The 57,671-nt window shown below is 72.6% G+C and carries 45 protein-coding genes and 1 tRNA gene (2 of these 46 running past the window's edge); 26 read left to right on the top strand and 20 right to left on the bottom strand.

The annotated features are described in order from the left end of the window. On the bottom strand, positions 1-1,412 hold the 5' portion of the coding sequence (locus tag ACH4G3_RS06025) for a sensor histidine kinase (protein WP_397623395.1). It extends 217 nt beyond the left edge of the window; the window shows 1,412 of its 1,629 coding nt (coding positions 1-1,412); the start codon lies at positions 1,410-1,412; its stop codon lies off the left edge, out of view. A gap of 98 nt (positions 1,413-1,510) precedes the next feature. Here ACH4G3_RS06025 and ACH4G3_RS06020 point away from each other — a divergent pair, with 98 nt between their 5' ends. Next, entirely contained in the window at positions 1,511-2,494 is a 984-nt protein-coding gene (locus tag ACH4G3_RS06020; protein WP_397623293.1) for a Bug family tripartite tricarboxylate transporter substrate binding protein, read from the top strand. Positions 2,495-2,496: 2 nt separating this feature from the next. Here the strand turns inward: ACH4G3_RS06020 and ACH4G3_RS06015 are convergent, their stop codons facing one another. Both ACH4G3_RS06015 and ACH4G3_RS06010 read right to left on the bottom strand, forming a co-directional pair. Beyond that, entirely contained in the window at positions 2,497-3,003 is a 507-nt protein-coding gene (locus ACH4G3_RS06015; protein ID WP_397623292.1) for a hypothetical protein, read from the bottom strand. A gap of 102 nt (positions 3,004-3,105) precedes the next feature. Beyond that, the gene (locus ACH4G3_RS06010) at positions 3,106-4,992 is read right to left on the bottom strand and encodes an ABC transporter ATP-binding protein (RefSeq protein ID WP_397623394.1); all 1,887 of its coding nucleotides are present in this window, start codon (positions 4,990-4,992) and stop codon (positions 3,106-3,108) included. Positions 4,993-5,220: 228 nt separating this feature from the next. Here ACH4G3_RS06010 and ACH4G3_RS06005 point away from each other — a divergent pair, with 228 nt between their 5' ends. From ACH4G3_RS06005 to ACH4G3_RS05990, 4 genes are all read left to right on the top strand, one after another. Continuing rightward, entirely contained in the window at positions 5,221-6,204 is a 984-nt protein-coding gene (locus ACH4G3_RS06005; protein WP_397623291.1) for a lysylphosphatidylglycerol synthase transmembrane domain-containing protein, read from the top strand. A gap of 232 nt (positions 6,205-6,436) precedes the next feature. Then, positions 6,437-7,534: a mechanosensitive ion channel family protein gene (locus ACH4G3_RS06000; RefSeq protein WP_397623290.1), complete on the top strand. Its 1,098-nt coding sequence runs from the start codon at positions 6,437-6,439 to the stop codon at positions 7,532-7,534. Positions 7,535-7,867: 333 nt separating this feature from the next. Next, positions 7,868-10,087 carry an NADP-dependent isocitrate dehydrogenase gene (locus ACH4G3_RS05995; RefSeq protein WP_397623289.1) on the top strand — a complete coding sequence of 740 codons (2,220 nt, stop codon included), beginning with the start codon at positions 7,868-7,870 and terminating at the stop codon, positions 10,085-10,087. Positions 10,088-10,215: 128 nt separating this feature from the next. Then, entirely contained in the window at positions 10,216-11,013 is a 798-nt protein-coding gene (locus ACH4G3_RS05990; protein ID WP_397623288.1) for an N-formylglutamate amidohydrolase, read from the top strand. A gap of 28 nt (positions 11,014-11,041) precedes the next feature. Here the strand turns inward: ACH4G3_RS05990 and ACH4G3_RS05985 are convergent, their stop codons facing one another. The 3 genes from ACH4G3_RS05985 to ACH4G3_RS05975 all read right to left on the bottom strand — a co-directional run bounded on the left by ACH4G3_RS05985 (position 11,042) and on the right by ACH4G3_RS05975 (position 13,604). Continuing rightward, positions 11,042-11,539 carry a hypothetical protein gene (locus ACH4G3_RS05985; RefSeq protein WP_397623287.1) on the bottom strand — a complete coding sequence of 166 codons (498 nt, stop codon included), beginning with the start codon at positions 11,537-11,539 and terminating at the stop codon, positions 11,042-11,044. Beyond that, complete coding sequence (locus ACH4G3_RS05980) at positions 11,536-12,111, bottom strand: RNA polymerase sigma factor (RefSeq protein ID WP_397623286.1); 576 nt, start codon at positions 12,109-12,111, stop codon at positions 11,536-11,538. Before ACH4G3_RS05980 ends, ACH4G3_RS05985 begins: the two co-directional genes overlap by 4 nt. Before the next feature lie 62 nt (positions 12,112-12,173). Further along, positions 12,174-13,604 carry a S8/S53 family peptidase gene (locus ACH4G3_RS05975; protein WP_397623285.1) on the bottom strand — a complete coding sequence of 477 codons (1,431 nt, stop codon included), beginning with the start codon at positions 13,602-13,604 and terminating at the stop codon, positions 12,174-12,176. A gap of 178 nt (positions 13,605-13,782) precedes the next feature. On the opposite strand from ACH4G3_RS05975, the gene ACH4G3_RS05970 reads away from it, so the two are divergent. After that, positions 13,783-16,350: a CHAT domain-containing protein gene (locus tag ACH4G3_RS05970; protein ID WP_397623393.1), complete on the top strand. Its 2,568-nt coding sequence runs from the start codon at positions 13,783-13,785 to the stop codon at positions 16,348-16,350. Between the two features lie 44 nt (positions 16,351-16,394). Here the strand turns inward: ACH4G3_RS05970 and ACH4G3_RS05965 are convergent, their stop codons facing one another. Next, positions 16,395-18,119, bottom strand: a complete 1,725-nt coding sequence (locus ACH4G3_RS05965; protein ID WP_397623284.1) for a LuxR family transcriptional regulator AbsR2 — start codon at positions 18,117-18,119, stop codon at positions 16,395-16,397. A gap of 95 nt (positions 18,120-18,214) precedes the next feature. Here ACH4G3_RS05965 and absR1 point away from each other — a divergent pair, with 95 nt between their 5' ends. The 5 genes from absR1 (at position 18,215) to ACH4G3_RS05940 (ending at position 25,402) form a co-directional block, all read left to right on the top strand. Next, complete coding sequence (gene absR1 / locus ACH4G3_RS05960) at positions 18,215-19,300, top strand: beta-glucuronidase AbsR1 (RefSeq protein ID WP_397623283.1); 1,086 nt, start codon at positions 18,215-18,217, stop codon at positions 19,298-19,300. Positions 19,301-19,812: 512 nt separating this feature from the next. Then, positions 19,813-21,066 (top strand): cation:proton antiporter, encoded by a 1,254-nt coding sequence (locus ACH4G3_RS05955; protein ID WP_397623282.1) that lies wholly within the window; start codon positions 19,813-19,815, stop codon positions 21,064-21,066. 54 nt (positions 21,067-21,120) lie between these two features. Then, complete coding sequence (locus ACH4G3_RS05950) at positions 21,121-21,996, top strand: hypothetical protein (protein ID WP_397623281.1); 876 nt, start codon at positions 21,121-21,123, stop codon at positions 21,994-21,996. Continuing rightward, positions 21,993-23,081 (top strand): P-loop NTPase family protein, encoded by a 1,089-nt coding sequence (locus tag ACH4G3_RS05945; RefSeq protein ID WP_397623280.1) that lies wholly within the window; start codon positions 21,993-21,995, stop codon positions 23,079-23,081. Before ACH4G3_RS05950 ends, ACH4G3_RS05945 begins: the two co-directional genes overlap by 4 nt. 53 nt (positions 23,082-23,134) lie before the next feature. Then, positions 23,135-25,402, top strand: coding sequence for a hypothetical protein (locus ACH4G3_RS05940; RefSeq protein WP_397623279.1), 2,268 nt, complete (start codon positions 23,135-23,137; stop codon positions 25,400-25,402). Here the strand turns inward: ACH4G3_RS05940 and ACH4G3_RS05935 are convergent. From ACH4G3_RS05935 to fxsA, 3 genes are all read right to left on the bottom strand, one after another. Beyond that, the gene (locus ACH4G3_RS05935; RefSeq protein WP_397623278.1) at positions 25,380-26,375 is read right to left on the bottom strand and encodes a hypothetical protein; all 996 of its coding nucleotides are present in this window, start codon (positions 26,373-26,375) and stop codon (positions 25,380-25,382) included. The genes ACH4G3_RS05940 and ACH4G3_RS05935 overlap by 23 nt on opposite strands. 76 nt (positions 26,376-26,451) lie before the next feature. Next, positions 26,452-30,078, bottom strand: a complete 3,627-nt coding sequence (fxsT, locus tag ACH4G3_RS05930) for an FxSxx-COOH system tetratricopeptide repeat protein (RefSeq protein ID WP_397623277.1) — start codon at positions 30,076-30,078, stop codon at positions 26,452-26,454. A 123-nt stretch (positions 30,079-30,201) separates the two neighbouring features. Then, the gene (gene fxsA, locus ACH4G3_RS05925; protein WP_397623276.1) at positions 30,202-30,396 is read right to left on the bottom strand and encodes an FxSxx-COOH cyclophane-containing RiPP peptide; all 195 of its coding nucleotides are present in this window, start codon (positions 30,394-30,396) and stop codon (positions 30,202-30,204) included. A 258-nt stretch (positions 30,397-30,654) separates the two neighbouring features. Between fxsA and ACH4G3_RS05920 the strand changes: the two genes are divergently transcribed. From ACH4G3_RS05920 to ACH4G3_RS05910, 3 genes are all read left to right on the top strand, one after another. Then, a complete protein-coding gene (locus ACH4G3_RS05920; protein ID WP_397623275.1) occupies positions 30,655-31,887 on the top strand; it encodes an FxsB family cyclophane-forming radical SAM/SPASM peptide maturase in 1,233 nt (410 codons plus the stop codon). After that, the gene (locus tag ACH4G3_RS05915) at positions 31,884-33,254 is read left to right on the top strand and encodes an HEXXH motif domain-containing protein (RefSeq protein ID WP_397623274.1); all 1,371 of its coding nucleotides are present in this window, start codon (positions 31,884-31,886) and stop codon (positions 33,252-33,254) included. Before ACH4G3_RS05920 ends, ACH4G3_RS05915 begins: the two co-directional genes overlap by 4 nt. Positions 33,255-33,552: 298 nt before the next feature. After that, the gene (locus ACH4G3_RS05910) at positions 33,553-35,610 is read left to right on the top strand and encodes a serine/threonine-protein kinase (RefSeq protein ID WP_397623273.1); all 2,058 of its coding nucleotides are present in this window, start codon (positions 33,553-33,555) and stop codon (positions 35,608-35,610) included. An 85-nt stretch (positions 35,611-35,695) separates the two neighbouring features. Here the strand turns inward: ACH4G3_RS05910 and ACH4G3_RS05905 are convergent. The 3 genes from ACH4G3_RS05905 to ACH4G3_RS05895 form a co-directional block, all read right to left on the bottom strand. After that, a tRNA-Pro gene (locus ACH4G3_RS05905) sits at positions 35,696-35,769 on the bottom strand. 65 nt (positions 35,770-35,834) lie between these two features. Continuing rightward, positions 35,835-36,131 (bottom strand): hypothetical protein, encoded by a 297-nt coding sequence (locus tag ACH4G3_RS05900; protein WP_397623272.1) that lies wholly within the window; start codon positions 36,129-36,131, stop codon positions 35,835-35,837. 181 nt (positions 36,132-36,312) lie between these two features. Further along, the gene (locus tag ACH4G3_RS05895) at positions 36,313-37,311 is read right to left on the bottom strand and encodes a LacI family DNA-binding transcriptional regulator (RefSeq protein WP_397623271.1); all 999 of its coding nucleotides are present in this window, start codon (positions 37,309-37,311) and stop codon (positions 36,313-36,315) included. Between the two features lie 110 nt (positions 37,312-37,421). On the opposite strand from ACH4G3_RS05895, the gene ACH4G3_RS05890 reads away from it, so the two are divergent. Beyond that, positions 37,422-38,585 (top strand): Gfo/Idh/MocA family protein, encoded by a 1,164-nt coding sequence (locus ACH4G3_RS05890; protein ID WP_397623270.1) that lies wholly within the window; start codon positions 37,422-37,424, stop codon positions 38,583-38,585. Positions 38,586-38,628: 43 nt separating this feature from the next. Here the strand turns inward: ACH4G3_RS05890 and ACH4G3_RS05885 are convergent, their stop codons facing one another. Together ACH4G3_RS05885 and ACH4G3_RS05880 are read right to left on the bottom strand one after the other, a co-directional pair. Then, complete coding sequence (locus ACH4G3_RS05885) at positions 38,629-39,240, bottom strand: TMEM175 family protein (protein WP_397623269.1); 612 nt, start codon at positions 39,238-39,240, stop codon at positions 38,629-38,631. 75 nt (positions 39,241-39,315) lie between these two features. Next, a complete protein-coding gene (locus ACH4G3_RS05880) occupies positions 39,316-40,350 on the bottom strand; it encodes a LacI family DNA-binding transcriptional regulator (RefSeq protein ID WP_397623268.1) in 1,035 nt (344 codons plus the stop codon). Between the two features lie 108 nt (positions 40,351-40,458). On the opposite strand from ACH4G3_RS05880, the gene ACH4G3_RS05875 reads away from it, so the two are divergent. From ACH4G3_RS05875 to ACH4G3_RS05860, 4 genes are all read left to right on the top strand, one after another. Beyond that, the gene (locus ACH4G3_RS05875) at positions 40,459-41,616 is read left to right on the top strand and encodes a phytanoyl-CoA dioxygenase family protein (RefSeq protein ID WP_397623267.1); all 1,158 of its coding nucleotides are present in this window, start codon (positions 40,459-40,461) and stop codon (positions 41,614-41,616) included. 7 nt (positions 41,617-41,623) lie between these two features. Beyond that, a complete protein-coding gene (locus ACH4G3_RS05870; protein ID WP_397623266.1) occupies positions 41,624-42,400 on the top strand; it encodes an SDR family oxidoreductase in 777 nt (258 codons plus the stop codon). A gap of 103 nt (positions 42,401-42,503) precedes the next feature. Next, positions 42,504-43,508 (top strand): Gfo/Idh/MocA family protein, encoded by a 1,005-nt coding sequence (locus ACH4G3_RS05865; RefSeq protein WP_397623265.1) that lies wholly within the window; start codon positions 42,504-42,506, stop codon positions 43,506-43,508. Then, positions 43,505-44,521: a Gfo/Idh/MocA family protein gene (locus ACH4G3_RS05860; protein ID WP_397623264.1), complete on the top strand. Its 1,017-nt coding sequence runs from the start codon at positions 43,505-43,507 to the stop codon at positions 44,519-44,521. The genes ACH4G3_RS05865 and ACH4G3_RS05860 overlap by 4 nt, the downstream gene beginning before the upstream one ends. A 40-nt stretch (positions 44,522-44,561) precedes the next feature. Here ACH4G3_RS05860 and ACH4G3_RS05855 read toward each other — a convergent pair whose 3' ends face one another. The 5 genes from ACH4G3_RS05855 to ACH4G3_RS05835 are packed head-to-tail and all read right to left on the bottom strand — an operon-like array spanning position 44,562 to position 49,520. Beyond that, positions 44,562-45,581: a Gfo/Idh/MocA family protein gene (locus ACH4G3_RS05855; RefSeq protein ID WP_397623263.1), complete on the bottom strand. Its 1,020-nt coding sequence runs from the start codon at positions 45,579-45,581 to the stop codon at positions 44,562-44,564. A 22-nt stretch (positions 45,582-45,603) separates the two neighbouring features. Further along, positions 45,604-46,506 carry a sugar phosphate isomerase/epimerase family protein gene (locus tag ACH4G3_RS05850; RefSeq protein WP_397623262.1) on the bottom strand — a complete coding sequence of 301 codons (903 nt, stop codon included), beginning with the start codon at positions 46,504-46,506 and terminating at the stop codon, positions 45,604-45,606. Between the two features lies 1 nt (position 46,507). Next, complete coding sequence (locus tag ACH4G3_RS05845) at positions 46,508-47,419, bottom strand: ATP-binding cassette domain-containing protein (protein ID WP_397623261.1); 912 nt, start codon at positions 47,417-47,419, stop codon at positions 46,508-46,510. A 5-nt stretch (positions 47,420-47,424) separates the two neighbouring features. Beyond that, the gene (locus tag ACH4G3_RS05840; RefSeq protein WP_397623260.1) at positions 47,425-48,501 is read right to left on the bottom strand and encodes an ABC transporter permease; all 1,077 of its coding nucleotides are present in this window, start codon (positions 48,499-48,501) and stop codon (positions 47,425-47,427) included. Continuing rightward, positions 48,501-49,520, bottom strand: a complete 1,020-nt coding sequence (locus ACH4G3_RS05835) for a sugar ABC transporter substrate-binding protein (protein ID WP_397623259.1) — start codon at positions 49,518-49,520, stop codon at positions 48,501-48,503. Before ACH4G3_RS05835 ends, ACH4G3_RS05840 begins: the two co-directional genes overlap by 1 nt. A 324-nt stretch (positions 49,521-49,844) precedes the next feature. Between ACH4G3_RS05835 and iolC the strand changes: the two genes are divergently transcribed. The 7 genes from iolC to galE all read left to right on the top strand — a co-directional run. Next, complete coding sequence (gene iolC, locus ACH4G3_RS05830; protein WP_397623258.1) at positions 49,845-50,822, top strand: 5-dehydro-2-deoxygluconokinase; 978 nt, start codon at positions 49,845-49,847, stop codon at positions 50,820-50,822. Positions 50,823-50,834: 12 nt separating this feature from the next. Then, a complete protein-coding gene (locus ACH4G3_RS05825; RefSeq protein ID WP_397623257.1) occupies positions 50,835-51,713 on the top strand; it encodes a Cgl0159 family (beta/alpha)8-fold protein in 879 nt (292 codons plus the stop codon). Positions 51,714-51,771: 58 nt separating this feature from the next. Further along, positions 51,772-52,665 carry a 5-deoxy-glucuronate isomerase gene (gene iolB / locus ACH4G3_RS05820; protein WP_397623256.1) on the top strand — a complete coding sequence of 298 codons (894 nt, stop codon included), beginning with the start codon at positions 51,772-51,774 and terminating at the stop codon, positions 52,663-52,665. Further along, on the top strand, positions 52,662-54,536 hold the full coding sequence (gene iolD / locus ACH4G3_RS05815; protein ID WP_397623255.1) for a 3D-(3,5/4)-trihydroxycyclohexane-1,2-dione acylhydrolase (decyclizing): 1,875 nt from the start codon (positions 52,662-52,664) through the stop codon (positions 54,534-54,536). Before iolB ends, iolD begins: the two co-directional genes overlap by 4 nt. Positions 54,537-54,602: 66 nt before the next feature. Further along, a complete protein-coding gene (locus tag ACH4G3_RS05810) occupies positions 54,603-56,099 on the top strand; it encodes a CoA-acylating methylmalonate-semialdehyde dehydrogenase (protein WP_397623254.1) in 1,497 nt (498 codons plus the stop codon). A 21-nt stretch (positions 56,100-56,120) separates the two neighbouring features. Further along, positions 56,121-56,906 carry a GntR family transcriptional regulator gene (locus tag ACH4G3_RS05805; RefSeq protein ID WP_397623253.1) on the top strand — a complete coding sequence of 262 codons (786 nt, stop codon included), beginning with the start codon at positions 56,121-56,123 and terminating at the stop codon, positions 56,904-56,906. Positions 56,907-56,995: 89 nt separating this feature from the next. Next, on the top strand, positions 56,996-57,671 hold the 5' portion of the coding sequence (galE, locus tag ACH4G3_RS05800) for a UDP-glucose 4-epimerase GalE (protein ID WP_397623252.1). It continues 425 nt past the right edge of the window; the window shows 676 of its 1,101 coding nt (coding positions 1-676); the start codon lies at positions 56,996-56,998; its stop codon lies beyond the right edge, outside the window.

Here is a 57,671-nt window from a genome sequence, read left to right as displayed (position 1 = left end):
ACGCCCGGCCCCGAGTCGCGGACCACGATCTCCACGCTGGAGGCGTCCTGCCGCAGCGCCACCTCGACCCACCGCTCCCCGGCGTGCGCCGCGGCGTCGACGGCGTTGTCCACGAGGTTGCCCACCACGGTCGCCACGTCGGCGGCGTCCTCCGGGGCCAGCCGCTCCAGCGCGGTGTCGTCCGAGATGCGCAGACTGACCCTCCGTTCGGCCGCGAGGGACGCCTTCGCCATCAGCAGGGCGGCCACCGCGGTGTCCCGGACGCGGCGGCTGAGGGTGACGTCCAGGGACTGGCGGCGCTGGTTCAACGCCCGGATGTAGCGCACGACTTCGTCCTGCTCGCCGATCTGGATCAGCCCCGAGATGGTGTGCAGCTGGTTGGCGAACTCGTGCGCCTGCGCCCGCAGCAGCTCCGAGGAGCTGCGGAAGGAGCCGATCTCCCGCTCCAGCCGGGCCAGTTCGGTGCGGTCGCGCAGGGTGGTGACCGAGCCGAGGAGCCGGCCGTCCTTGGTGACGGTCATCCGGTTCATGACCAGGACCCGGCCGTGGCGGACGACGACCTCGTCCCGCTTGCCGGCGGCGGTGCCGGCCAGCACGTCGCGCAGCCGTCCGTCGATGCCCAGGCCGTCCAGGCTCTGCCCGACACAGTCCTCGGGCAGGGCGAGCAGGCGGCGGCCCATGTCGTTGACGAGGGTGAGCCGGTGCTGCGGATCCAGGGCGATGACGCCCTCGGCGATCCCGTACAGCATCGCCTCCCGGTGCTCGGCGAGTCCCGCGATCTCCCCCGGCTCCAGCCCGAGGGTCTGCCGCTTCACCCGCCGCGCGAGCAGCCAGGAGCCGGCCACGCCGAGCCCGCTGGCGATGCCCAGATAGGCGAGCAGATACGAGGAGGCGCCGCTGAGCCGCTGCCACACCGTCGGATCGGCCTCACCGATCATCACCGTGCCGAGGATCCGGCCGAGGTTCTCCTCCGTCGCCCCGAGGACGGGGACCTGGGCGGCCAGTTCGCGGTTGCCGTCCAGCGTCAGCTGCCCCGACCAGCCCCGCGCCTGGTCGGCACCCGGCTCGGCGGGCAGCCGCTCGCCGACCACCGTGGGGTTCGTGGAGCTGACGATCCGGCCGGAGGCGTCGGCCACCGTCACCGAGGTCACGCCGGACTGCGCCTGCGTGGCGTGCACCAGCGGGGCGAGCGTCTCCCCCGGCGCGGGACGCACCAGCTGGCTGCGCACCAGGGGGTTGGCGGCCAGCTGTTCGGCCAGCGCGCTCACCCGGCGTCCCTCGACCCGGTTGAAGGTGGCCTGCGACTGGGCGAGCGAGACCGCAGCGACCGCCAGCAGCACCACCACGACGATGGCGAGCTGGAGCACCAGCATCTCGCCCGCGAGCGAATGGCGACGAAAGGTGGCGACCACAATGAACTCAATCTTCAATGCCGACACAGGGTGGGGCGGCTCGTGTGCCGAGTCGCACAATCATGACGCCGGCCAGGGAAAACCGGAAGTGAGGTGTCATGAGACGTCCCGCACGCGCCCTGCTCGGCGCCTGCGCCGCCCTGGTCCTGGTGGCGGCCGGGGCGTGCGGTGGGTGGCCGGGCGACGGCCCCGCGCGGGACCTGCGGCTCATGGTGCCCAACACCCCTGGCGGCGGCTATGACACCACGGCCCGTACCGCGGCCCGGGTCATGGAGGAGACCGGGATCGCCTCGGACGTCCAGGTGTTCAATCTGCCCGGCGCCGGCGGCTCGGTGGGCCTCAAGCGCCTCGCCGACGAGAAGGGCAACGGCGATCTCGCCCTCCAGATGGGCCTCGGAGTCGTGGGCGCCGCACACGCGGCCGGGTCGAAGGTGACCGTCACCGAAACCACCCCGATCGCACGCCTCGTCGAGGAGTCCGGCGCGATCGTCGTCCGTAAGGACTCGCCGTACCGGACGATCGGCGAGCTGGTGGACGCCTGGCGCAGGGACCCCGGGGGCATCAGGGTGGGCGGCGGCTCCTCCGTCGGCGGCCCCGACCACCTCCTGCCGATGCGGCTGGCGCAGACGGTCGGCATCGACCCCCGGAAGGTCGCGTACGTGCCGTACGACGGCGGGGGCGGCGATCTGCTGCCCGCGCTGCTGGACGGCAGGGTCTCCGTCGCCACCAGCGGGTTCGGCGAGTTCCTCGACCAGATCCGGGCCGGCCGGCTGCGGGTCCTGGCCGTCACCGGCGAGCGGCCGGTCGCTGTCCTGCCGGGTGTCCCGACCCTGAAGTCATCGGGGATCGACCTGGTCTTCGACAACTGGCGGGGCATCGTGGCCCCGCCCGGCATCAGCGACACCGACCGGCGGCGCTGGGTCGAGGCGCTGACCGAGCTGCATGACTCCCGCCAGTGGCGGGCCGAGCTCCGCCGGCACGGCTGGAGAGACGTGTTCGAGACCGGCCGTGCCTTCGAGTCCTATCTGGCCCGGCAGGACGAGCAGGTCGCCGGTTTCGTCCGACGGCTCGGACAGCGGTGACGTCAGGAGGCGTTCGCGCTCGGACCGATGCCCTGCAACTCCCTGACCGTGCCGCCCAGTTTCGCGCGGAGGGGCTCCAGCATCTCGGGCTTGGCACTGACCACCCAGCGCATGCCGACGAGGTATTTGCCCCCGTACACGCTCGCCGACTCCAGCCAGGTCTCCTTGAGCTTCTCCTCGGGGAAGGTGGTGATGAGGTAGTCACCCTTCTTCGTGTGGCACACGCCCTCGCGCAGCTCGTCCGCCTCGGTGCGGATCTTCACCTTGCAGCCGGTCAGGCCGGCGATCACCTCCACCTTCGCCGGCGCGACGACCCCGGCGGCGGGAGCGGCGGACCGGCTCGGCGTCGCCGTCCTGCCGGCGGCGGCCGGCGTGGCGTCGTCACCGCCGCCGCAGGCGGTGACGAGGGGCAGTGCGACCAGAGCGCTGGCCAGCGCGGCGGCGCGCGGCCCAAGGGCTCGGGACAGGGGCCGGCGGCTGGATCGTGCGTGCGGTTGCTGCTGGGACACGTCGTCTCTCCGGATGCGGACCGTCCTGCCCTCGCGGGCAGGCAGGAGTACTCGTCAGGGGTACGGATGCGCACCCGGAGCCGTTCACCCGGGTCGGGCGTGTCACGCGGCGGCCCCGTCCACGACCGTGCTCTCCGTCCCGCCGAACTGGGTCCGGTACAGCTCCGCGTACCGCTCCCCCGCCGCCAGGAGTTCCTCGTGCGTGCCGCGTTCCACGATCCGGCCGGCCTCCACGACCAGGATCTGGTCGGCTGTCCGGACCGTGGAGAGCCGGTGGGCGATCACGACCGCCGTCCTGCCCTCGAGGGCTTCGGCGAGTGCGTCCTGGACGGCGGCCTCGGAGGTGTTGTCGAGGTGGGCGGTGGCCTCGTCGAGAATGACGACGCGCTGACGGGCCAGCAGCAGCCGGGCGATGGTCATGCGCTGGCGTTCCCCGCCGGAGAGCCGGTAGCCGCGTTCGCCGACCACCGTGTCGAGACCGTCGGGCAGCGACCGTACGAGGTCGTCGAGCCGGGCCCGGCGCAGGGCGTCCCACAGGTCGCTCTCCGTGGCCGCGGGACGGGCCAGGAGGAGGTTGGCGCGGACGGTGTCGTGGAAGAGGTGCCCGTCCTGGGTCACCATGCCGAGGGTCTCCCTCAAGGACCGCGCGCTCAGGTCGCGGACGTCGACGCCGCCGACGCGTACGGCGCCCTCGTCGACGTCGTACAGGCGCGGCAGCAGCCCCGCGACGGTCGACTTGCCCGCGCCGGAGGAGCCGACGAGCGCCACGGTCTGCCCCGGTTCGGCGCGGAAGGAGATGCCGTGCAGGACCTCGTCACCGCCCCGCCCGTCGAGCGTGGCGACCTCCTCCAGGGAGGCCAGGGAGACCTTGTCGGCGGACGGGTAGCCGAAGCGGACGTGGTCGAACTCGACGGTTACGGGCCCGTCGGGCACCCGGCGCGCGTCCGGCTTCTCCTCGATGAGCGGCTTCAGGTCGAGCACCTCGAAGACCCGCTCGAAGCTGACGAGGGCGCTCATCACCTCGACCCGCGCCCCGGCGAGCGCGGTCAGCGGCGCGTACAGCCGGGTGAGGAGCAGCGCCAGCGACACGACCGCGCCGGGCTCCAGCGTGCCGCGCAGGGCGAGGGTGCCGCCGAGGCCGTAGACGAGGGCCAGGGCGAGGGCGGAGACCAGGGTGAGGGCGGTGATGAACGCGGCCTGGGCGGTCGCCGTCCGGACGCCGATGTCCGCGACCCGGCGGGCGCGTTCGGCGAACTCCGCCGACTCCTCCTCGGGGCGCCCGAAGAGCTTGACCAGGGTGGCGCCGGGTGCGGAGAAGCGCTCGGTCATGCGGGTGCCCATGGCCGCGTTGAGCGTCGCGGCCTCCCGTTGCATACGGGCCATCCGGCTGCCCATGCGCCGGGCCGGGATCACGAACACCGGCAGCAGCACCAGCGCGAGCAGGGTGATCTGCCAGGACAGCGTGAGCATCACGGCCAGGGTGAGCAACAGCGTGACGAGGTTGCTGACCACTCCGGACAGGGTGTTGCTGAACGCGCGCTGGGCGCCGATGACGTCGTTGTTGAGTCGGGAGACCAGGGCGCCCGTACGAGTGCGTGTGAAGAACGCCACGGGCATGCGCTGTACATGGTCGAAGACGGCGGTCCGCAGATCGAGGATGAGGTGCTCGCCGAGCGTCGCCGACAGTCTCCGGCCGAGGATGCCCAGCGCCGCCTCCGCCACCGCGATCAGCGCGATGAGCAGGGACAGGCGTACGACGGTGCCCTCGGTGCCGTCCGAGACGATCGCGTCGACGACGCTCCCGGCCAGGACGGGGGTCGCCACGGCGAGCAGGGCGGTCCCCACGCCGAGCAGGACGAACAGGGCGATACGTCGCCGGTGCGGGCGGGCGAACGCTCCGATGCGGCGCAGGGTGGCGAGGGCGAGGGGGCGGCGCTCCTCCTGGGCGTTCATGACGCTGTGCAGTTGTGTCCACGCTGTGGTCTCCATACTCATGGGAGAGAACGTAGAACCTCAAGCAATCTTGAGGTCAAGGCGCTCGCACATCGCCCCGACATCCCGCACAATCGGCCCGAACCCCCTTCTCCCCGCTCGCCGTCTCCCCGTCCCCCCGCAAAGGCCCCGATGACGCTCTCCTCTCAGCCGCTCCCCGTACGTAAGACGCCGTCCGCCCGTCCGCAACCCGCCGTTGGTGGGGCATGGGAAGCCTCTGCGGATGTGACAGCGGTACAACTCCCCGACCTCCGCCCGGGACGACTCCCCCGTCGCGTCCCGGTCCGCCGCCTGCGTCAGATCCTGTGCCTGCTCCCGCTCCTGCTCGTCACCGTGGTCGCGGTGCGGCACCGGTCGGTACTCGCCGAGGGCTTCGCGCATCTGGGCAACGCCGAGTGGCCGTGGCTGCTGGCCGCGGCCGGCGCGACCTGTCTGACCTGGGTGGCCGCCGCCTGCACCCGGCAGGGCGCGGTCGTCGAGCGGCTGCCCCGACGGCGGCTGCTGGCCACGCAGTTCGCGGCGGGCGCGGCCAACCACCTGCTGCCGACCGGGCTGGGCGCGAGCGCGGTCAACCTGCGGTTCATGACGGTGTGCGGGCTGCCGCTCGCCCGCTCCTCGGCCGCCCTCGCGCTGTACCTGCTGGCGGAGAGCGTCGGCCGGGTGGCCCTGCTGGGTGCCCTGCTCGTCGCGTTCCCCGACGCGCTGCGGCTCGGCACGCTGGTTCCGGAGACGGCCTTCGGCCCGCTGCTGGCCGGTGCCGGTGTCGTGCTCGTCGTCGCGGTGGCCGTACTGGCCCTGGTCCGCCGGGTCCGTTCAGCCGTGCTGTCCTTCCTGCGGACGGCGCTCGGCGAGGCCCGCTCGGTGCACACCCGCCCGGCCCGGGCCCTGGCCCTGTGGGGCGGGGCCTTCGCCTTTCCCGCGTTGCAGGCGGCCGTACTGGTGCTGGTGGGCCGGGCGGTGGGCCTGGACGTGCCGCCCGCGCACATGGCGGTGGCCTACCTCGCGGCAACCGTCGCCGTCGCGCTGGTCCCCACCCCGGGCGGGATCGGCTCGGTGGAGGCGGCGCTGGTCGTGGCGCTGGTGGCGGCGGGCGGCCCGGCCGCGGTGGCCACGGCCGTGGTCCTGGCCTTCCGCGTCATCACGGTCTGGCTGCCGCTGCTGCCGGGCGCGCTGACGTTGGGGGCGCTGGTACGGCTGAAGGTCATCTGACCGCCCGGCAGGTCCCAGGAGTGCCCTGGCGGTACCGCCCCGGGCTTGGCCCGTTCCCCGGTACGAAACCCCGTGCGGAATGCGGCAGGATGAACGGTCGTGCCGACCGCAGGTCAGGGTGGCCGGGCACGACGGAACATCCCGCAGGACGAACAGGTGACGACGTGACGAAACTTCACATCCGGCGGCCGGCAACGGCGTTCGCCGCAGTTCTTCTTCCCGGAGGTGACAGGTGAACCGGGCCCTCACCGCGGACGACCTGGTCTTCGCCGGCATCGCCCTGGCGTCGGGCCTGCTGGCGGCCTTCGCACTGCGCATGCTGCTGCGCTGGCTGGGCGGGCACGCCGACCGCACCCGCTGGAGCGGGGACGACGTCATCGTGCACGCGCTGCGGGCCGTGCTGCCGTGGGCCGCGGTCGTGGGCGGCGCGGCGGGCGCGGCGGCGGCGCTGCCGCTGACCCGGGCGGTGCAGCACACCACCAATCAGGTGCTGACGGTGCTGCTCATCTTCGTGGCGACGGTGTCGGCGGCGCGGGTGGTGACCGGCCTGGTGCGCACGGTCACCCAGTCCCGCTCCGGGGTCGCCGGCTCGGCCACGATCTTCGTCAACATCACCCGGATCCTGGTCCTGGCGATCGGCTTCCTGGTGGTGCTCCAGACGCTGGGGATCTCCATAGCCCCGCTGCTCACCGCCCTGGGTGTCGGCGGTCTGGCGGTCGCGCTGGCGCTCCAGGACACCCTCGCCAACCTCTTCGCGGGCATCCACATCCTCGCGTCCAAGACCGTCCAGCCCGGTGACTACATCCGTCTCAGCAGCGGTGAGGAGGGCTACGTCGAGGACATCAACTGGCGGCAGACGACCATCCGCAACCTGTCCAACAACCTCGTCGTGATCCCCAACGGCCAGCTGGCCCAGGCGAACATGACCAACTTCATGCGGCCGGAGGAGCAGCTGACCATCCTGGTCCAGGTCGGGGTGGCCTACGACAGCGACCTGGAGCACGTGGAGCGGGTGACCAACGAGGTCATCGCCGAGACGATGACCGAGGTCGAGGGCGCCGTGGCGGACCACGAGCCGATCATCCGGTTCCACACCTTCGGCGACTCCCGGATCGGCTTCACGGTGATCCTGGGCGTCGGCGAGTTCAGCGACCAGTACCGGATCAAGCACGAGTTCATCAAGCGGCTGCACAAGCGGTACCGCGCGGAGGGCATCCGCATCCCCGCCCCGGCCCGGACGGTGGCGCTCCAGCAGGGAGGGATGGTCATCCCGCAGCAGCGCACGGGCGAGATCGAGCCGAACGAGATCTCCTCGGCCCGTTTCGACTGAGCCCTCGCAGGGGCGCCGCAGCGGTGCTCCTGCCCAGGTGGTCGGCCACCGTGACCTGCACCTCGTTCGCGGGAAGCTGACGAGAGGGCGAGGCGGCCGGCCGGCACGGCTGAGGCCGGAGAAGCCGGTGCCGCCGAGAGCGGCGGCCCTTCGCCCGCTGGAGCCGCCGCGCCGACCAGGGCCCTCGCGGGGCCGCCACCCTCCCCACCGTCTCCCCGGCCCGGGCCCGGGTGACCCGTGGCGCGAAACTGGGCGTGGACCCCTGTCGAGACGAGGTCCGTCACGAGATATCTTGATGTCGAGCAATGTTGCAGACGTGGAGCGGAGCACCCGGTGACTGACTCGACCATCATCTATACGCACACTGACGAGGCCCCGGCCCTGGCAACGTATTCCTTCCTGCCGGTGGTCCAGGCGTACGCCTCGCAGGCGGGTGTCGCCGTCGAGACCCGCGACATCTCGCTGGCCGGGCGCATCATCGCCCTGTTCCCGGAGTACCTCACCGAGGACCAGCGCATCCCGGACGCCCTCGCGGAGCTCGGCCGGCTGGCCAAGACGCCCGCCGCCAACATCATCAAGCTGCCGAACATCTCGGCGTCGATCCCGCAGCTCAAGGCCGCCGTCGCCGAGCTCCAGGGCCAGGGCTACGCGCTGCCGGACTACCCGGACGACCCGAAGACCGACGAGGAGCGCGAGATCCGCGCCCGCTACGACAAGGTCAAGGGCTCCGCGGTGAACCCGGTCCTGCGTGAGGGCAACTCGGACCGCCGGGCCCCCGCCTCGGTCAAGAACTACGCCAAGACCCACCCGCACCGCATGGGCGCCTGGTCCGCCGACTCCAGGACGAGCGTGGCGACCATGGGCCAGAACGACTTCCGCTCCACCGAGAAGTCCGTGGTGATCGCCGAGGACGGCGCGCTGCGCATCGAGCTCGTCGGCGACGACGGCACCACCACCGTGCTGCGCGAGTCCGTACCCGTCCAGAAGGGCGAGGTCGTCGACGCCTCCGTGATGCGGGTCGCCGCGCTGCGCGAGTTCCTGGCGACGCAGGTCGCCGAGGCCAAGGCCCAGGGCGTGCTGTTCTCGGTGCACCTGAAGGCGACGATGATGAAGGTCTCCGACCCGATCGTCTTCGGCCACGTGGTGCGCGTCTTCTTCCCGAAGACGTTCGCGAAGTACGGCGACAAGCTCGCCGCGGCCGGCCTGACCCCGAACGACGGTCTGGGCGGCATCTACAAGGGCCTGGACGCCCTGCCGGAGGGCGCCGAGATCAAGGCCTCCTTCGACGCCGAGCTCACCGAGGGCCCGGAGCTGGCGATGGTCGACTCCGACAAGGGCATCACCAACCTGCACGTGCCCTCCGACGTCATCATCGACGCCTCCATGCCTGCCATGATCCGCAGCTCCGGCCACATGTGGGGCCCGGACGGGCAGGAGCACGACGCCCTGGCGGTCATCCCGGACTCCTCCTACGCGGGCGTCTACCAGGCCGTCATCGAGGACTGCAAGGCCAACGGCGCCTTCGACCCGTCCACGATGGGCACGGTGCCGAACGTCGGCCTCATGGCCCAGAAGGCCGAGGAGTACGGCAGCCACGACAAGACCTTCGAGATCGCCACCACGGGCACGGTCCGCCTGGTCGACCAGAACGGCACGGCGCTCATCGAGCAGACGGTCTCGGCCGGCGACATCTTCCGCGCCTGCCAGACCAAGGACGCGCCGATCCGGGACTGGGTGAAGCTGGCCGTCACCCGCGCCCGCGCCACCGGCGACCCGGCGGTGTTCTGGCTGGACGAGACCCGCGCGCACGACGCCAACCTGATCGCCAAGGTCAAGGCGTACCTGCCGGAGCACGACACCGAGGGCCTGGACATCCGGATCCTGAACCCGGTCGAGGCCACGAAGCTGTCGGTGGAGCGCATCCGCCGCGGCGAGAACACCATCTCGGTGACCGGCAACGTGCTGCGCGATTACCTGACCGACCTGTTCCCGATCCTGGAGCTGGGCACCAGCGCCAAGATGCTGTCGGTCGTCCCGCTGATGGCGGGCGGCGGCCTGTTCGAGACGGGTGCGGGCGGCTCGGCGCCGAAGCACGTGCAGCAGCTGGTCAAGGAGAACTACCTGCGCTGGGACTCCCTGGGTGAGTTCTTCGCCCTCGTGCCGTCCCTGGAGCAGTTCGCGAAGGTGACGGGCAACGCCCGTGCCCAGGTCCTCGCCGACGCCCTCGACCGCGCCACGGCGACCTTCCTCAATGAGGACAAGTCCCCGACCCGCCGCGTCGGCGGCATCGACAACCGCGGCAGCCACTTCTACCTGTCCCTGTACTGGGCGCAGGAGCTGGCCCAGCAGACCGACGACGCGGACCTGGCGAAGGCCTTCGCCCCGATCGCCGAGACGCTCGCCGCCAACGAGCAGAAGATCGTCGAGGAGCTGGCCGCCGTCCAGGGCAAGCCGGCCGACATCGGCGGCTACTACCAGCCCGACCCGGCGAAGGCCGCCGAGGTCATGCGCCCGTCCGCCACGTGGAACGAGGCGCTGGCGTCCCTGAGCTGACGCCCCGGGCCCCTTCGGCCCCTCCGCTCCGCCCCGGCCGGCGCACCGCCCGGCCGGGGCGGAGTTATGTTCGAAGTGGCCGGGCTTTTCGAACCAAGCCCCCTGACCACGTCCCGTGGAGCCGCCGTGTGACCGACGACCCCCAGTCCTTCGCCATCCTGCCCGGCGCCGGGCACTCCCCCGTGATCCTGCATGTCCCGCACTCGGCGCGGGAGATACCGCCGTCCGTACGGGCGGACATCGTGCTGGACGACGACGAGCTCGCGCGGGAGCTGGACCACATCACCGACGCGCACACGGCTCAGATCGCCGAGGCGGCGGCCGGGGCGGCCGGCGTCCTCCCGTGGCGGTTCGTCAACCGGCTGTCCCGGCTGGTCGTCGACCCCGAGCGCTTCCCGGACGAACGGGAGGAGATGCGGGCCGTCGGCATGGGCGCGGTCTACACCCGGACCGCGCACGGCGCTGTGCTGCGGTCCGGGAACGTCGAGGCCGGGCCGCTCGTCGCGCGGTACTTCCTGCCGTACGCCCGGGCGATGACACAGGCCGTGGCGGACCGGCTGGCCGCCACCGGGCGGGCCGTGATCATCGACGTGCACTCCTATCCCCGGGCCCGGCTGCCGTACGAGCTGCACGGAGAGGGGCCCCGGCCGCCGGTGTGCCTCGGCACCGACTCCTTCCACACCTCTCCCGGGCTGCTGGACGCCGCGCGGCAGGCCTTCGGGGACCTCGGGAAGACGGAACTCGACAGCCCCTTCCGGGGGGCCTATGTGCCGCTGGAGTTCTACGGGACCGACCCGCGCGTCGAGGCACTCATGGTGGAGATCCGCCGGGACACCTACATGACCGAGCCGAGCGGTCCCGCCGGTCCCGGTCTGAAGCGGCTCGCCGCCGCACTGGCCCGCCTGGTCGACGCCGTGTCCGGCTGAGTCGACCAGGCACAGCCCCCGTACGTCCTTAAGCCCGCATCCACTCGGTCACCACCACGTCCTGGCCGGTCCGCAGGCGCAGGGCGAACGGGCCCGGTGGCGGGGCGTCGGCGGTGAAGCGGCCCAGGTCGTCGGCCGTGAGCGAGGAGCCGGGGCGTGGTCCGCACAGGACCTCGATCCGGGCGGGCTGCGGCGGCAGCACCTGGCCCATCAGCCCGTGGCCGGTCACCTCGACGTCGACGGTCATCTCGCCCGCCCGGAAGGTCAGCATCCGGGGCACGTCCCCGGCTCCCCGGACCGGGAGGGCGTCGACCAGCGAGTCGAAGGTGAGTTCCGCGACCCGGGCGTCCAGGTCGTGCAGGGCGTAGGCGTCGACGGCGATCTGCTGGAGTTCCGCCGGCACCGGGTCCAGGACGGCGGCGGCCTGCCGGAGCTCCTCCTCCAGCAGTCCGGCGTCGAACTCCTGGTCGTTCCAGCCGTCCTCGTCGAACACGTCGTCGTTCAGGTCATCGCTCATGTCGCTCATATCGCCCCCCGCGCTTCGAGCCGGGCCCGCAGGCGCCGCAGACAGCGCTGGCGCAGCGGCCCGATGCTGCCCACCGCGATCCCGAGCGCGGCGGACACGTCCTGGTAGCTGGGCGGCGGCGTGGCCATCAGTACCCGCAGCAACTGCCGGCACCGCTCGCCCAGTTCCTCGAACTCCTGCCACAACCGCCGTACGCGTTCGCTCTGGGCGGCGGCCTCCTCGGAGTCGAGCAGCGACTGTTCCGGCGTGCCGTCCTGGCTGACCCGGTCCAGGAGCTGCGGATCGTCGGTCAGGGTCAGCCGTTGCGAGCTCCGGATGACCTTCAGGCATTCATGGCGCGCGGTGCTCGCCAGCCACGCGCCGGCCTTGCCGGGTTCCCGGATCCGGCCGAGGTGCTGGGCGAAGCGGAACCAGGCGGTCTGGTACACCTCGTGGGCGTCCGCGTCGGACAGCCGGTGGGCCCGCACCACCGACCACACCAGGGGGCTCAGCCCTTCCACGAGCGCCTTCCAGGCCGCCGCGTCGCCGTCGGCGGCGGCCTGGACGAGCGCGCCGGCATCAGTACGGTCCACGGCAGCCCCACCCCTCGAGTACGGCACGTCATCGTACGCCGCGGAGGGGGCGGTTCCGGCCCTCACAGCCCGGGGGTGAGGCGCACGACCGGGACGGGGCGCCAGGTGGGCGGTCGCAGCGCGGGCACCTGCGCCCCGCGCACTTCCGCGGACCCGGTGGCGGCGGCGAGCACTTGCCGCCGGGCCGCGCGCGGGTCGGTCTCCTTGTGCGCCGTCATGTGGGCGGCGACCAGGCCGGCGGTCACGGGGGTGGCGAAGGAGGTGCCGCTCCACTGCGCGTACCCCTCGAACATCACCTGGTCCGGCTTGGCGGCGTCGCCCTCGTCGCTGAGCACGCCGCTGTGGCGGGGGTGCTGGCAGGTGCAGCCGTAGGTGAAGCCGTAGCGGCAGGCGTCGTACGTGGAGTGCTGGTAGACGTACGGGACGGGCCTCTCGAAGCCGGTGAGGGCGCTGGTGAGGCGCTCGCCGGGGGCGTAGACCTTCACCCACGGGCCGTGGTTGGTGAAGCAGGCGCCGGACTCGCCGTCGCTGCGCAGCGCGCCGACGGACAGCACGGAGTCCTCCCAGCCGGGCAGGTCGGCGTAGGCGGCGGGCCAGAAGGGGGTGGCGCTGCCGTTGTTGCCGGCGGCCGCGACCAGCAGGGTGCGCTGCTCGCGCAGTTCCCGCATGAAGTTCTCCACGCCGAGCAGGCCGTCGGTACGGCCGTTGGAGGTGCCGGCGGAGAGGCTGAGGACGTCGGGCCAGCCGCCGGCGTCGACGGCCTCGAAGAGCCTCTCGCCGAACTCCGACTCCAGGATCGCGCCCGCGTCGTTGAGGCTGCCGCGCACGGTGATGTCGGTGTTGGGCGCGACGGCGGCGACGAGACCGGCGATGAACGTGCCGTGCCCGACGTACTGCTGGAGGATTCCCTCCTCGTCGCACTCCTGGACCTGGGTGTCGCCGTCGGTGTGGGCGAGGAGCGCGCAGGAGCGGTAGTCGTGCGTGAGGCCGGTGTCGACGACGAGGACGCCGACGGCGCGGTCCGGGTCGTACGCCGTGTCCGCGGCGGCCGGGTTGGGTGGCTCGCTCACCGGGACGGGTACGGGTTCGTCGCCGGGGCAGGCGTTGACCGCGATGTGCACCACGTGGTTGCGGGCGACCATCCGGTGCCCGGCCCGGGCCTCGCGCTCGCGTACGGCCCGCAACGCCTGCGCGACGGACCGGTCCGCTCCCCGGCTTCCCTCGCCGGGGTCGCCGACCCGGATCCGGGTGACGCCGCTGCGGTTGGCCTGCGGGCCCGCCCGGCGGACCTGGTCCTGGTCGAGGTCGGGTGCCGCCGTGAAGTGTGCCCGTACGGTGTCCTCGACGATCCGGGCCTCCTCGCCGTCGCGGACGAGCACGACGCCCTTCTCGTACATGAACTCTGCCGAGTCGTCCGGTCCCATCGCCAGGGGGACGTCCGGCATCGAGCGCTGGATCTGGTCGAACTGCTCGTGGAATCGCTGAGGTGCCATGCGGGTCCTCCCACTGGGCGACGGCGTCGGTCGGTGCGGCGAACGGTCGTCGGTACTCGTCGACAAGAGCCGGCGGGCGGCTTTTTGATACAGCGCCAAACCTGTGTGGTGCGGTTGGGGGGCCACTACCATCCGAGGAGTGACAGCGGGAAGCGACTCGGTGCCGGAACTGCTGCCGATGGTGTTCGCCGACCCGGGCGAGGCTCTCACGAGGGCCCGGGCGCTGCTCGACGCCGACCCCTCCCCGCTGGACGCGTCCGTCGCGCATCAGGTGATCGGTATCTGGCAGCGGGACTTCGGTGATCTGCGGCTCGCGCTGAGCCATCTGCGGCGGGCCCGGGAGTTCGCGGCGCGGGCGGACTCGGCCGACCGGGAGGCGGACGTGCTGGCCACCCTGGGCGTGGCGCTGGTGCACGCGGGCCGCACCCGGGACGGCCTGGCGGCGTTCGAGCGGGGGGTAGCGCGGGGCGGCGGGCACACGCGGGCGCGGGTGCTGTACCGGCGGGCGTACGTGTGGTGGGTGCTCGGTCACCATCGCGAGGCGCTGGAGGACGTGCGCCGGGCGATTCCCGTGCTGCGGCAGGCGGAGGACGTGATCTGGACGGCGCGGGCGCTGACCCTGCGGGCAACCGTGCATCTGGCGCTGGGCGCGGTGGAGCGGGCCGAGGCGGACTTCACCGCCGCCGAGGCGCTGTGGGACACCACGGGCCAGGAGCACGACAAGGCCGACGCGGTGGAGAGCCGGGGGCTCGCCGCGTTCCGGTCCGGTGACGTGCCGGCGGCGCTGCGGCTGCTCGACGAGGCGGAGGAGCGGTACGCCCGGCTGGGCACGCCGACGTTCATGCTGAACATCCGGCGCTGCGAGGTGCTGATGGCGGCCGGGCTGGCGCCCGAGGCGCTGGCCGAGGCGGACGCGGCGATCGGGAAACTGGACGGGATCGGCGGGCAGTCCACCCGCAAGGCGGAGCTGCTGCTGACCGCCGCGCGGGCCGCCCGGCTGGCCGGGGACCCGCACACCGCGATCGCCCGTGCCGCCCTCGCGGTACGGCTGTTCGCCGGGCAGCGGCGCACCTGGTGGGAGACGCACGCCCGGCTGGTGCTGATCGAGGCGCGGCACGCGGCCGGGCGCGGCTCGGGGCGGCTGGTCGCCGAGGCCGCCGCGGTGGCCGAGAAGCTGGCCGGCTTCGGTGCACCGGCCGCGCCGGAGGCGTCGCTGCTGGCGGGCCGGATCGCGCTGGGCCTGGGCTGGACGGCGGACGCGGAGCGGCACCTGGCCGTCGCCGCCCGCAGCAGACGGGGCGGCCCGCCGCTGGCGCGGATGACGGGCTGGGCGGCGCAGGCGCTGCGGGCCCGGGCCGCCGGGTCGACCCGGGGTGTGCTGGAGGCGTGCCGGCGCGGCCTGGACGTGCTCGACGACCACCGGATGACGCTGGGCGCCTCGGAGTTGCGGGCCCGCGCCACCGAACAGGGCGCGGAACTGGCCGCGTTGGCCGGGCGGGCCAGTCTGGTCTCCGGCGGGCCACGGCGGCTGCTGGTGTGGAGCGAGCGCTGGCGGGCCACCGTGCTGTCCACCCCGCCGACCCGGCCGCCCGCCGACCCGGAACTGCTCAGCGGCATGACCGCCTTCCGCGAGATCGCCTCCCGCGCGGACGCCGCCCGGATGGAGGGCCGGCCGGTTCCGGCACTGGAGCGTGAACAGCGGCGCCTGGAGCGGCAGATCCGCTCCCGCACCCTGCACATGCGGGGCGAGGCTCCCGGGGGCGGCGACCGTTTCGACGTCGGCCGGCTGCTGGAGCGGCTGGGCGACGAGGTACGGCTGGTGGAACTCGCCGTGCTGGACGGGCGGGTGCAGGTGCTGCTGTGCGGGCAGGGGCGGGTGCGCAGGTTCGAGGCGGGGCTGCTGGCCGACGCGGAGACCGAGGCCGAGCACGTCCAGGCGGGGCTGCGGCGGCTGGCGCACCCCGGGGCCGAGGCGCGGCTTCCGGTGGTGGAGGCCGCGGGGCGGCGGCTGGAGGAGCTGCTGCTCGGTCCGGCCGCCGCGCATCTGGGCGGCGGCCCCGTGGTGATCGTGCCGCCGGGGCGGCTGCACCGGGTGCCGTGGGCGCTGTTGCCGTCGCTGCGGGAACGGGTGCTCAGCGTGTCGCCGTCGGCGGGCAGTTGGCTGCGGGCGCGGGAGACGGCGCCGCCTCCGGACGGCCGCCATGTGCTGGTACGCGGCCCGGGCCTGGCCACGGGCGGCGCCGAAGTGCCCGAACTGGCCGGCCGGTACGCCTGCGCGACGGTCCTGGAGGAGGACGAGGCGCGGGTGCCGCGCGTGCTGGAGGAGCTGGACGGGGCCGCGCTGGCGCACATCGCCGCGCACGGCACGTTCCGGGCGGACAGCCCGCTGTTCTCCTCGCTGCGGATGGCCGACGGCCCGATCGTCGTGCACGACTTCGAGCGTCTGGCCCGCAGCCCCTACCGGATCATCCTGTCCTGCTGCGACACCGCCCTCCTGGCCTCCGTCGGCGCCGACGAACTGCTCGGCCTGGTCACCGCGTTGCTGCCGCTCGGCACGGCCGGGGTGGTGGCGTGCAGCGCGCCCGTCAACGACGCCGCGGTGGTGCCGCTGATGCTCGCGCTGCACAAGGGCCTCGGGGCCGGTCTGTCCCTGGCGGAGGCGCTGCGCGACGCCCGGGCCGCCCTGCCGGGCGACGCGCTGCACCAGGCCACGGGGTGGGCGTTCTCGGCGTTCGGGGCGGCCTGACCCGTCCCCTGTTCGGGTCAGGCCGCCGGTCCGGGTGGTGGCGCTCAGGCCGGTTGCGCTTGCGGGACTTCCGTCAGCCAGGGAAGCGCGCCGCGGTCGCTCGCGCCGAGCCGGGCGTAGGCGCTGTACAGGTGGTTGCCGACGGTCCGGATGGACAGGGTGAGGCGTTCGGCGATCTGCCGGTTGCTCAGGCCCGCCGCCGCGAGCGTGACGATCTGCCGTTGCCGGGCGGTGAGTTCGCCGAGGACCAGCCCGGACAGGGCCGGTGTGCGGGCGCCCTGGCAGCGCCGGGCCAGGGCCACGGCCCGGGTGCGGGAGTGCCGGGCGGCGCTCGGATCGCGGTGGGCGCGCACGGCCTGGGCGTGCGCCTCCGCGGCGAACAGCGTGAAACCGCGCCGCTCCAGCTCCTCGGCCACGTCGTCCAGGGCCGGACCGTCGGCCCGGGTGAGCGCGTCGGCGTGCCGGGCGAACACGCCGGTCAGCCGGTCGATGACCTTCTCGGGGGCGCCGAGCCGGACGGCGTCGTAGGGCTCGGCGAGGGCGTCGAGGTCCAGGTCCCCGCCGCTGTCCACCGGTGCGCAGGCGCAGGCGAGTTCCGCCCGGCACGACACGTCCCCGGCATCGCCCCGCAGGCCCTCCCTCGCCCAGGCCGCCGCCTCCCGCAACTCCCCCCGCAGCCGGGCGAACCGGGCACGTACGGCGGCGTACCGGCCGGGCAGCGGGCCGCCCTCGGCGACCAGCCACTCCCCCACCGGCGTGGGCATCGCCCGTACGTCGTCCTGGTCGATCCGGCGGGCCAGTGCGGCCGACTCGGCGTCGAGGGCGGCGGCGTACGCGTCCGGCGTCCGGGACAGCCGGCGCGCCCGCAGCCGGCCAGCCGCGGCTCGGAGCACCGGGCCGTGGAGGGGGTGGGCCAGACGGACACGGCCCAGGTCGTCGACCTCGATCAGGCCGTCGGACTCCAGGACTTCGAGAGCTCGGAGGTCGAGGTCGTCCAGTGCCGGCGACAGGGGTTCGGCGAAGGCGAGGCGGTCGAGGGTCTCCCGTTCGAGCGGGCAGGTACGGCCGAGGACGTGGGCGGTGCGTTCGCGGACGGCCGTGGTCAGCGGCACCGGGCCCCGCCACGCCCGTTCGCCGGTGTCCGGGACGAGGGTGAGCCGCCCCCGCACCGCCCCGAGCAGGTCGCGCAGCAGCCGCAGATCGCCCCGGCTCAGGCGCCGCAACCGGTTGACGGTGAGCGGTTCGAGAGGGCCGGCCCCGGCGGTGAGCAGCTGCGCGGTCTCCTCCTCGGGCAGTGGCTCCAGGGTGAGCCGCGGCAGGAGTTCCCCCGTCCACAGCCGGGAGATCGCGCCCGGCACCGGGGTGCCGTCCGTGGCGACCACCAGCAGGCGGGTGCGGCCGTGCACGGCGAGCTGGTGGACCAGCGCGGCGGAGGCGTCGTCGAGGAGGTGGGCGTCGTCCACGAGCAGCGTGCGCAGGCCGGACAGGAGCTGGACGGCGCGGTGCAGGGTGACCGACTCGGGCAGCAGATGGGCGAACGCGGCGAAGGGGATGGCCCGGCCCTCGGGCGTACCCGCCGCCCGGGCGCAGTCGCCGCCGCGGATCGCCTCGGTGACGAGGCGCGTCTTGCCGCAGCCCGCCGGGCCCGTCACCACGATGCCGCGGCGCGTGCCGGCCAGGGACCGGCGGACCAGCGCCAGTTCGTCCTCCCGCCCGGCGAACGGCCAGGGCAGCTCCAGCGTCGTCGCGTCCCTCTCGTAAGTCGTCACACAGACATGAGCGCGGCTACTCACTTCTGATACAGGGCGACTTGAGTAGCCCCCGACTCAGGCGCCCGGGGCCGGCCGCGGGGCAGGCTGTGGCCATGACCGCACGCTACTGCTCGCTGGCACAGGCGCCGGCGCCCGCCTTCGCACCGGGGCTGGCGGCCGAGCGGCTGGGCGCGCTCGCGAGCGGGCGGCGGATGTGGGTCAACGGCACGGTCCTGCACTACTGCTTCTTCGACCGTGACACCGACGCGTCCGTCATCCCCGTACCGGGGACGGGGATGACGCGACGCGTGCCGTGGGCCGGCGGCAAGGAGCAGCAGGACGTGGTCCGCGAGTGCTTCGCGCAGTGGCAGGACCTCGGCATCGGGATCTCCTTCGCCGAGGTCGACGACCGCTCGGAGGCAGAACTGCGCATCGGGTTCCAGCTCGGCGCCGGCTCCTGGTCGGCGGTGGGCCGGGACGCGCTGCGGGCCGGCCGGCACGAGCGCACCATGAACTTCGGCTGGGACCTGACCGCGCCCGGGGAGCGCGGGACGGCCCTGCACGAGATCGGGCACGCGCTCGGCATGCTGCACGAGCACCAGAGCCCGTTCGCCGGCATCCACTGGGACGACGAGGCCGTGTACGCCGAGCTGGCGGGCCCGCCCCATCACTGGAGCCGGGAGAGCACGCACTACAACATCCTGCGCAAGCTCGACCCCGCCGAGGTCAACGGCTCCGTCTGGGACCCGCAGTCGATCATGGAGTATCCGTTCTCGTCGGGGCTGGTCCTGGAACCGGAGCAGTACCGCGCGGGTCTCCACCCGCCCGGTGCCCTGTCCGCCGCCGACAAGGAGTTCGTGCTCCGCTGGTATCCGCCGGTGGATCGGCCGGGTCCGCCCGCGCTGGTGCCGTTCCGCTCGGCACCGCTCGGTCTCGGGCCGGGCGAGCAGGCCGACTTCGTCGTCGACCCGCCTCAGACCCGCACGTACACGCTGGGCACCTTCGGCGACGGCGACGCCGTCGTCGTGGTCTTCGAGGAGCGGGACGGGGAGCCCCGCTACCTCGCCGGGCAGGACGACGGGGGAACTCCGCACAACGCCACGATCAGCGCCCGGTTCGTCAAGGGCCGCCGCTACTTCGTCCGCGTACGCCTGTACTCCGCCTGGGGTTCCGGCGAGACGGCGGTGATGTGCTGGTGACGGCACGGATCCGCCGCGCGGGCACCTGAGCCACAGTCCGGCGCCGGGGGAGCGGTCGAGGACGTCGCCTCATCGGGGGGTGGGCGACGTCCTCGACCACGCCATGCGTCCTCACCGCACCATGCCTCCTCGGCCACGCCATGCGTTCCGAACCGCCGTGTTCCGCCCACCGGCGCGTGCGCCGCCGTCCGCTCGTGCACGCCGACGTCCGGCCGGGGAGGGGGCGCACGCCAGACGGACGTGATGCCGTCGGGAGCCTCGCCGGGAGCGGCGGGGCGGACGCGGGGCGCACCGGCCGTGGCGCCGTGGTTCCACCCCAGGGGTGAAGAGCGTTCAACGGCGGTCACCGCCGGGCATCGTGCAAGGGAACGGCTGGCAATGGCGTTACGCCGTCCGGATGATGACGCCTACGCTTGATTGCTCTCGCGGTTGCACGTCCGTACCAGAAAGCGCACGAGGTGCCAGCGGCCCGACTACGCTCGCGGCGTAACACCGGGGGATGGGGGGAGCCAGTGGAGACGTCCCGACGCAACCGTGCCCGGCGGCCGAGACTGCCGGAGGCGGTGCCGGCCGTTCTGCTCGGCGCGCTCGGCGCTCTGGTCCTCGGGACGGTGATCGGCCTGGCGACGGATCCGTCGCGCATGGTCGGCACCACCGGATACGTCTTCGCCACCGGACTGCTGCTGGCCGTGGGCCTGTACGGCAGCACGTACGGCATCGACCTCGCCGACCTGCGCCGTGATCTGCGCGGCGTGGTGGCGGCCGTGACCCTGGGGGTCGTCCTCAAGGCGGGGCTCATCTCGGGTGTCATGGTCCTGGCCTTCGACCGCCCGGAGTACCTGATCCTCGGCATCGTCGTCGCGCAGATCGACCCGCTGTCGGTGGCCGCCCTCAGCAGGGACGGGCACATGTCGCAGCGCGCCCGGTCGCTGCTCACCGCGTGGGCCTCCTTCGACGACCCGATGACGGTCCTGCTGACGCTGTACGTCGCCGGATACGCCTACACGGCCGCCGGGCACGCGGGCACGCCCTCGGTGGTGGGCGGCGGCACCCGCGGCTACGCCCTCGGACTGGTGCTCAACGCGCTGCTGCTGGCCGGTGCCCTGCTGTTGTGGTGGGCGGGCGGCCGGGTGTGGCCCGCCCGGAAGGAGCTCGACGCCGGCGGAACCCGGCGGCCGGCGACGCCGCTCGCCGCCCTGCTGGTCGTGGCCATGCTCGTGCTCGCCGCCGCGAACATGCTGATGCTCGCCGTGGCCGTCGCCGGGCTGTTCCTGCGCACGAAGGCGTTCACCCGGCCGCTCGCGCGGGCGGTCTCCAGTGCCTTCCTGCTCGCCACCGCCCTGCTCGGGCTGTTCGTCGCCCAGGGAGTGTCGCCGGCTGCGGGTGTGCTGCTCGGTGCCACGGCGTTCGTGGCGCAGGCGGTGGTGGCAGCGCTGCTGATGCCCCTCTTCGTCCGCGGCCTGTCGGGAAGAGACCGGTTCCTGCTGGGAATCGGCCAGCAGAACGGTCTCACGGCCGTGCTGCTCGCCCTCACCCTCGAACGCGACTTCCCGAAGACGGTCGGCATCGTCGCCCCGGCCGTGGTGACGGTCAACCTGCTGCACTACGGGGCGCAGATCGGGTTCGGCTGCTGGTCCCGGCACCGGTCCCGGAGGGCCCGGCAACCCCGGGGTGCCCTGGAGCGTCTCCCCGGACGCCCGGCGGGCGAGGGCGGCGGGCCGCCGCCCCCTCCGGCCACGGCCGACGGACTGCGGTCCTCCGCGTAACCGAAGGGTGTGCGGCGGCCGGGCGCGGCCGCGGCCAGGGCACGGGGAGGCCGGATGGGCGAACGCAGAGAGCGCGGGGGCGGGCGGCGGGCTGTCCTCGGCGTCCCGGTCCTCGGCCTGTCACTGCTGTCCGCGACCGCCGGGCCGGCCGTCGCGGACACCGGCAGGAGCGACGTCCGGCTGGTGTACTGCCTGGCCGACGAACACCGGGTCGACCTCAGGGACGCGGCGCTGCGGATCGATGTGGTGCGGCGGCCCGCGGGGACCGGCGGCGGCGCGGATGCCGTCGAGGTTCCCGGAGGCAAGGGCGGCGTGCTGTCGCTGGACGAGTGGGCCGAGCGGCACCCGGGCGACTTCGAGCGGGTCTGCGACGCGCTGCTCGCCGCCGCGGGCGACCCGCCGGGGGCGTCGGCGGACAAGGGCGGTTCGGGGCAGGGCGGGTTCCTCGACGCGGTGTACCTGCTCGCGGCGGGAGCCGCGCTCACCCTGGTCGGGCAGATGACGGAACGCATCTCGGCGGAGCGGCGCACCCGCAGCCGGCAACTGGCGGCGGCGGTACGGGAATTCCGGAGGATCACATGGCTGTACCTCGCGGCGTACGAGCAGGATCCCGAGGCGGACCACGCCGAGGCGCTACGGGCCAGGGAGGCGCTCTCCGGCCTGCTGGCCCTGGTGCCCGGCCCGGCTCCACGCAGCGAGTCGGCCCGCCGGCTGGCCGACTCCCTGCCCTTGGCGGAGCCGCTGCCGGGCAGCCGGGACGGGCAGCTCCTGGGACCGCACGAGAGAAAGAGCGAGGCGAGCGCCGTGCGCACCACTGTGGACCGGCAGGCACGGGACGTGGGGGAACTGCTGCGCCCCGCGCCCCTGTGGTGGCTGCGGAGATTACGCGGCAACGGCCGTCCCACAAGCTCCGGAGGACCCCACGCATGACCAGCTCCGACTGGGCGAACCCCTACGGAGTGCGCAAACCGTACGGACCGAACGGCATGAACAGCGGTCACGTCGGTCAGAACGGCGCCTCCGCGCTCAGCGCCGACCACCCCCTGGTGCCGTGGAAAGAGCCGGACCACATGCACCAGTGGGTGGACGTGGACCACTCCCGGGAGGCACTGGACCACTTCCGGGGGAGCTTGTCCGAGCTGGGCGAAGTCCTCGACTCGAACAAGGGGTACGGCCGTGTCGTGATCGTCAGCGGCCCGGCCGGCATGGGGAAGACGACGCTCATCCACCGCTGCCTGTACGAGGTGAAGAGGCGTCTGGCGGTGGACGGGGCCGCGGTGGGGAACCCGCTCCCGGTGTTCGTGCCGACGGCGGGGCTGGAGAACGACGGCCACCGGATCAGTGTCGATCCGGACGGCGAGTCGTTCGCACCGACCAGGCTGATCAACGACCGCATACGCCGCGAGCTCGCCAAGCGGCTGCGGACCCACGACTTCCCCGAGTCCCGAGTCAAGGCGATCATCGACGAAGGAGATCCCTTCCAGGCCTACGGCGAGATGAGCGATCTGCTGGTCCAGCGCAACGCGCTGCTCTTCGCCGTGATCCCGCACATACGGTGGAACGACGCACACCTCAGGGCGGCGTTTCTGCGCACCTGTCTGAGTCATGCGCACCCGAGGATCGTACTGTTCGTCGAAGTGAGCCAGGGCGCGGCGGAGACGGCGAAGGAAGTGGCCGCCGCCCTCAGCGGATCGGCGGCGGTCACCCATCTCGCGCTGAGCGAGCTGAACTCCGAAGACATCTGGCGGTTCAGCCGCAGCGCCCGGCCGGGCCACGGCGGACCGCCCGCCCTGGTCGAGCCGGACAGGAGCTCTCTGATGGCGGCGCACGACGAATGGAAGCCCCGCGACGTACGCGAACTGCGGAAGGTCTTCCACTCGGCGGCGGACGCGCTCCGCTGCGCGCCGTACCCCTGGCCGCTCGACGCCGACGCGCTCAGACCCTACTGGGAGCAGCGGCGGGCGCGCCGCGACGCCCTGCTCCGTGATCCGATCCGGCCCCGCCCCGGCGGCTGACGCCCGCCACGCCACCCCGACCGCGCCTGACAGGACCCGCAAGGAGTGCCATCGTGGCCGCAAGCAACGCAGACACCTGGTACAGCAACCCTTTCCCCCTGGTGCCGGTCGTGCGGCTCGGCCCCTCGGCCGACCTCGGTGACGCCCCGGTCGAGGCAGCGGACTCGGGCAACGCCCATGTCCCCACCCGGATCCTGGGGGAACTCCAGGACCTGGTGCGCGACTACCTCCGGGACCGGCCCCGGGGCGGCCGGCGCGGCCGGGCCATCGCCGTGGTGGGCGAGTTCGGCCTCGGCAAGAGCCACGCGGCCCGCGAGGTGTGCAACGGGCTGGCCCGTCCGGACGGCCCGGCGATGTGGATCGTGGACGAACCGGCGCAGGACTTCGGCCGGATGTACCGCGACCGGCTGCGCGGCCCCGCGGACACCCCGGAGGGCCGGGCCGCCTTCGAGGAACTGGTCCGGGACTACTACGCCTATGTGACGGCGGTCCGGGTCGGTGAGCAGAGCTCCGGCCCGCGGCCCGGCCGGGCGGACGACGTCCCGCTCGACGACATCGCCCTCGACGACATCGCCACCGGGTTGCGCGACCGCGTGCTCGACCCGGACAAGGTGGTCTCGGCCCTGCGCTACGACCCCGAGGTGCTGCACGCCGATCTGCGGGTCACCCTCGGCGAGGTGACGGAGCACCGGAGGTTCGCCACCGCGCTCGCCCTGCTCCAGGACCCCCGGTTCACCTCGATGGTGTGGGCGTGGCTGACCGGGGACGAGCCCGCCCAGCAGCTGAAGGAACGTGGCATCAAGGACGCCGTCACAGGCATCGACCCGGTATTCGACGCGCTGGCCGTCCAGGGCTTCCTGCACGGCAGGGTCGGCAAACCGTACGTCCTGCTGATCGACTCGCTGGAGAAGGTGCTGGACTGGCCGGAGGAGTCCCGGCGTACGTTCGTCGACGCCTTCGAGCGCCTGGTCAACGTCTATGTGAGCCGGGGCGGTCTGCTGGTCTTCTGCACCTCGCCGCGCGGGCTCAACGCGTTCCGCCCGAGCCTGCACGAGCGCGTGGTGCAGCTGTGGCCGAACCGCTTCACCGCGGACCTCACCGCCGAACTCGTCGCCGAGTACGTCGGTTCGGGTCCCCGTCCCGCCTCGGCCCAGGGCACGGACGCGCCCGAGCGGTGGCCCGCGCCGTTCGGCGCCGAGTCGGTGGCGATCCTTCAGGAACTCACCGGCGGAGTGCCCCGCGAGATCCTCAAGACCTGCCACCACGCCTGGCAGTTGAGCGAGGACAGCGGCGGCGCCGTGCGGGAGGTGACCGCCGCGACCGTGCTGAGGGCCGTACGCGGGCTGCACGACAACGTCTCCGAGGACCAGGTGCTGTCCACGATCCACGACGCGCTGGCCCTCGGGCAGTGGCGCATCGCCTCGCGCGACCCGGTCCCGGCACGGGCGTCGTCCGACGACGGGTCGCTGGTGGTCGCGTACTGGCTGGAGCCCGTCCCGAACGCCTACATCGCGATCGTGGTCACCGGCTCGGTGCTCGTCGCGGACGACCAGGAACACATCACCGCGCGCGTCCGGGCGCTGCGCGGCGCGCTGCATCCGGCGCAGGCCGAGGTGCTGCTCGTGGTCAACGGCCATGTGTCGCGGACCATGCGGGACCGGCTGGCGCGCTCGCTCGGCTCGCAGCCCCTGCTGTACCGCCCGGGCGACTTCCCGAGGGCCGTGAACGAGGCTCTGGACCGGCTGCGGGCCCGTCTCACGGAGCTGCGTCAGGAGGCCGATCTCGCGGAACTGACCGGTGAGTTGCGCGGTGCGCTCGGCGAGCACAGCGCCCAACTGGGCCAGCTGCGCAGGACGGTGAGCGATCTGGCCCGGCGCGATCTGGTCGCGGTGGCGCCCGGCCCGGCGCGTTCGGCGCTGCCGGAGCCGGTCGAGGGGCGGTTCGAGGAGGTGTTCGCGCTGCTCGACGCGGCCGTGGAGCAGCTGGCCGGCCGCCCGGCCGACGACGGCGAGGGCCCGCCGCCGCGGGCGGGGCGGGCGGATCTGACGGCGCTGGGGTGCGCCACCCTGGTCCGGCAGCTGACGGAGCGGTTCCGGACGGGCGCCGACACCTGGTTCCGTTCCGCGGCGCCCGGCGCGACCGATGAGCAGTGGGCGCGGCTGCGCCGGGTCTGCCGGGAGTACGAGACGGCGGTGGAGGTGCTGCCCGTGCAGTCCCTCGGCAGCCCCGGCCCGGCGCACCGGCCCACGGCGGCGCGCGCCGTGGAGGCGCTCGCCGACGAGGTGTGGGGCGCGCTGGTCAGTGCGGTTCGGGCGCCGTGACCTCGCGCAGGGCGCCCGCCAGGTCGTGCAGCCGGCTCTCCGCGTGGCCGACCTGCCGCTGGTCCAGCGTCACCCCGAGGACGTAGTCCCGCGGCGACAGCCAGGTCACGAACAGGGCCCCCTCCTGGACGTCCAGGACCAGGCGGTCGGCGGGCGGCTGCACCACCAGCCGCAGGGCGTCGGTGAGCCGGGCGAGATGGCCGCGCAGGTTCTGGGCGAGGTCGCGGTAGGCGGTACGGCGTGAGCGCACGCTGACGTCGAGGAAGCGGGGGCCGAGCTCGGGGTTCTCGAAGACGTCGCCCGCGCAGACGAGCTTCCAGTCCCGGTAGAAGGCGGCGTACTGCAGGTCGAGGGTGTTGATGTGGCTGCCCCACAGGGCCCGCAGCCGCATCTCCGACAGTCCGTCGTCTTCGGCCGTCGCCGTCCCGAAGTCGATGCGCAGCCGCTCCTTGTGCTCCGGCAGCGGTTCCGGCGGGCCCGTCAGGCCACCGGGCAGTTCGTCGGGGAGGCTGTGCACCCGGGTGCGGATGGCGGAGACGAGGCCGTTCATGGCCGCGTCCGCGGCGGGCATCCCGCCGGGCGTGTCGGTGAGGGCGGACAGGTACTCCCCCGCCTTGACCCGGCCGCCCCACAGACCGCCGCGCGCGTTGGCGAGCACGACGCGCATCAGCTCCCCCGTGCCCAGCGGCCGCATCAGGGCGTTCAGGTCCTGGGTGCACAGCAGCAGCCGGCTGCCGGGCAGGGACTCGTTCGCGATGTCCTCGCCCTGCTCGGTGACCAGGCTGCTCAGCGGAGGGCAGTCGCTCCTGCGGACGACGAAGTCGATGATGCCGTTGCTGTAGTGGGACACCGACCTGAGGGTGGGGACGCCGGCGAAGGCCCCTTGGCACAGCTCGGTTATTCGGCCGTGGACCTCCGGGGACCAGTGGGACTCGGTGAAGAGCTCGGTCTCCGGGTGCGGGGCTGCTGCCACGTACGCTCACCTTTCCGTCGTGGAACCGTCGCCGGGCGACGGCGCCGGGCCTGGATCCTCTGCCCTGATGCCGGGCTCAGATGCCGGGCAGTTCCAGATCGATGTCGAAGTCCCTGGCCGGTGGGGTGGATCCGGTGGTCCGGGAGGTGAGCCAGGTGTGGTGGGCACCCACCCGCCGCCCGTCGGGGCGATGCCCCATGTCCAGGTCCCGCAAACGGCGCAGGGCCCGCTCGACGAGTGTGACGGCCTCCTCGGTCCGCCCGGCCACGGCGAGGGTCGCCGCGAGGGAGTTCTCCGCGGCGGACACCCAGGCGTGGCTGTCGCCGAGCCGGTCCTCCAGGAGGTTGAGCGCGGCCCTGCCGGTGGCCTCGGCCTCCTCGACGGCGCCCGTGGCCCGCAGGTACACCCCGTGCCGGACCCCGGCCAGCCCGGCGTAGGGGTGCCAGGCGCCGAGCGTGCTCTCCAGCGCGTGGCTGCACCGGCGGGCCTCGTGTTCGGCCTCGTCGTGTTTGCCGAGCGCGTGCAGGTCGGCCGCCAGGCTGAAGCGGCAGCGCACGGTCTCCAGCTGGTCGGCGCCGAACCGGCTGGTGGACTCGGCGAGCACCCGCCGGTCGCGCTCCAGGGCCTTCTCGTAGCCGTAGACGGTCTCGTGCGGGCGTGCGGAGTTGTAGGTGATGCGTCGTTCGCTGATGGCCAGGCCGCGTTCGATGCTCAGCCGGGTGCCGGTGGCGACGTCGCCGTGCCGGTGCAGCCACTGGCGCAGCAGGTCCTGGGACTCCGCGTCGCGGCCCAGCGTCCGGTAGACCCAGGCGAGCAGGTCGGCGAACCGCCAGGCGGCCGGGTCGTCCTCGCCGCCGACGGCCTGGCGGTAGCGGAACCGGGCGAGGAGCCGGGCCAGAGCGTCGGGTGCCCGGCCGCTCAGCGCCTCCGTGAACGCGAGGTTGTGCTCGGCCTGTACGGTGGCGCGGTGCTGCGGGCCGAGCAGCAGTGTCAGGCCCTCCAGCACGGGGCGGGCCTGGAACAGCGCGTCGGAGAACCTGCCGAGGGAGCGCAGGACGGCACCGTAGGAGTCGGCGGACAGCAGCGTTCTCGGATGCAGCGGGCCCAGCAGTCTGCGGTGGCCGCGCAGGGCCTGTTCGGCCAGCCGGCGGGCCTGTTCGTAGTCGCCGTCGAGGCGGTGGGCTCGGGCGGTGAGGTTGAGCAGGCGCAGGTACTCCGGCGACGGGTCGTCGCCCTCCGGGCGCCAGGCGGCCCGTGCGCGGTCGGAGATGTCGAGCAGACGGGCCAGGTCGGCGGTCTCGCCGCGCTGGCTCAGGGCGTTGAGGTGGCGCAGCAGGGAACGCCGGACCCGTGGGCGGCGGTCCTCCCACAGCCGCAGCGAGTACACCTCGCGCGCCCAGTCGGCGGACAGGCCGCGGTCCTCGTCCGGGGTGAACTCGGCGAGGGTGCCGCGCAGCACCTGCTCGATGTGGGCGCGCTCGGCCGGTTCCATGCCGGCGCGGACGGCGTCCCGTACGGCGTGGTGCTGTCCGAGTGGCTGCTCGGGCCGGTCGAAGTCGACGTCCAGGAGGCCGACCCGGGACAGGGCCCACAGGGCGACGCTCACCATGTGCTCGTCGGGCAGCCGGGTGTCGGCCGGGGGCCGGGGCGCGCCGGGGTTCCGGGCCGTCGTACCGTCGCGGGACAGTTCCGCGAGGATGCGTCTCGACCGCAGCAGTTCCAGCCCCATGCCGCGCCCGGTGAGCAGGGACGCCGCGTTCAGCAGCCAGCCGAGGGCGTCGCTGGTGCGGCTCTCGGCACGCCAGGCGGCGGCGCCCGGCGTGTGCAGCACCGTCTGCCGGGCCACCTGCACCATGACCGTCACGGGCGGGGCCGCGCTCTCGCGTTCGAGCAGGGCCTGCTGGGCGGTGCGGTACTCGGCGAGGAGATGGGCGACGGCCGCCCGGGCGGCGGCCCTCTCGCTCATGCTGTCGTCGCGCCGGTGTGCCGCGGCACGCTCAGCGAGGCAGAGGGCGGCGATGCGTACGGCGAGCGGGACGAAGCCCACGACCTGTCCGACGCGCTGGGCCTGGTCCTCGTCGATCTCCGCGAGTTGCTCCGCCAGGACGGCCCGGCACTCGGCGGGCGACATGGGCGGCAGGGCGAAGGCCGCCATGCCGGCCGTGGCCGGAGCGGTGCGGCTGGTGATCAGTACGTGCCCGCGGGTGTGCGGGGTGGGTAGCAACTCCCGCAGCCCGTCGGGGCTTTCGGCCCCGTCGTAGACGAGCAGCCAGCTCTGGGTGTCGGTGCGGGAGAGGTGGTCGAACAGCTCCGGGGAGGCGCCGTCGCCCGTCGTGACCAGGTCCAGCCGGCCGGCGAGCCGGTTCAGGCCGCGGCGGGCGCGCGGGATCTCCCAGGAGCGCACCCACCAGACCACGTCGTAGGCGGAGCCGAAACGGTGGCACAGCTCCCGGACGGTCTCGCTCTTGCCCCAGCCGCTCGCGGCGTGCACGACCAGCGGGCTGCGGTCCCGGCCGGCCGCGTGCAGTTCCTCCAGCAGCGCGCCGAGGACGTCGTCCCTGCCGACGAAACCGCTGTAGCGGGGGGCCACGTTGGTCACGGCGGGCAGCCGCGGGAACCGGGGGCCGGGGGTGCCGTCCGCCGGGGGCGGGGTGCCGAGGCCGAGTCCGGACCACAGCCGCCGCAGGGCCTCGTCCTCGTCGGTCCCGCGCAGGTCGATGCGCTCGTGGTGGGCGGCCCCGGGGTCGGGGAAGGGCTCGTCGGCCAGCACGATCCGGACGTCGGGGTGGGACAGTGCGGCGAGCTGGGCCAGCGCGGCGTGGTCCATGTCCGCCGGGGAGAGGAACAGCAGGGCCGTGCCGGGAGCGGGCCGGTCGCCGGAGTAGGCGTCCTGGGCGCGCAGTTCGGTGCGGATGCCGCCGCGCCGGAACTGGTCCTCCAGCCAGGCGGCCCAGGGGGCGTGGCGCTGGGAGTGGACGATGGTGACCCGGCTGAGCGGTACCGGCCGCCGGTTGCGCAGCCAGTCGGCGAGCCGCTCGTAGTAGGGGCGCAGTCCGGTCACGGAGCCTTCCGGCTCGCTCTCCACGGCGAGCTGCCGGGTGTCCAGGTAGAGCGGGTTGTACGGGATCTCCAGGAAGGCGAGTTCGGCCGTGCGGGAGGTCCGCGTGAGGGGGCCGAACTTGCGGCGCACCCGTTCGCGGGCGCCGCGCAGCCGGTCGTGCGACTCGACGTTGCTCTTCAGGCCGAGGGCCATGAGGCGTACGGGCCGGCCGGAGCGGCCGCCGCTCATCTGCTCGGCCAGGGCGGCGGCACCGTCGATGGACCAGGCCGTCATGGCGAAGCAGAGCACCAGCGAGTCGGCCAGCGAGCCGAGCCTGCCCTCGGGCGGTGCTCCGGGCGCGTCGGGCAGCGGGGCCTCGACGAGGACGTGGTCGTAGCGCAGCGCGGTGGCGTCCGAGGCGAGGGCGAGGAGGGACGCCGCTTCCGGTCGTGCCACGAGGGCGATCCGCCCGGGCTCCGGCTCGGGCGTCGGTGTCCCCTCCGGCGTGCCCGTGGCGCGGCCGTCCACGATCAGGACGCTGCGGTTGCCCGCGGCCAGCAGGTCCGCGACGTTGCGCACGGTCGTACTGACGCCGAGGTTCTCCGCGGTGGAGCAGAAGAGGGCGAACCGTCCCGGGCGGTCGGCTGCGTGGGTGTCGGGCATGGCCACTCCGCTTCGACGGCAGGTGCTGGACGGTGGGGCACGACAGTCAGGGACGGTCAGTATAGGGCGGGTTGCCCCTGATCAGGCGGTTTCGCGCTAGGGGGTGTCCGCGCCCGGAGCCGGTCACTGGCTCTCGCTGAACCCGGTGACGAAGGGGTCGCCCGGGGTACGCCCCGTCCGCAGCCGGCGCAGGGTCTCCCCGAGCACCGAGGACGGCAGTGCGGCGACGTCGTCCAGCGGCACGTCGGTGAGGTCCAGCACGACGGACTCCAGGGTCGCCTCGCCCTGCTCGGCACCCGCTTGTTCGAGCTCTGCCATGGCCCATCCTCCGCGGTGCCCGACGGACCGCCGTTCGCGGCGGCCCCGAACGCCTGCGCCTCCGTGTCCGGGGACGTCGTGTCCAGTGTTGACGTCCCCACGGGGCGGCCCGGGAAAACGGCTACTTTCGGGCGGTGGCGGCCCGGACGACGGAATCTCGATGTTGACGGTCTGTCACCGGCGCCGAATACTGAGCCAAATGGCGTGGGCCGGCCGGGCGGGCACCGGGCCGGTCGGCATGCGAACCGGGGGGTACGTATGAATCGACTGCGCCATGCGGAGCCACCGTGGCCGGTCGCGGCCGACGTCGCGGCGCGGGAAGCGGCCGGATGGGCGCCCAGTCCGTTCCACTCCTTCGTGCTGAAGGTGCACAGCCGCTGCGACCTCGCCTGCCAGTACTGCTACATGTACCGCTCGCACGACAGCAGTTGGCGCGATCAGCCGCGCACCATGGCGCCGGAGACCCTGGACCGCACGGCCGTGCGCATCGCCGAACACCTGGCGGCGCACGGGATACGCGAGGCCGGAGTGGTGCTGCACGGGGGCGAGCCGCTGCTCGCCGGGGAAGCCGCCGTCGGCCGGGCCGCCTCGGTCCTGCGCGCCGCGGCCGGCCCGGGCGTACGGCTGCACCTCGCGCTGCAGACCAACGGCGTACGGCTGACCGAGCGCTGGCTCGACCTGTGCGCCGCGCACGGCATCCGGGTCTCGGTCAGCCTGGACGGCGACCGCGCCCAACATGACCGGCACCGCCGTGGCGCCGACGGACGCGGCAGCCACGCCCGGGTCGCCGCCGCCCTGCACCGGCTGGCCGACGGGCCCCACCGCGAGCTGTTCGCGGGCCTGTTGTGCACCATCGACCTGCGCAACGATCCCGTGCGCTGCTACGAGCACCTGCTGACGTACCGTCCGCCCGCGGTGGACTTCCTGCTGCCGCAGGGCAACTGGCACACTCCCCCGCCCGGACTGCGGCCCGGCATGCCCGGCACACCGTACGCGGACTGGCTGTGGCGAGTGTTCGAGCGGTGGTACGGGGCCCCGCTGCGGGAGACCCGGGTGCGGCTGCTCGAGGACATGATGACGCTGCTGCTGGGCGGCGCCCCGGAGACGGAGGCACTGGGCCTGGCGCCCGTGCGGTACGCCGTGGTGGAGACGGACGGCGCGCTCGCCCAGGACGACACGCTGCGCACCGCCTATCACGGCGCCGCGCGGACCGGCCTGCACGTCGGGCGTGACTCCTTCGACGCGCTGCTGCGCCATCCGGGCGTCGCGGCCCGCCAGTGGGGTGCCGACGGCCTGTCCGCGCAGTGCCGCGACTGCCGGCTCTTGAGGGTGTGCGGGGGCGGCCACTACGCCAACCGCTACCGTCCGGCCACCGGGTTCGCCAACCCCAGTGTCTACTGCGCCGACCTGGCCGCGCTGATCGTGCGGGTCAGGGAGCGGCTCGCCGGGGACCTGGACCGGCTGCGCAGTGGCCCGGCGGAAGCGGCATGAGGCCCGTGCCGATCCGTGTGCCCGGCAGGCTCTTCACCGCGCTCGCCACCGGCGGCGGCGGGGCCGAGGCCCTGGACCTGCTCGCCCGCGCCGAGTACAGCCGCCGTCTGGCCTGCGCGCACGCGGTCACGGAGACCGCCCGTGAGATCGGTGGCGGCGTGGCCGAGGCGGCCGGGCAGGCCTGGGAGCTCCTCGCGGCCGCCCAACGGACCGACCCCCGGGCGGTGTCGGCGGTACTCGCGCATCCGTCGGCGGGCACCGCGCTGACCGGCCTGCTGGCCCGGCTGGACCGCGTCGTCGAGGGTGAGGCCGAGGCCGGGGCGGTGGGTGAGCTGCCGGTCCACTGGTTCAGCTCCCTCGCCGCGGCGGCCGCGGTCCGCGCGAGGGTGTCCGCACGGGTGCGGTGGCCCCTGACGACGGACCAGGTCTTCCTGCCCTCGCTCGGCGGCGCCCGCTTCTGCGGTGCCGGGCCGGGCGACCTGGCCGAGGTGGAGATCGATGCCGCCGGTGCGGCCCGGCTCGACGTCGCGGGGCGGGGCCGCGAGCCCGGCCCTGTGGCCGTGCCGAAGGCGCCGTACGAGTCATCAGGACGGTGGCGGGCGGCGCACCGGCTCGTCGTGCTGGACACCGGCGCGCCCCTGCTCCTGGACGATGTGGACCCGTTGCGCTTCCCCGGGGTGCCCGAGCGGCCGCTGGGTCTGACGGCGGACGATCTGCACTGGTGGGAGTCCACGGCCCGGGAGGCCTGCCGGCTGCTGCGGGCCCACCACCCGGAGACCTGTGCGGAACTCGCCGTCGGCCCACGCACCTTGGTGCCCCTCGGCCGCACGGGCAGCTTCAGCGGCAGCAGCGCGGAGGCGTTCGGCTCCATGGCACTGTCCCGGCCGCGCACCGGCCGTGCTCTCGCCCTGTCCCTCGCGCATGAGTTGCAGCACAGCAAGTTCGCCGCAGTCCTGCACCTCTTCGACCTGTTCGAGCCCGGTGGCGACGAGCGCTACTACGCGCCCTGGCGTCCGGATCCCCGGCCCCTCCTCGGTCTGTTCCACGGGGCGTACGCGCACCTCGGGGTGGCGCAGTTCTGGAACCGGCACCGGGCCGTGGAGCAGGACCCCGAGGAACTCGCCCGGGCGCACGCCCAGTTCGCGCGTTGGCGCGCGGGCGCCCGGGAGGCCACGGAGGTCCTGCTGTCCTCGGGCCGCCTCACGGCACTGGGGCAGCACTTCGCGGAGACGATGCTGAACACGCTCGACGCCCTGTGCCGGCTGCCGGTCCCGGCCGAGGCCCACCGCCGGGGCCTGGCCCTGGCCGCCGAGCACCGCGCGGAGTGGGCCCTCCGCAACAGGGTGCCGGAGGCGCAGCCGATCTGAAGCCCGCACGACTTCCGCCATGTCGCCCCGCGGCCGAGGCCTGGTTGGCGCTCCACGGGAACGAGCCGTTCGTCCATCACCTGCGCGCCGCGCTGGGACGAGGCCGACTGGAATCGCTCCGATGAGCCCTGCGCCGCCGGGCCGCTCCATGAAACGTCCTGGCGATGACGATGCGGCGAACTGCCCTACTTGCTATGGCAGTCTGCCGTATCATCCCATTTACTGAGCTGGGGGACTCCGTTCACGGGTGTGCGTCCGGTCTCATGGCGCTCCACCGCAGAAGGAGAACGAACACCCTGTGAGCATCGCTCGCGTAGAAGCGCGGGTACAGCCTGCCCGCTCCGGTGACCCGAAGCGGGTCGGCCCCTACCGGGTCATCGGCCGTCTCGGCTCGGGCGGCATGGGTACCGTTCACGCCGGTCTCGATCCAGCCGGTCTCCGCGTCGCGGTGAAGGTGATTCACCCCGCGTACGCCGCGGACCCCGAGTTCCGGGCCCGCTTTCGCAGAGAGGTCCAGCTGTCCGCCCGCGTGCAGGGGCCGTGCCTGATCCCCCTCCTCGCGGCAGACCCGGATGCGGAGAACCCCTGGCTGGCCACCGCCTACGCCCCCGGGCCAACCCTCGACCAGCATGTCGCCGCCCACGGCGCGCTCACCGGTGGCACCCTCTACGCCTTCGCCACGGGCACCGCCCAGGCCCTCGCCGCCATCCACGCCGCCGGTGTCGTGCACCGGGATGTGAAGCCGCAGAACGTCATCCTCACCCCGGCCGGCCCCCGGGTCCTGGACTTCGGCATCGCCCATGCCACTGACGGCACCTCCGTGACCCGAACCGGTGTCATGACCGGCACCCCCGGTTGGATCAGCCCGGAGCACTACCGCACCGGTACCGCAGGCCCCGAGGGCGACATGTTCGCCTGGGGCACGCTGGTCGCCTACGCCGCCACGGGACGCTTGCCCTTCGGGACGGGAGCTCCCGACGTTGTCGCCTACCGTGTCATGTCCGGGGAACCCGAACTCGACGGCCTCCCCGACGAACTGCGCGAACCTCTGACGAAGGCACTCGCGAAGAGCCCTGCCGAGCGCATCAGTGCCGATGCGGCAGCAGCGGAATGCGCGCGGATCCTGGCCGGCCAGGCGACCCAGGTTCTCGGCGCCGACGCCGGGCCTGAGCCCGGGGGCGTCAGTGATCGCCTCACCGCCGAGTGGAGCCTGCCCGGCGTGGCGGACCCCGTCTGGCACCTCCCGGCTTCGGCGTTTCGCAAGCGCGCGCTCGTCACGGCCGTCACCACGGCGGTCGTCGCCGCTGCCGTCACCGCCGGCTTCGTCACCTTCCACAACAGTGGCGACCGTGGGGACGCGAACCTCACGTCCGAGGGAGCCGCTCCTTCGGCATCGCCCACCGGACAGCCCGCCCCACTCACCACTTCCGCGACCACAGGGTCCGGCAAGACCGCCGAAACCACTGCGCCTGGGGCCGATCCACGCACGATCAGGATCCCGACCGATCCTCTCGCCGGGGTCCCCGACCCCGCCTATACCCGTGCCGGTGAGGAGACTCAGCCGCATCCCGACGAGTGGCGATCGAGCACCACCGCCGACAGTCCTGAGGAACGGGGCGCGGCGAAGACGATCCACGACCGGATGCTGGCCATGCTGGTGACCAAGGACATGGACTTCATGCAGCCCGCCATCTCCTTCAACCGGCGGGCCCAGACCGTGCTGGTGACCGGTGGGCCGGTCGCGCAGTTGCCCGAGGACCATCAGGACGTGTTCCGCAGAGCCGGCGAGATGGCGGCCTGCTCGACCCTCGCTCATCGCCTCGCGAACGACCCGGCCACCTGGCCCTACGGCCGATTCTCCGTCCACTGGAAGACATCCGACGGTGACCTCGACGCGGCGGCCCTCGGCTTCGGAGAGGCCACTGACGGCTGCGTCGCGGAGACAGCCGGCCAGTGGCACGGGGACGAGTTCGGCATGGCAACGGCTGAGATTCCCAGCAGTGACAAGGCGGAGATCCGCGTCGCCGACGCCGCCGTCAAGGCCATCGTCGCCACCTGGAACGCCAACACCGCCGAGACGAACGAGGACGCGCTGACGGTCGACGACGGCATCAGCCTCGGCTTCGACCCCGTCGAAAGCGCCGCGTACGTATGGACCGACGACCCCAACAGCCGATTCGCCAGCCGCGCTTCCCAGTCCAACTTCAAAGGCGCCGTCGAAAAGGCGGTCTGCCGCAAACTCACCGACGAGTTCAACAGCAACAAGAGCTGGAACTACACACGGTGGGCCGTCGCCGTCAACGACGCGTACACCGGTACGCGCCAGTTCGTCGGCTCGGGCATCTGCACCCCTTGAGTGCCGCGACCACCACGCCCCCAACACACGAAAGGCCGTTCTCTCATCGATGAGAGAACGGCCTGCGACCTGCGTTACCGCACAGTCGGGACGACAGGATTTGAACCTGCGACCCCTTGACCCCCAGTCAAGTGCGCTACCAAGCTGCGCCACGTCCCGTCGCGTCCCACCCGGGTGAACCGCGTGATCACGCAGGTCAACCCTACCGCATGTGAGGGCGGGGCTCAGCCTCGCGGTCCCTGGGACGGCAGGCGCTCGGGGTGTGGAGTGGGGAGCGGGTGCGAGCCGAGGACCTGCTCACCGAACTCCGTGGATTCCTCCCAGGGCCGTCGCCCGCGACCGAGGTGGGCACCGGTCCAGCCGGCGAGGCCTGCTGTCGAGACGGCGACGGCGAGAACGGCCCACCAGGGGAGCCCCGCCTTGGTGGCATGGCCCGCGAACGCCGCGACGGCCAGGAGAGCCGTGCCGGCACCTCCGGTCAGTTCGGCTCGCCGGACGGGTCGGTGCCGCGTCTCGCCCACGTGCTGTTCCCCTTCGCCTGCGCGATCGCTCGCCTCGCGCACCTCAACTCCCGGGCATATGCCGCAAACAATACGCTAGTCGGAGGGAACTCCCGACCACGGCATAGGGGTTGAGAAGGGCGTCAGGAGCCCTTTCAGTGTGTGCCTGTCACGACGACCAACCTCTGAGCTAGGGGCGCGATCACGGCGCCGGCGCCGTCGATCCCCGGATCTCCAGGGTGGGCGTGGCGAGTTGGACCCGGCCCTCTCCACAGGGGCCTTCGAAGCGCTCCAGGAGACAGCGGGCCGCGCGGCGGCCGACCTCGTGGCTCGTGTTGTCGACCGTCGTGAGCCACACGTGGCGCAGCCGGGCGATGCTCGTGTTGTCGTATCCGACGACGGACAGGTCGCGCGGGACGCGCAGCCCCAGTTCCTCGGCGGCCGAGAGCACGCCGATGGCGGCGATGTCGTTGACAGCGAAGACGGCCGTGGGCCGCTCGGGGCGGCTGAGCAGCCGGACGGTCGTGCGGTAGCCGCCCTCCTCGGTCATGTCGCTCGGCTCGACCACCACCTGGTCCGCGAGGCCGTGCCGGCGCATCGTCGCCTCGAAGCTGCTGCGCCGCAGCTCGCCCACCGCGCCGTAACCCGCGATGTGCGCGATACGGCGGTGCCCGAGGCCGATCAGGTGCTCGGCGACCAGGCGGGCGCCCCGCTCGTCGTCGCCCGCCACGATGTCGACGCCCGGCGGCGCCGGTTCGCGCGAGCCGGCCAGCACGACCGGGATCCGCTCGGCGACCGCCCCGAGGGCCGCCGGGTCGGGCAGGGTGCCGACCACGACCAGGCCGTCGACGCGCAGGTCCAGGAGCGGGTCGGCCGGGTCCTGGCCGATGCGGCGGTTGAGGCGGGCGTCGGCGAGCAGCATCTGCAGGCCGCTTGCGTGCAGGAGGGAGTTCAGGCCGTCTAGGAGGTCGACGAACCAGGGGTTGCGCAGGTCGTTCAGCAGGACGCCGACCGTACGGGTGCGCTGCTCGCTGAGGCTGCGCGCGGCGGCGTTGGGCCGGTAGCCGAGCTCTTGGGCGGCACGGAGCACGGCCTCCCGCTTCTCGGGGCGTACCTGGTCGGAACCGCGCAGCACCAGGGAGACCAGCGACTTGGAGACGCCGGCCCGTTCGGCAACGTCGCGGATGGTCGGCGGTCTCATGAGATGGACCGTTCCATGGGGGTCGTCGCCTTGTCAAAGGGTTGACAGCGACGGGAAACGGCGCCCAGGGTGGGCTGGAAGGTTCTGGAACGGTCCAAAGAGGGGCTCTCATGGTGGACACGCTCGGCGTCGCCGTCGTCGGTTTCGGCTGGATGGGGCGGGTGCACACCCAGGCGTACGCGCGCGTGCGGCACCACTATCCGCAGCTGCCCCTCGCGCCGGAGCTGGTCACGGTCGCCGAGGAGGTGCCGGGCCGGGCGGCGGAGGCCGCCGCGCAGTTCGGGTTCGCCTCGACCACGCGTGACTGGCGCGAGGTGGCCGCCGACCCCCGGGTGCAGGCGGTCAGCATCACCGCGCCGAACTTCCTGCACCGCGAGATCGGCGTCGCCATGGCGGAGGCGGGCAAGCACATCTGGATCGAGAAGCCGGTGGGTCTGACCGCCGAGGACGCCCGTGCGGTGGCGGACGCGGTGGCCAAGGCGGGTGTGCAGGGCGCCGTCGGCTTCAACTACCGCAACGCGCCCGCCGTCGAGGCGGCCCGCGAGCTGATCGCCTCGGGGGAGATCGGCACGGTCACGCATGTCCGTATCCGGCTGTTCAGCGACTACGCGGCCCATCCCGAGGGCGCGCTGACGTGGCGGTACGAGCGGGAGCGGGGCGGCAGCGGCGTGCTGGGCGACCTCGCCTCGCACGGCGCGGACCTGGCCCGTCATCTGCTGGGCGACATCACGTCCCTGACGGCCGACACGGCGATCTTCCTGCCGGAGCGGGCCCGTCCCACCGGGGCGACGGCGGGCCACAGCCGCGCCTCGGGCGGCGAACTCGGCCCGGTCGAGAACGAGGACTACGTCAACTGCCTGCTGCGCTTCGCCTCCGGGGCGCGCGGTGTGCTGGAGGCCTGCCGGGTCTCGGTCGGCGAGCAGAACAACTACGGCTTCGAGGTGCACGGCACCAAGGGCGCGGTGTTCTGGGACTTCCGCCGCATGAACGAGCTGGGGATCAGCCGCGGGACGACGTACCAGGACCAGGCCGTGACGACGGTGTACGTCGGCCCGGGCCACGGCGAGTTCGCCGCGTTCCAGCCCGGCGCGGCGAACGCCATGGGGTACGACGACCTGAAGGTCATCGAGGCGTACCGCTTCCTCCGGTCGGTCGCCGAGGGCACCCCGCACGGGGCGACCCTGGCGGACGCCGTGCACAGTGCGGCCGCCCTGGACGCGATGGCGCGGTCGGCGTCGAGCGGCGCCTGGGCGGAGGTGGCCGCGGGGACGTGAGGTTCAGCCGGCCTTCTTTCCGGGCGGGCTCGGGGCCGGACGTTCAGCCGGCCTTCTGGAGGCGGCGGTCGAGGACGTACCTCACCGGGACGAGGACGAGCCACAGCCACATGGCCGCGGCCCCGGCCGCCAGGGCCAGCGGGACGGTCACGGCGAACACCACCACCAGCGTGGCGCTCTCCAGGAGGTAGGGCGTGCTGCCGGTGTCGGAGCGAGTGCCGTCGCGGAGCCACGGGCGCTTGGCCAGGACGGCCGCCAGTGCCAGGTGGCAGGCGCCGAGCGCGGCGACCGCCGCGGCGTAGACGGCGACCGACACGGGCACGTCGCCGTACTCCGCGAGCAGCCTGGTCGGGAAGGGCACCAGGGCCGCGACACCCAGGCCGGTGAGGGACAGGATGATCACGTGTCCGTCCACCTCCCGTACGTCACGGAAGATCCTGCGGTGGTCGCGCCAGAAACTGCCGAGCACCGCGACGCTGAGCGCGTAGGCCCCGAGGTCCGGGAGCAGCTGGTGCAGGGCTTCCCGATACCTGTCCGCGTCCAGGTCCCGCGGGACGTAGAGGTCCAGGACCAGCAGCGTGATGGCGATGGCGAACACGCCGTCGGCGAGCGTCAGCAACCGGTCCGGCCCGCCGTCCGGGCGCGATGTCCACATGAGGTCGACGGTAGGGGCCGTGGCGCACGGCGTTCCGGATACACGCCGGGCTCCCGCCCGCGACACCGCCCCGGCTCACACGGCCGTCGCCTGCGGCGGCATGTTGTACGGCGTCACCACCTGGATCGCCGACGGCAGCGTCGGCCCGGCCGGCGGCAGCGCGCCGTGCGCCCGCATGACCGTGTGGCAGGCCTCGCGCACGTCCTGGCGCAGGTCGTGGTGGAGCACGGCGGACAGGCGGTGCGCGCGCAGCAGCCGGGTGTTGTCGTGGTCCAGGTCGTGCGCGATGAACACGGCGCACTCGCGGCCGAGGTCGTCGAAGGCCTGCAGCGTGGCGATGTTGCCGCCGCCGATCGAGTACACGGCTCGGATGTCCGGGTCCCGTTCCAGCGCGGCCCGGACGAGGTCGTACTGGGTGGCGTCCAGCCCCTGCCCCTCGGCGATCTCGACCAGGGTGCGCTCGGGGTGCCGGGCCCGCATGGCGCTGCGGAATCCCATCTCGCGCTCCTCCTCGTTGCGGAAGAAACCGCTGCTGAGGCTGGTCAGGATGTTGCCCGGGCGCTCCCCCAGCCACTGGCCCGCCAGGTACGCGGCCGTGGCGCCCGCCGCCCGGTCGTCGATGCCGACGTAGGCGCGGCGGGCGCTGGCGGGCAGGTCGGTCACCAGGGTCACGACCGGGATGCCGGCGGCTTCGAGGCGTCCGACGGCGGCGGTGACCTCGGGGACGTCCGGGGCCTTGAGGATCACGCCCTGCGAGCCGCGCCGGGCTATCCGGTCCAGGATCCGCACGAGCTCCCCTACCGGGCCGGTCTCGCGGAAGTGGAAGCGGGAGCGCAGCACCGCCGGGTGCAGGGACGGCAGCTCAGCCTCCAGGGCGGCGCGGATCGCGGTGGTGAAGCGCTCGGGCGCCTGCATCACGATGTCGACCATGAACGTCCGGCCGACCAGCCGGACCTGGGTGCGCTGCCGGTCCAGGTCGGCGATGGCCTGGCGCACCTCCCGGGCCGTGCTCTCCCGCACGCCTCCCCTGCCGTTCAGGACCCGGTCGACGGTCGCCTCGCTCAGGCCCGCCTGACGTGCGATCTCCCGGATCGGGAAGGGGTGGCCCATGCGCCGGCTCCTTGAGGGGTTTTTGATGGCTCGCTGCTGGTTGTTCGAGGGGTTTGTACTGACAAGAATGACAGGGCTGCGTCGCTCCGTGACCCCGAAGGGACGACGATGTCCTTCACTTCCGTACACCGCCGCGCCTGGCTGTCCGAGCAGGACTGCGACCTCGACGCGTTCCGCGCGCTGGTCGAGCAGGCGACCGACTCCGTCGACTATCCGCACGCCTCGGCCGTGGAGGGGAACGTGCCGGTCTACGACACCGGCCTGCTCGAAGGCGACCGGGTGGTCCAGGCCGAGCTGGTGCGTGCGCTCGCCGACGGGCCCGGCATCGTCGTGTTCCGCGGCGCCTTTCCCGACCCGGAGGTCGTGGACCGGGCCACCGCCGTGTTCGACGCCCTGATCGCCGAGCAGCGCGCCTCGGGCGCGACGGCCGGTGACCACTTCGCGAAGCCGGGCGCCAACGACCGGGTGTGGAACGCGCTGGAGAAGGCCGCCCTGTACGACGCGGAGGCGTTCGCCGACTACTACGCCAACGACGTTCTCGCCCTCGTGGCGACGGCCTGGCTGGGCCCCGGCTACCAGGTCACCTCGCAGCTCAACGTGGTCAATCCGGGCGGCGCCGCCCAGACCGCGCACCGCGACTACCATCTGGGCTTCCTGTCCAACGAGGTCGCCGCCGCCTACCCCGGGCACGTGCACCGCCTCTCCCCCGTGCTGACCCTCCAGGGTGCGGTCGCACACTGCGACATGCCGGTGGAGTCCGGGCCGACGATGTACCTGCCGCACTCGCAGAAGTACGAGCCGGGCTATCTCGCCTGGCGGCTCCCCGAGTTCCGGGCCTACTTCGAGGCGCACCAGGTGCAGCTGCCCCTCGCGAAGGGCGACGCGGTCTTCTTCAACCCGGCCCTCTTCCACGCCGCCGGCACCAACCGCTCGGCGGACATCCGGCGCATGGCCAACCTGCTGCAGGTGTCGTCCGCGTTCGGGCGGGCGATGGAGACGGTGGACCGGGAGGCCGTGGCGAACGCGGTGTACCCCGTGCTGCTGAAGCGGAAGGCCGAGGGCGCGAGCGACGCGTGGCTGGCCAACGTCATCGCGGCGAGCGCCGAGGGTTACCCCTTCCCGACCAACCTCGACAGCGACCCGCCGGTCGACGGCCTGGCCCCGCCCTCGCAGGCGGATCTCGTGCGGCGGGCCCTGTACGAGGAGTGGACGCCGGAGGTACTCCGCGCGGAGCTGCGGGCCGGTACCGAACGGCGAGAGAGCTGAGGAACTCGTGGGACTTCTCGACGACAAGATCGTCCTGGTCAACGGCGGCAGTCAGGGGGTCGGTGCCGCCGTCGCGCGGGCCGCGGTCCGCGAGGGGGCGGTCGTGGCCGTCACCGGGCGGCGCCCCGAACCCGGCGAGGCCCTGGTGGAGGAGCTGACCGCCGTGGGCGGCAAGGCCCTGTACGTCCGGGCCGACCTGTCGGACGCCGGGCAGGCGAAGGCCGCCGTGGCCCGGGTCGTGGAGGAGTACGGCCGCGTCGACTGCCTGGTGAACTCCGCCGGGCTGACCTCCCGGGGGACGCTGCTGGACACCACGCCCGAGCTGTTCGACCAGCACATCGCGATCAACCTCAAGGGGCCGTTCTTCGCGATGCAGGCGGCGGTCGCGGACATGGTCGCGCGTCAGGCGCCCGGCACGGTCGTCAACATCATCACCTCGTCGGCGCACGGCGGACAGCCGTTCCTGGCGCCGTACGTCGCCGCGAAGGCCGGCCTGATCGGCCTGACCCGCAACGCCGCGCACGCGCACCGGTGGGACCGGGTGCGGATCAACGGGCTGAACATCGGGTGGACGGCGACGGAGGGTGAGGACGCCACGCAGAAGGCGTTCCACGGGGCCGGGGACGACTGGCGTGAGGAGGCTGCGGCGAAGTTGCCGATGGGCAAGTTGGGCCAGCCGGATGAGATCGCCGACTTTGTCGTGTTTCTGCTGTCGGAGCGGTCCGGGGTGGTCACCGGATCGGTGATCGATTGGGATCAGAACGTGCTCGGAGGACTCGACTAAGGATCTGCCGCGCTTTGTCGTTGGTCGTGTGCGGCGCCGTTGTGGCTGGTCGCGCAGTTCCCCGCGCCCCTATGGGGCGCTACACATCAAGGAGCAACACCCCATGCGTATCGGAATCCTCGGCCTCGGCCGCATCGGCGCCTTTCACGCCGAGACCCTCTCCGGGCTCGACGCCGTCGAGTCGCTCGTCGTCACCGACCCGTTCGCGGACGCCGCCAAGGCCGCCGCCGAGCGGTTCGGCGCCGAGGTCGTGGACTCGCCGGAGGCCCTGCTGGCCGCCGGCGTGGACGGCATCGTCGTCGCGGCCGCGACCGACGCCCACCCCGCGCTGATCCTGGCCGGGGTCGAGGCCGGCATCCCGGTCTTCTGCGAGAAGCCCGTCGCCAAGACCATGGGCGAGGGCGTCGAGGTGCTGAAGGCCGTCCAGGGCAAGGGCGTGCCCATCCAGATCGGCTACAACCGCCGTTTCGACACCGGTTTCGTCAACGCCCGCGCCGCCGTGCAGAGCGGCGAGCTCGGCACGCTGCACACGGTCCGCTCGACCACGCTCGACCCGGCGCCGCCGCCCGCCGCCTACATCGCCGCCTCCGGCGGCATCTTCCGCGACTGCTCGGTGCACGACTTCGACATCATCCGCTGGGTGACCGGCCGCGAGGTGACCGAGGTGTACGCCGTGGGCGGCAACCGCGGGGCCGACTTCATCAAGGAGGCCGGTGACGCCGACACCACCGGCGCGATCCTCACCCTGGACGACGGCACGATCGCCGTGGTGTCCAACTCCCGCCACAACGCCCGTGGTTACGACGTCCGCATGGAGATCCACGGCTTCACGGACTCCATCGCCGTCGGCCTGGAGGACAAGCTGCCGCTGCGCTCGGTCGAGCCGGGCGTGACCTTCCCGGCAGGCACCCCGCACGACTTCTTCATGGACCGCTTCACCGAGGCCTACCGCGCCGAACTGACCGCGTTCACCGAGGTCGTCGCCGGCACCCGCCCCTCCCCCTGCACGATCGAGGACGCCCTGGAGGCGGGCTGGATCGCCGAGGCGTGCACACTGTCGCTGCACGAGCACCGTCCCGTGACCATCGAGGAGGTACGGCAGGCATGAGCGACCAGGGCCGGGAACCCCTGCGCATAGGCGTACTGGGAGCCGCGCGGATCACCGAACGCTCGCTGATCGACCCGGCCCGGGCGACCGGCCACCGCCTCGTCGCGGTGGCCGCCCGCGACCGCTCCCGCGCCGAGGCGTTCGCGCAGGAGCACGGCGTGGAGCGGGTGGCGGGTTCGTACGCCGAACTGGTGGCCGATCCCGAGATCGACGCCGTCTACAACCCGCTCGCCAACGGCCTGCACGGCCCCTGGAACCTGGCCGCTCTCGCGGCGGGCAAGCACGTGCTGTCGGAGAAGCCGTCGGCGAGCAACGCGCAGGAGGCGGCGGAGGTACGGGAAGCCGCCGCGAAGGCCGGGACGGTCTTCATGGAGGGCTTCCACTACCTCTTCCACCCGGTCACCCGCCGCCTGCACGAGCTGCTGGACTCGGGTGAACTCGGCGAACTGCGGCACGTGGAGGCGATGGTCGCCATCGCCGCCCCGCCGGACACCGACCCTCGCTGGTCGCTGCCGCTGGCCGGCGGCGCCCTGATGGACCTGGGCTGCTACAGCCTGCACGCGCTGCGGATGCTCGCCCCCTGGGCGGGCGGCGCACCGCGCCTGGCCGGTGCCCGGGGCGGGGAGCGCGCGGGTGCGCCCGGGGTCGACGAGTGGCTGGACGCCGACCTGGAGTTCCCCGGCGGCGCGACCGGCTCGGCCCGCTGCCACATGGCCTACGACGGGCTGGAGATGAGCATCCGGATCACCGGCTCCCGGGGCGAGGCGACGGCCCCGAACTTCGTGCTGCCCCAGATGGACGACCGGATCGTGGTGCGCACCCCGGAGGGCGAACGCACGGAGCACCTCGGGACGCGCTCGTCGTACACGTACCAGCTGGAGGCGTTCGCCGCCCGGGTGCGAGACGGTGCGGGGCTGCCGCTGGACGCGGACGACGCGGTGGCGACGATGCGGCTCATCGACGACTGTTACAGGGCGGCCGGGTTCGGGCCCCGGCCCCGCACCGGGATCTGAGAACACGCCGAGCGGGCCGGGGGTACGCCCCCCGGCCCGTTCACGCGTACAGCGCGGGCTTCCCGACCAGTTCGACCTCGACCCGGCCGCCGTCCTCCAGCGCCCGTACCCCCGCCTCGCACACCGCGGCGGCGGCGTAACCGTCCCAGACGCTTGGGCCTGTGACCTCGCCGCGGCGGGTGGCGTCGACCCAGGTCTGGATCTCGCGGTCGTAGGCCGCCTCGAAGCGGTCGGTCCAGTCCTGGGCGATGGTGCCGCCCCAGCGGCCGGCCATGTTGGTGACCAGGGCGTGGCCGTCGCCGATACGGGCGGTGCCGCGTTCGCAGACCACCTCGGCCTGGACCTGGTAGCCGAAGCCGCAGTTGACGAAGATCTCCACGTCGGAGAGGGCGCCGCCGTCGGTCTCGAAGACGACGAACTGCGGATCGCGCAGTCCGTCGGGGGCGTTGGCGGAGGGGGCCGGGCGCAGGACCGTGACCGCCGTGATCTCGTGCCCCAGCAGCCAGCGGGTCACGTCCGCCTCGTGGGCGACGGAGTCGCTGATGAGCATGGAGCTGGTGAAGAAGGGCGGACTGGCCACGTTGCGGTGCCGGTTGTGCAGCATCAGCGGACGGCCCAGCTGACCCGTCGTCAGCAGGGCCTTCAGCTTCGCGTACTCGGGGTCGTAGCGGCGCATGAAGCCGACCTGGACACGGCGGTGGCCGAGGCGCAGTTCGGCTTCCAGGACGCGCAGGGCGGAGGCCGCGTCAGGGGTGAGCGGCTTCTCGCACAGGACGGGCAGATCGCGCTCGAAGGCGGCGAGCAGCGTGGCCTCGTGGGCCGGGCCCGGGGAGGCGATCAGGACGGCGTCGACGTCGTCCGCCGCCATGGCGGCGGCCGGGTCGGTGTGGGCGCTGCAGCCGTCGACGCGGGCGGCGACGGCCTTCGCGCGCTCCGCGTCGACATCGGCGACGGCGACCACCCGTGCTCCGCTGATGACTTCGTGGATGCGGCGCACATGGTCCGCGCCCATCCTTCCGGTACCGATGACCGCGACTCCCAGGGTGGCGCGCTCAGTCATGGCCGTCCGTCCTTTCGGGTCGTCAGGCGCCGCAGGACCTCAGGAACTTGCGGGTGCGCACCGCGATCGGCAGCGGCTTGTCCGGCTCGCAGGGGTACATGTCCTGCTCGACGATGGCGAACAGGTCCACGCCCAGCTTCTGGGCGGCCGTGAGCACCGGACCCAGCTCGGGCACACCGGCGGGCGGTTCGCACATGACTCCGCGTGCCACGGCGGGGCCGAACGGCATCTCGTTCCTGACCACGTCGGCGAGGATCTCCGGGTCGACCTGCTTGAGGTGCAGATAGCCGATGCGCTCGCCGTACGTCTCGATCAGCTTGACGCTGTCGCCGCCGCAGTAGGCGTAGTGGCCGGTGTCCAGGCAGAGGTTGACCGCGTCGGAGTCGGTCGAGTCGAGGAACTGCTCGACGTGCTCCTCGGTGTCGATGTGGGTGTCGGCGTGCGGGTGGACGACGATGTCCAGGCCGTACCTGTCCTTCACCTCACGGCCGAGGCGCTCCATGCCCGTGGTCAGGTTGCGCCACTGCTCGGTGGTGAGCTCCGGCGGCTCCAGGATCTCGGCGGTCTTGTCGTCCCGCCAGAAGGACGGGATGACGACCAGGTGCTTCGCGTCCATGGCCTGGGTGAGGGCGGCGACCCGGCTGACCTGCTCCCAGGTGGAGTCCCACTCGGACGGTCCGCGGTGCAGGCCGCAGAAGATCGTGCCGGCGGAGACCCGCAGGTTCCGCTTGGTCACCTCGTCGGTGAGCCGGGCCGGGTCGGTCGGCAGGTAGCCGTACGGGCCGAGTTCGATCCACGAGTAGCCGGCCTCGGCGACCTCGTCGAGGAAGCGTTCCCAGGGCACCTGCTGGGGGTCGTCGGGGAACCAGACGCCCCAGGAGTCGGGGGCGGAGCCGACCCGGATGCGGTCGAGCGCGAGGGCCATGTCAGGACTTTCCTTCCGAAGACGTGGCTACGGGGGCGGTGAGGTCTCCCTCTTCGGGGAGCTCCTCGACGTCGACGCCGCGCACCTGGGACAACTCGTGCTTGAGAGAAGCCAGTTCGGTGCCGCCGGCCATGTGGTTGGTCAGCTCCTCGAGGCTGACCTCGCTGCGGGAGGCGGACAGTTCCATGGTGCCCAGGCGCAGCACGCTGAAGTGGTCGCCGACCATGTAGGCGTGGTGCGGGTTGTGGGTGATGAAGATGACGCCGAGGCCCTTCTCGCGGGCGGCGGCGATGTACTTCAGCACCACACCGGACTGCTTGACGCCGAGGGCTGCGGTCGGCTCGTCCAGGATGAGGACGCGGGCGCCGAAGTAGACGGCGCGGGCGATGGCGACACACTGGCGCTGGCCGCCGGAGAGCGTGCCGATGGGCTGTTCCATGTCGTCGAGGACGATGCCCATGTTGCGCAGTTCCTCGTCCGCGGTCTTCTTCATCTTCTCGATGTCGAGACGGCGGACGGGCCAGGGGCCCTTGGTCATCTCGGAGCCGAGGAAGAAGTTGCGCCACACCGGCATCAGCGGGACGACGGCGAGGTCCTGGTAGACCGTGGCGATGCCCTTGTCGAGGGCCTCGCGCGGGGTGGAGAAGCGCACCGGCTCGCCGTCGACGAGGAACTCGCCCTCGGTGTGCTGGTGCAGCCCCGAGATGATCTTGATGAGGGTGGACTTGCCGGCGCCGTTGTCGCCGAGGACGCAGGTGACCTGGTTGGGGAAGACCTTCAGGTCGACGCCGTGCAGGGCGCGGATGTTGCCGTAGGACTTGCCGGCGCCGCGGAGTTCGACGAGGGCTCGGTCCTCCGCGGGCGGCGTGTCCTTCAGGACGGCCCCGTGGGTGCCGGTTTCGTTGCTGGTCATTGCGGTCACCTCCGGGTCGCCGTGCGCTGGACCCACAGATTGATGAGGACGGCGCCGAGGAGCATCACGCCGAGGAAGGCCTTGAACCAGTCCGGGTTCCAGCCGGCGTAGACGATGCCCTGCTGCACCATGCCGAACATGAAGGCACCGAAGACCGGGCCGATCGCGGAGCCGTAGCCACCGGTCAGCAGACAGCCGCCGATGACGGCCGCGGCGATGTAGATGAGCTCCTGGCCCACGCCCTCGCCGGACTGCACGGTGTTGAAGGAGAACAGCTGGTGCATGCCGACGAACCAGGCGCCGAAGCCGACCAGCATGAACAGGGAGATCTTGGTGAAGGTCACCGGGACACCGACGGCCCGGGCGGAGTGCTTGTTGCCGCCGACCGCGAAGATCCAGTTGCCGTACTTGGTGCGCAGCAGCACCCAGGTGGCCAGGGCAGCGAAGACCAGCCACCAGACGACGGTGATCTTGACGTTGACCCCGCCGACGGTGAACGTCGAGGCGAAGATCTTCTGCGCCTGGGAGAAGCCGTCCATGTCGCTGATGTCGTCCGTGGCGACGTTGCCGGTGACCAGCTTGGTCACGGCGAGGTTCACGCCCTGGAGGATCAGGAAGGTGCCGAGGGTGACCAGGAAGCTGGGCAACCCGGTCTTGACCAGCAGCCAGCCGTTGAACGCCCCGATGGCGAGCGACACGAGCAGGGCGACGATCACGCCGACCCAGACGTTCATGGTCAGCTGGTAGCTCAGCATCGACGCGGTGAGCGCCGAGGTGACCACGGCGACACCGGCCGACAGGTCGAACTCGCCGCCGATCATCAGCAGGGCCACGGGCAGCGCCATGATCCCGATGGTCGACGACTGGTACAGGATGTTGGCCATCGAGCTGCCGTCGCGTACCGGCGGTGCCGCGAACAGGAAGAACACGAGCACGGCGACGGCGCCGAGGAAGACGCCGACCTCCGGCCGGGCGAGCAGCCGCAGCGCCAGGGGGCGCTGCCGGGTCCGGCCGTCGGACTGCTTCTGGCCGGGGGCCGGCGGCGTGTCCACCGCCGGCGTGGCCTGTTGGGTCATGCTCATCACCGGGTGCCCTTCGCGGCGAACTCCCCGATCTTGTCGACGTTGGACTTGTCGACGAAGGCCGGGCCGGTCAGCACGGGCTGCTCGCCGCCGCCGCTGTAGTTGCCGTTGTTCTTGTAGAGCCACAGGCCGTCGACGGCCAGGTAGCCCTGGAGGTAGGGCTGCTGGTCGACGGCGAACTGGATGGAGTCGTCCTTGATGCCCTTGATGAGGTCCTTGTTGAGGTCGAAGGTGGCGACCTTCGCCTTGCTGCCGGCGTCGCCGACCGACTGCACGGCGGTCAGCGCGAAGGGGGCGCCGAGCGTGACGACGTAGTCGATGGACGGGTCCTGCTTCAGCTTGGCGGTGATCGTCGACTTCACGGAGGGCATGTCGGTGCCGTTGACGTTCTGGGTGTCGAGCTTGCCCTCGAAGGTCTTCTCGACACCGTCGCAGCGCTGGGTCAGGCCGACGTTGCCCTGCTCCTGGACGACGCAGAGGGCGTGCTTGGCGCCGACCTCGTTGAGCTTCTTGCCGAAGGCCTCGCCGGCCACGGACTCGTCCTGGCCGAAGAACTCCAGCAGGTTGAGCTTCTTCCAGTCGCTGAGGCCGGAGTTGAGTCCGACCACGGGTATGCCGGCCTTCTCGGCCTTGCCGATGACGCCCTTGAGGGCGTCGGGCTTCGCGAGCGTGACGGCGATGCCGTCGACCTTCTGGTCGATCGCGTTCTGGACCAGGTTGGCCTGGTTGCCCGCGTTCGGGTCGGCGGAGTAGACCAGCTTGATGTTGTCCTTGGCGGCGGCGGCCTCGGCGCCCTTGCGCACGGTGTCCCAGAAGGTGTCACCGGGCGCCTGATGGGTGACCAGGGCGACGGTCATGCGGGGCGTGGTCGCCTTGCCGGCGGAGGCGTTCGCGGCGCCTTCCTCGGACTTCTTGCCCCCGGAACTGCTGGAGCAGCCGGCGAGGGTCAGGGCCGCTGCCGCGGCAACGGCGACAACCGGCGCGATTCGGCGGGAGCGGGGGTGAGAAGAGCGGTCCATCTTTCCTGGCACCTCACTGTGCTACTGCGGGGGAAAGGGGAGGGGATCACAGAGGGATCCGTGGTCCCGGAGCCTTACGGAGTCCGGATCATGATGCCGCAAACAGACTGTTGCGATGCCACGGGATCCAAGTCCTTGCCGCGCTCGCTGTCAATACTTTGTTAAGACATCATTTCACAAGCAGGTCCGAATGTAAGTACAAACTATTGACAGGGCCGTCCTCCGCCGCCTACACCTGTAGGGCGGCAGGTCCCAGGTCATCCACGCCCCACGGTGTCAGGGCGGCCCCGGACCCGCATCCCCAGCTTCCCGAGGAGGTCGCGCATGGCCGGGCCAGCCCAGTATTTCGACTTGATCACGATGGGCCGCATCGGGGTCGACCTCTATCCCCTCCAGACCGGCGTCCCGCTGCCCCAGGTGGAGACGTTCGGGAAATTCCTTGGAGGTTCGGCGGCCAATGTGGCGGTCGCCGCGGCGCGCCTCGGACGCCGTACGGCCGTGATCACCCGGACCGGCAACGACCCCTTCGGCACCTACCTGCACGAGGAGCTGGCGTCCTTCGGCGTCGACGACCGCTGGGTCACCCCGGTCGACGCCCACCCGACGCCGGTCACGTTCTGCGAGATCTTCCCGCCGGACGACTTCCCGCTGTACTTCTACCGCCGCCCCAAGGCTCCCGACCTGGAGATCCACACCGACGAGCTGGACTTCTTCGCGATCCGCGGGGCCCGGATCTTCTGGATCACCGGGACCGGCCTGAGCGAGGAGCCGAGCCGCTCCGCCACGCTCGCCGCCCTCAAGGCCCGCGACAAGGCGGGCATCACCGTCTTCGACCTCGACTGGCGGCCGATGTTCTGGGCCGACCCCGAGGAGGCCCGCCCGTACTACCGCGAGGCGCTGCGCCACGCCACCGTCGCGGTCGGCAACCTCGACGAGTGCGAGATCGCCACCGGCGTGCGCGAGCCGCAGGCCTGCGCCGACGCGCTGCTGGAGGCGGGCGTGGAACTGGCCGTCGTCAAGCAGGGCCCCAAGGGCGTCCTGGCCGTGCACCGCGACGGCACCCGCGCGGAGGTGCCGCCGGTTCCGGTCGAGGTCGTCAACGGCCTGGGCGCGGGCGACGCCTTCGGCGGTTCCCTCTGCCACGGCCTCCTCGCCGGCTGGGACCTGGAGAAGACCATGCGGCACGCCAACGCCGCGGGCGCCCTCGTCGCCTCACGCCTCGCCTGCTCCTCCGCGATGCCCGTCGAGTCCGAGGTCGAGGACCTCCTCGCCACGGTGTCGTCGCCGAGTACGAGTCACTGAACGGAGCCTGAATTGAACATCGGCATCCCCGACCTCACCACGGTCCGGGCCCGCAATCCCGAGGCCGTCGCCGAGGCGGCGGCCCGCCGGGTGCGCCGCCCGCTGATCGGCGACAGCGGCCGGCTGATGATCGTGGCCGCCGACCACCCGGCGCGGGGCGCCCTCGGGGTCGGTGACCGGCGCCTGGCCATGGCCAACCGCGCCGATCTGCTGGAACGGCTCTGCGTCGCACTGTCGAGGCCCGGGGTCGACGGGGTGCTCGCCACCGCCGACATCCTGGAGGACCTGCTCCTGCTGGGGGTGCTGGAGAACAAGGTCGTCATGGGCTCGATGAACCGCGGCGGCCTCGCCGGCGCCGCCTTCGAGATGGACGACCGTTTCACCGGTCACCGCGCCGAGGACATCGCCCGGCTCCGCTTCGACGCGGGCAAGCTCCTGGTGCGCATCGACTACGACGACCCGGGCTCGCTCACCACCCTGGAGTCCACCGCGCGGGCGATCGACGCCATGGCGGCCCGGCAGCTCCCCCTGTTCGTCGAACCGTTCATCTCCCGGCGGGTCGACGGCAAGGTGCGCAACGACCTGTCCGCCGAGGCCGTCACCCGGTCCATCGCGATCTCCTCGGGGCTGGGCGGCACCTCCGCCTACACCTGGCTGAAGCTGCCCGTCACCGATGACCCGGACGACATGGCCGAGGTCCTGGAGACCTCCACGCTCCCCGTCGTGCTCCTCGGCGGCGAGGTCGGCGGCGACCAGGAGGGCGCGTACGAACGCTGGCGCAAGGCCCTGCGCCTGCCCACCGTGCAGGGCATGGTCGTCGGGCGCTCGCTGCTCTACCCGGCCGGGGGCAGCGTGGAAGAGGCAGTGGACACGGCCGTCGGTCTGCTGTGAACAGGTCTGCTGAACCTGTCTGTTGTGAGTCGCTCCGCTGTGACCCGAAAGGCACACGATGACGTATCACCTTCCCGCGGGCAAGGCCCTCGGTGGCCCCTACATCGTCGACGTCACGCCCGAGAAGGCCGGCTGGGGACACTCCAGCCTGCGGATCCTGGAGCTGCCGCCGGGCGGCACGCACTCCTTCGAGGCCGGCGACAGCGAGTGGATCGTCGTCCCGCTGAGCGGCGGCTGCACGGTCGCCGCGGCGGACGACTTCGGCCAGGACACCTTCGAGCTGCAGGGCCGCCGGGACGTCTTCAGCGGCGTCAGCGACTTCGCGTACGTACCGCGCGACGCCCGGGCGAGCGTGACGTCGGCGGCCGGCGGCCGGTTCGCGCTGACCGGCGCGCGCTGCACCCGCCGGCTGCCCGCCCGCTACGGTCCGGCCTCCGAGGTGCCCGTGGAACTGCGGGGCACCGGCAACTGCTCCCGGCAGGTCAACAACTTCGGCGCGGCCGGGGTCTTCGAGTGCGACAAGCTCATCGCGGTCGAGGTGATCACCCCGGGCGGCAACTGGTCGTCGTTCCCGCCGCACAAGCACGACGAGCACCGGCCGGGCGAGGAGTCCGTGCTGGAGGAGATCTACTACTTCGAGTTCGCCGGCCACGACGGCATCCCCGGCCTCGGCTACCAGCGCGTCTCCCCGTCCGGCCCCGGCCGGGACACCGACGTGCTGGCCGAGGTCCGCGACGGCGACGTCGTCCTGATCCCGGACGGCTGGCACGGGCCGTCGATGGCCACGCCCGGCCACCACATGTACTACCTCAACGTCATGGCGGGCCCGGAGGCCGAGCGCGCCTGGCTGATCTGCGACCACCCCGACCACGCCTGGGTCCGCGACACCTGGCCGGACCAGCCGGTCGATCCCCGACTCCCTCTCTACACCGCCCCGGAGACCTCCGCATGAGCGCCACCACCCGCCGACTGACGACCGCCCAGGCGCTGGTGCGGTTCCTGTCCGCCCAGTACACCGAGCGGGACGGCGTGCGGCGCCGGCTGATCGCCGGGACCTGGGGCATCTTCGGCCACGGCAACGTGGCCGGTGTCGGCCAGGCGCTCCTGGAGGCGGGTGAGGACGTCATGCCGTTCCACCAGGGCCGCAACGAGCAGTCGATGGTGCACGCGGCGGTCGGCTACGCCCGGCAGCTGAACCGCCTGTCCGCGCAGGCGGTGACGACCTCGATCGGCCCGGGCGCCACCAACCTGGTCACCGGTGCGGCCCTGGCGACGATCAACCGGCTGCCGGTGCTGCTCCTGCCCGGCGACTACTTCGCCACGCACTCCGCCGACCCGCTGCTCCAGCAGCTGGAGCACCCGGTCGAGGCGGACGTGTCGGTCAACGACACCCTGCGCCCGGTGTCCAGGTACTTCGACCGGATCACCCGCCCCGAGGCGCTGATCCCGTCGGCGCTCCAGGCGATGCGCGTGCTGGCCGACCCGGCCGAGACCGGCGCCGTCACCCTCGCCCTGCCGCAGGACGTGCAGGCGGAGGCGTACGACTGGCCGGAGGAGTTCTTCGCCGAGCGCGTCTGGTACGTACGGCGTCCCGCGCCGGACCCGGTGGAGCTGACGGCGGCCGTGGAGGCGATCCGGTCGGCCGAGCGGCCCCTGATCGTCGCGGGCGGCGGCGTCCACCACAGCGAGGCCGAGGCGGCGCTGAAGACGTTCGTGGACGCCACCGGCATCCCCGTCTCCTCCACCCAGGCGGGCAAGGGATCACTCCGCCACGACCACCCCGCCGACCTCGGCGGCATCGGCCACACCGGCACGGCGGTCAGCGACGACCTCGCCCGCACCGCCGATCTCGTCATCGGCGTCGGCACCCGCTACACGGACTTCACCACGGCCTCCGGCACGCTCTTCCGGAACCCGGGCGTGCGGTTCGTCAACCTCAACATCACCGGCTTCGACGCGCACAAGCTGGCCGCGCGCACGCTGGTGTGCGACGCGAGGTCCGGCCTCGAAAGACTGCTGGAGGAGCTCGCCGGACACCGGGTGAGCGAGGCGTACGAGGCCGAGTACCGCGCCGGCAAGGAGCGCTGGGACGAGGTGGTCGAGGCCGCCTACCGCGCCGACGACGAAAGCGCGGTCCCGACCCAGACGCAGGTGCTCGGCGCGCTGGACGCGGCCGTCGGCGACGAGGACGTGGTGATCAACGCGGCCGGTTCGCTCCCCGGCGACCTGCACAAACTGTGGCGCTCCCGCAGCCCGCGCCAGTACCACCTGGAGTACGGCTACTCCTGCATGGGCTACGAGATCCCGGCCGGCATCGGCGTCCAGCAGGCCGCCCCCGGCACACCGGTGTGGGCGCTGGTCGGCGACGGCACCTATCTGATGATGCCGACGGAGATCGTCACGGCCGTCCAGGAGGGCCTGCCGCTCAACATCGTCCTGATCCAGAACCACGGCTACGCCTCCATCGGCGGCCTGTCGGAGGAGACCGGCGGCGAGCGGTTCGGCACCGCCTACCGCTTCCGGGCCGCCGACGGCACCTTCACCGGCGCCCCGCTGCCCGTCGACCTGGCCGCCAACGCGGCCAGCCTCGGCATGGACGTCCTGCGCGCCAAGACGGTGCGCGAGCTGCGCGAGGCGCTGGTCACGGCCCGTGCCTCCGACCGGCCGACGTGCGTGTACGTCGAGACCGACCCGGCCCCGACCGCTCCCCCGGCCGAGGCCTGGTGGGACGTGCCGGTGGCCGAGACCGCCTCCCGCGCGGCCGCCGTCGAGGCGCGCGAGCGCTACGACCGGCAGGTCGCCGGACGCCGTCGCCACCTCTGAACACCGCTTGAACACCCGCTGCACTCCAGGCTTGCACCCCAGGCTCACGAAAGGCCCCTGCGCACCATGAAGACCATCACCCACTGGATCGACGGCAAGCCCGTCGAAGGCACCTCCGGCCGCTTCGGCCCCGTCTACAACCCGGCCACCGGCGCCCAGGAGAAGCAGGTCGCGTTCGCGACCACCGACGAGGTGGACGCCGCCGTCGCCTCCGCCAAGGCCGCTTTCGAGTCCTGGGGGGAGTCCTCGCTCGCCAAGCGCACGGCGGTCCTGTTCAAGTACCGCGAGCTGCTGGACGCCCACCGCGACGAGATCGCCGAGCTGATCACCGCCGAGCACGGCAAGGTGCACTCCGACGCGCTCGGCGAGGTCGCGCGCGGCATGGAGATCGTAGAGCTCGCGTGCGGGATCAGCGTCCAGCTCAAGGGCGAGCTGTCCACGCAGGTCTCCACCCGGGTCGACGTCGCCTCGATCCGCCAGCCGCTGGGCGTGGTCGCGGGCATCACGCCGTTCAACTTCCCGGCGATGGTGCCGATGTGGATGTTCCCCCTCGCCATCGCGTGCGGCAACACCTTCGTGCTGAAGCCGTCCGAGAAGGACCCGTCGGCCTCCTTCAGGCTCGCCGAACTGGCCGCCGAGGCCGGGCTGCCGGACGGCGTCCTGAACGTCGTGCAGGGCGACAAGGTGGCCGTCGACCGCATCCTGGAGCACCCGGACATCGAGGCGGTCTCCTTCGTCGGCTCGACCCCGATCGCCAAGTACATCCAGCTCAAGGCCGTCGAGCACGGCAAGCGGGTGCAGGCCCTGGGCGGCGCCAAGAACCACATGCTGGTCCTGCCCGACGCCGACCTGGACCACGCCGCCGACCAGGCGATCAACGCGGCCTACGGATCGGCGGGCGAGCGCTGCATGGCCGTGTCGGTCGTCGTCGCGGTCGGCGACACCGGTGACGAGCTGGTCGGCAAGATCGCCGAGCGGGCGAAGAACCTGAAGATCGGGCCCGGCGACGACCCGGCGTCCGAGATGGGCCCGCTGATCACCCGCGAGCACCGCGACAAGGTGGCCTCGTACGTGGCGAGCGCGGCCGAGCAGGGCGCCGAGGTCGTCGTCGACGGCACGGGCTTCTCGGTCGACGGCCACGAGGACGGCTTCTTCCTCGGCGTCTCCCTCCTGGACCGGGTACCGCTGACGGCGGACGCGTACCGGGACGAGATCTTCGGCCCGGTGCTGTGCGTGGTCCGCGCGGAGACGTACGAAGAGGCCATCAAGCTGATCAACGACTCCCGCTGGGGCAACGGCACCGCGATCTTCACCCGGGACGGCGGCGCCGCCCGCCGCTTCCAGTTGGAGGTCAAGGCGGGGATGGTCGGCGTCAACGTGCCGATCCCGGTCCCGGTCGGCTACCACTCCTTCGGCGGCTGGAAGGACTCGCTCTTCGGCGACCTGCACGTCTACGGCAACGACGGCATCGCCTTCTACACCCAGGGCAAGGTCATCACCACGCGCTGGCCGGACCCGGCGGACGCCGGCGGCATCAACCTCGGCTTCCCGAGCAACTCCTGACCCACGGAGGGGGGTTCGTCCATGGCGAAGACCGGTGACCGGGCACGTACCGCGCCCGCGCCTGCGCTCAGCTCGCTGGATTTCGCCCTGGACCGGGGCAGTCCCGTGCCGCTGTACTACCAGCTCGCGCAGCAGCTGGAGGCGGCGATCGAGCACGGGATCCTCGCCCCGGGGAACCTCCTGGGCAACGAGGTCGACCTTTCGGTGCGCCTCGGCCTGTCCCGTCCCACCGTCCGCCAGGCCATCCAGTCCCTCGTCGACAAGGGGCTGCTGGTCCGGCGGCGCGGGGTGGGCACACAGGTGGTGCACAGCCAGGTCAAGCGCCCGCTGGAGCTGAGCAGCCTCTACGACGACCTGGAGGAGGCCGGGCAGGGGCCCACCACGCAGGTCGTACGCCACGAGGTCGTCCCGGCCTCCTGCGACGTGGCCGCCGCCCTCTGCGTCGCGGAGGGCAGCGAGGTCATCGTGCTGGAACGGCTGCGCTGCACCCACGGCCAGCCGGTCGCCCTGCTGTGCAACTACCTGCCGACGTCTCTCCTGGACCTGGACGACGCCCGCCTGGAGTCGACGGGCCTGTACCGGATGATGCGCTCGGCGGGCATCACCCTGCACAGCGCCCGGCAACGCGTCAGCGCCCGCGCGGCCGGCGCGGAGGAGGCCGCCCGTCTGGACGAGGAGGAGGGCGCGGCGCTGCTCACCATGCAGCGCACGGCGTACGACGACACCGGGCGCCCGGTCGAGTACGGGACGCACATCTACCGGGCGTCGCGCTACACGTTCGACTTCCAGTTGCTGGTCAGGCCTTGACCGGACCCCGAATCCGGGTGCAAAGTCGTACATATACACCGTAAACATACGGTTGCCGACCCGCCCGACCCGACGCGGGAGTCACTGGCATGGCCCGCAGGAACCAGTCGCCGACCGCTCGAGGGCCCGGATCCATCTGGGCACCCTCGACCGTGCTCGTCACGGGCGGCGCCGGTTTCATCGGCAGCCACACCTGTGTGGAACTGCTCGACCACGGCTACGAGGTGATCGTGGTCGACAACTACTCCAACAGCACTCCGCAGGTCTTCGCCCGGGTGGAACGGATCGCCGGCCGCTTCGTCGGCGCCGTCTACGAACTGGACATCCGTGATCGGCGCGCCCTCTCGGCCGTCTTCGACCGACACTCCGTGGACGCCGTCGTGCACTTCGCCGCGCACAAGGCGGGGGGTGCGTCGACACGGATGCCCGTCGCGTACTACGACACCAACGTCGGCGGCACCACCGCCCTGCTGCGGACCATGCAGGAGCACGGCGTGCGCCGGCTGGTGTACCCGTCCTCCTGCTGGGTCTACGGCGACGCCGGGCGCGGCCCGCTCGACGAGACCACGCCCGCCCGGCCCGGCACGCCGTACGCGGCCTCGAAGTGGATCTGCGAACAGATCCTCGCGGACATCTGCCGCCGCGATCCCGACTACACCGTGCTGTGCCTGCGCTATCCCGTACCGGCCGGGGCGCATCCCAGCGGCCTGCTCGGCGAGGACCCGCGCAACACGCCCGAGAACCTGCTGCCGCACCTCGCGCAGG

The organism is Streptomyces afghaniensis, from assembly GCF_044327915.1.
GTDB lineage: Bacteria > Actinomycetota > Actinomycetes > Streptomycetales > Streptomycetaceae > Streptomyces > Streptomyces afghaniensis.
The sequence above is the reverse complement of the archived record's forward strand: the minus strand, read 5'-3'. Positions and strand labels throughout refer to the sequence as shown.

What these genes read in the sequence shown, in the direction of transcription:
- ACH4G3_RS05975 (WP_397623285.1), bottom strand. Translation starts at nt 13,604, where the DNA reads ATGGCACCTCAGCGATTCCACGAGCAGTTCGACCAGATCCAGCGCTCG.
- fxsT (WP_397623277.1), bottom strand. Translation starts at nt 30,078, where the DNA reads ATGCCCGACACCCACGCAGCCGACCGCCCGGGACGGTTCGCCCTCTTC.
- iolD (WP_397623255.1), top strand. Translation starts at nt 52,662, where the DNA reads ATGAGCGCCACCACCCGCCGACTGACGACCGCCCAGGCGCTGGTGCGG.
- iolB (WP_397623256.1), top strand. Translation starts at nt 51,772, where the DNA reads ATGACGTATCACCTTCCCGCGGGCAAGGCCCTCGGTGGCCCCTACATC.
- ACH4G3_RS05880 (WP_397623268.1), bottom strand. Translation starts at nt 40,350, where the DNA reads ATGGGCCACCCCTTCCCGATCCGGGAGATCGCACGTCAGGCGGGCCTG.
- ACH4G3_RS05970 (WP_397623393.1), top strand. Translation starts at nt 13,783, where the DNA reads ATGGTGTTCGCCGACCCGGGCGAGGCTCTCACGAGGGCCCGGGCGCTG.
- ACH4G3_RS05840 (WP_397623260.1), bottom strand. Translation starts at nt 48,501, where the DNA reads ATGAGCATGACCCAACAGGCCACGCCGGCGGTGGACACGCCGCCGGCC.
- ACH4G3_RS05950 (WP_397623281.1), top strand. Translation starts at nt 21,121, where the DNA reads ATGGGCGAACGCAGAGAGCGCGGGGGCGGGCGGCGGGCTGTCCTCGGC.
- ACH4G3_RS05810 (WP_397623254.1), top strand. Translation starts at nt 54,603, where the DNA reads ATGAAGACCATCACCCACTGGATCGACGGCAAGCCCGTCGAAGGCACC.
- ACH4G3_RS06010 (WP_397623394.1), bottom strand. Translation starts at nt 4,992, where the DNA reads ATGGAGACCACAGCGTGGACACAACTGCACAGCGTCATGAACGCCCAG.
- ACH4G3_RS05985 (WP_397623287.1), bottom strand. Translation starts at nt 11,539, where the DNA reads ATGAGCGACATGAGCGATGACCTGAACGACGACGTGTTCGACGAGGAC.
- ACH4G3_RS05865 (WP_397623265.1), top strand. Translation starts at nt 42,504, where the DNA reads ATGCGTATCGGAATCCTCGGCCTCGGCCGCATCGGCGCCTTTCACGCC.
- ACH4G3_RS05915 (WP_397623274.1), top strand. Translation starts at nt 31,884, where the DNA reads ATGAGGCCCGTGCCGATCCGTGTGCCCGGCAGGCTCTTCACCGCGCTC.
- fxsA (WP_397623276.1), bottom strand. Translation starts at nt 30,396, where the DNA reads ATGGCAGAGCTCGAACAAGCGGGTGCCGAGCAGGGCGAGGCGACCCTG.
- absR1 (WP_397623283.1), top strand. Translation starts at nt 18,215, where the DNA reads ATGACCGCACGCTACTGCTCGCTGGCACAGGCGCCGGCGCCCGCCTTC.
- ACH4G3_RS05875 (WP_397623267.1), top strand. Translation starts at nt 40,459, where the DNA reads ATGTCCTTCACTTCCGTACACCGCCGCGCCTGGCTGTCCGAGCAGGAC.
- ACH4G3_RS05855 (WP_397623263.1), bottom strand. Translation starts at nt 45,581, where the DNA reads ATGACTGAGCGCGCCACCCTGGGAGTCGCGGTCATCGGTACCGGAAGG.
- ACH4G3_RS05920 (WP_397623275.1), top strand. Translation starts at nt 30,655, where the DNA reads ATGAATCGACTGCGCCATGCGGAGCCACCGTGGCCGGTCGCGGCCGAC.
- ACH4G3_RS05835 (WP_397623259.1), bottom strand. Translation starts at nt 49,520, where the DNA reads ATGGACCGCTCTTCTCACCCCCGCTCCCGCCGAATCGCGCCGGTTGTC.
- ACH4G3_RS05845 (WP_397623261.1), bottom strand. Translation starts at nt 47,419, where the DNA reads ATGACCAGCAACGAAACCGGCACCCACGGGGCCGTCCTGAAGGACACG.
- ACH4G3_RS05895 (WP_397623271.1), bottom strand. Translation starts at nt 37,311, where the DNA reads ATGAGACCGCCGACCATCCGCGACGTTGCCGAACGGGCCGGCGTCTCC.
- ACH4G3_RS05805 (WP_397623253.1), top strand. Translation starts at nt 56,121, where the DNA reads ATGGCGAAGACCGGTGACCGGGCACGTACCGCGCCCGCGCCTGCGCTC.
- iolC (WP_397623258.1), top strand. Translation starts at nt 49,845, where the DNA reads ATGGCCGGGCCAGCCCAGTATTTCGACTTGATCACGATGGGCCGCATC.
- ACH4G3_RS06020 (WP_397623293.1), top strand. Translation starts at nt 1,511, where the DNA reads ATGAGACGTCCCGCACGCGCCCTGCTCGGCGCCTGCGCCGCCCTGGTC.
- ACH4G3_RS05850 (WP_397623262.1), bottom strand. Translation starts at nt 46,506, where the DNA reads ATGGCCCTCGCGCTCGACCGCATCCGGGTCGGCTCCGCCCCCGACTCC.
- ACH4G3_RS05890 (WP_397623270.1), top strand. Translation starts at nt 37,422, where the DNA reads ATGGTGGACACGCTCGGCGTCGCCGTCGTCGGTTTCGGCTGGATGGGG.
- ACH4G3_RS05885 (WP_397623269.1), bottom strand. Translation starts at nt 39,240, where the DNA reads ATGTGGACATCGCGCCCGGACGGCGGGCCGGACCGGTTGCTGACGCTC.
- ACH4G3_RS05860 (WP_397623264.1), top strand. Translation starts at nt 43,505, where the DNA reads ATGAGCGACCAGGGCCGGGAACCCCTGCGCATAGGCGTACTGGGAGCC.
- ACH4G3_RS05945 (WP_397623280.1), top strand. Translation starts at nt 21,993, where the DNA reads ATGACCAGCTCCGACTGGGCGAACCCCTACGGAGTGCGCAAACCGTAC.